Origin of the sequence: Mesorhizobium humile, assembly GCF_033977215.1 — a bacterium.
GTDB classification, from domain to species: Bacteria; Pseudomonadota; Alphaproteobacteria; order Rhizobiales; family Rhizobiaceae; genus Mesorhizobium; species Mesorhizobium humile.
In genome coordinates this window covers 1-53,864 of sequence record NZ_JAVIIV010000022.1, presented here as the reverse complement: position 1 = coordinate 53,864, position 53,864 = coordinate 1, and the positions used below count along the sequence as shown (strand labels likewise).

The 53,864-nt window shown below is 64.0% G+C and carries 58 protein-coding genes, 1 tRNA gene and 2 pseudogenes (1 of these 61 running past the window's edge); 32 read left to right on the top strand and 29 right to left on the bottom strand.

Features of this window, described 5'->3' with window-relative positions; genetic code table 11:
* A protein-coding gene (locus RFM52_RS26585) for a sterol desaturase family protein (RefSeq protein ID WP_320296504.1) crosses the window boundary here: on the top strand, positions 1-823 show its 3' portion. It extends 314 nt beyond the left edge of the window; the window shows 823 of its 1,137 coding nt (coding positions 315-1,137); its start codon lies off the left edge, out of view; it ends in the stop codon at positions 821-823.
* A 245-nt stretch (positions 824-1,068) separates the two neighbouring features.
* Here RFM52_RS26585 and RFM52_RS26580 read toward each other — a convergent pair whose 3' ends face one another.
* The 5 genes from RFM52_RS26580 to RFM52_RS26560 all read right to left on the bottom strand — a co-directional run bounded on the left by RFM52_RS26580 (position 1,069) and on the right by RFM52_RS26560 (position 6,024).
* On the bottom strand, positions 1,069-3,402 hold the full coding sequence (locus RFM52_RS26580) for a response regulator (protein WP_320296505.1): 2,334 nt from the start codon (positions 3,400-3,402) through the stop codon (positions 1,069-1,071).
* A gap of 139 nt (positions 3,403-3,541) precedes the next feature.
* Complete coding sequence (locus tag RFM52_RS26575) at positions 3,542-3,883, bottom strand: hypothetical protein (protein WP_320296506.1); 342 nt, start codon at positions 3,881-3,883, stop codon at positions 3,542-3,544.
* Positions 3,880-4,767 (bottom strand): NAD(P)-dependent oxidoreductase, encoded by an 888-nt coding sequence (locus tag RFM52_RS26570; RefSeq protein WP_320296507.1) that lies wholly within the window; start codon positions 4,765-4,767, stop codon positions 3,880-3,882. Before RFM52_RS26570 ends, RFM52_RS26575 begins: the two co-directional genes overlap by 4 nt.
* Positions 4,764-5,255 carry a gluconokinase gene (locus tag RFM52_RS26565; protein WP_320296508.1) on the bottom strand — a complete coding sequence of 164 codons (492 nt, stop codon included), beginning with the start codon at positions 5,253-5,255 and terminating at the stop codon, positions 4,764-4,766. The genes RFM52_RS26570 and RFM52_RS26565 overlap by 4 nt, the downstream gene beginning before the upstream one ends.
* A 13-nt stretch (positions 5,256-5,268) precedes the next feature.
* Entirely contained in the window at positions 5,269-6,024 is a 756-nt protein-coding gene (locus RFM52_RS26560; protein WP_320296509.1) for an SDR family oxidoreductase, read from the bottom strand.
* A gap of 77 nt (positions 6,025-6,101) precedes the next feature.
* Here RFM52_RS26560 and RFM52_RS26555 point away from each other — a divergent pair, with 77 nt between their 5' ends.
* From RFM52_RS26555 to RFM52_RS26545, 3 genes are all read left to right on the top strand, one after another.
* On the top strand, positions 6,102-7,049 hold the full coding sequence (locus RFM52_RS26555) for a 2-hydroxyacid dehydrogenase (protein WP_320296510.1): 948 nt from the start codon (positions 6,102-6,104) through the stop codon (positions 7,047-7,049).
* 67 nt (positions 7,050-7,116) lie between these two features.
* Positions 7,117-8,151 carry an L-idonate 5-dehydrogenase gene (locus tag RFM52_RS26550; RefSeq protein ID WP_320296511.1) on the top strand — a complete coding sequence of 345 codons (1,035 nt, stop codon included), beginning with the start codon at positions 7,117-7,119 and terminating at the stop codon, positions 8,149-8,151.
* Between the two features lie 75 nt (positions 8,152-8,226).
* Positions 8,227-9,219: a LacI family DNA-binding transcriptional regulator gene (locus tag RFM52_RS26545; RefSeq protein ID WP_320296512.1), complete on the top strand. Its 993-nt coding sequence runs from the start codon at positions 8,227-8,229 to the stop codon at positions 9,217-9,219.
* Between the two features lie 69 nt (positions 9,220-9,288).
* Here the strand turns inward: RFM52_RS26545 and RFM52_RS26540 are convergent, their stop codons facing one another.
* Genes RFM52_RS26540 through RFM52_RS26530 form a run of 3 tightly spaced genes read right to left on the bottom strand, consistent with a single transcriptional unit; the run spans position 9,289 to position 12,985 of the window.
* Positions 9,289-10,386, bottom strand: coding sequence for an ABC transporter substrate-binding protein (locus tag RFM52_RS26540; protein WP_320296513.1), 1,098 nt, complete (start codon positions 10,384-10,386; stop codon positions 9,289-9,291).
* Positions 10,387-10,399: 13 nt separating this feature from the next.
* Positions 10,400-11,482 carry an ABC transporter permease gene (locus RFM52_RS26535; protein WP_320296514.1) on the bottom strand — a complete coding sequence of 361 codons (1,083 nt, stop codon included), beginning with the start codon at positions 11,480-11,482 and terminating at the stop codon, positions 10,400-10,402.
* 9 nt (positions 11,483-11,491) lie between these two features.
* On the bottom strand, positions 11,492-12,985 hold the full coding sequence (locus RFM52_RS26530; RefSeq protein WP_320296515.1) for a sugar ABC transporter ATP-binding protein: 1,494 nt from the start codon (positions 12,983-12,985) through the stop codon (positions 11,492-11,494).
* Between the two features lie 134 nt (positions 12,986-13,119).
* Between RFM52_RS26530 and RFM52_RS26525 the strand changes: the two genes are divergently transcribed.
* Positions 13,120-14,043, top strand: a complete 924-nt coding sequence (locus RFM52_RS26525) for an SMP-30/gluconolactonase/LRE family protein (RefSeq protein ID WP_320296516.1) — start codon at positions 13,120-13,122, stop codon at positions 14,041-14,043.
* A gap of 37 nt (positions 14,044-14,080) precedes the next feature.
* On the opposite strand, the gene RFM52_RS26520 is transcribed toward RFM52_RS26525, so the two are convergent.
* Positions 14,081-14,998: a polyprenyl synthetase family protein gene (locus RFM52_RS26520; RefSeq protein ID WP_320296517.1), complete on the bottom strand. Its 918-nt coding sequence runs from the start codon at positions 14,996-14,998 to the stop codon at positions 14,081-14,083.
* Positions 14,999-15,075: 77 nt separating this feature from the next.
* On the opposite strand from RFM52_RS26520, the gene RFM52_RS26515 reads away from it, so the two are divergent.
* From RFM52_RS26515 to RFM52_RS26475, 9 genes are all read left to right on the top strand, one after another.
* The gene (locus RFM52_RS26515; RefSeq protein ID WP_320296518.1) at positions 15,076-15,834 is read left to right on the top strand and encodes a biosynthetic peptidoglycan transglycosylase; all 759 of its coding nucleotides are present in this window, start codon (positions 15,076-15,078) and stop codon (positions 15,832-15,834) included.
* A 103-nt stretch (positions 15,835-15,937) separates the two neighbouring features.
* Positions 15,938-16,375, top strand: a complete 438-nt coding sequence (locus RFM52_RS26510) for a YybH family protein (protein WP_320296519.1) — start codon at positions 15,938-15,940, stop codon at positions 16,373-16,375.
* 154 nt (positions 16,376-16,529) lie between these two features.
* Positions 16,530-16,712 (top strand): 50S ribosomal protein L32, encoded by a 183-nt coding sequence (gene rpmF, locus RFM52_RS26505; protein WP_006203806.1) that lies wholly within the window; start codon positions 16,530-16,532, stop codon positions 16,710-16,712.
* A 281-nt stretch (positions 16,713-16,993) separates the two neighbouring features.
* Entirely contained in the window at positions 16,994-17,488 is a 495-nt protein-coding gene (locus RFM52_RS26500) for an Lrp/AsnC family transcriptional regulator (RefSeq protein ID WP_320296520.1), read from the top strand.
* Between the two features lie 4 nt (positions 17,489-17,492).
* Positions 17,493-18,344 (top strand): transporter substrate-binding domain-containing protein, encoded by an 852-nt coding sequence (locus RFM52_RS26495; protein WP_320296521.1) that lies wholly within the window; start codon positions 17,493-17,495, stop codon positions 18,342-18,344.
* Between the two features lie 76 nt (positions 18,345-18,420).
* On the top strand, positions 18,421-19,080 hold the full coding sequence (locus tag RFM52_RS26490; protein WP_320296522.1) for an amino acid ABC transporter permease: 660 nt from the start codon (positions 18,421-18,423) through the stop codon (positions 19,078-19,080).
* Positions 19,077-19,748 (top strand): amino acid ABC transporter permease, encoded by a 672-nt coding sequence (locus tag RFM52_RS26485; protein ID WP_320296523.1) that lies wholly within the window; start codon positions 19,077-19,079, stop codon positions 19,746-19,748. The genes RFM52_RS26490 and RFM52_RS26485 overlap by 4 nt, the downstream gene beginning before the upstream one ends.
* A 38-nt stretch (positions 19,749-19,786) precedes the next feature.
* Positions 19,787-20,740, top strand: a complete 954-nt coding sequence (locus tag RFM52_RS26480) for an agmatinase (RefSeq protein ID WP_320296524.1) — start codon at positions 19,787-19,789, stop codon at positions 20,738-20,740.
* A gap of 163 nt (positions 20,741-20,903) precedes the next feature.
* Positions 20,904-21,305 carry a hypothetical protein gene (locus RFM52_RS26475; protein ID WP_042641631.1) on the top strand — a complete coding sequence of 134 codons (402 nt, stop codon included), beginning with the start codon at positions 20,904-20,906 and terminating at the stop codon, positions 21,303-21,305.
* A 258-nt stretch (positions 21,306-21,563) separates the two neighbouring features.
* On the opposite strand, the gene RFM52_RS26470 is transcribed toward RFM52_RS26475, so the two are convergent.
* Entirely contained in the window at positions 21,564-22,082 is a 519-nt protein-coding gene (locus tag RFM52_RS26470; RefSeq protein WP_320296525.1) for a winged helix-turn-helix transcriptional regulator, read from the bottom strand.
* 90 nt (positions 22,083-22,172) lie between these two features.
* Here RFM52_RS26470 and RFM52_RS26465 point away from each other — a divergent pair, with 90 nt between their 5' ends.
* From RFM52_RS26465 to RFM52_RS26450, 4 genes are all read left to right on the top strand, one after another.
* Entirely contained in the window at positions 22,173-22,997 is an 825-nt protein-coding gene (locus tag RFM52_RS26465) for an alpha/beta fold hydrolase (protein ID WP_320296526.1), read from the top strand.
* A gap of 93 nt (positions 22,998-23,090) precedes the next feature.
* A complete protein-coding gene (locus tag RFM52_RS26460; RefSeq protein ID WP_320296527.1) occupies positions 23,091-23,747 on the top strand; it encodes a glutathione S-transferase family protein in 657 nt (218 codons plus the stop codon).
* Between the two features lie 5 nt (positions 23,748-23,752).
* Positions 23,753-24,088 (top strand): ArsR/SmtB family transcription factor, encoded by a 336-nt coding sequence (locus tag RFM52_RS26455; RefSeq protein ID WP_320296528.1) that lies wholly within the window; start codon positions 23,753-23,755, stop codon positions 24,086-24,088.
* Positions 24,089-24,099: 11 nt separating this feature from the next.
* The gene (locus tag RFM52_RS26450) at positions 24,100-24,561 is read left to right on the top strand and encodes an SRPBCC family protein (RefSeq protein ID WP_320296529.1); all 462 of its coding nucleotides are present in this window, start codon (positions 24,100-24,102) and stop codon (positions 24,559-24,561) included.
* Between the two features lie 58 nt (positions 24,562-24,619).
* Here the strand turns inward: RFM52_RS26450 and RFM52_RS26445 are convergent, their stop codons facing one another.
* From RFM52_RS26445 to RFM52_RS26435, 3 genes are all read right to left on the bottom strand, one after another.
* Positions 24,620-24,895: an ArsR/SmtB family transcription factor gene (locus RFM52_RS26445; protein ID WP_320296530.1), complete on the bottom strand. Its 276-nt coding sequence runs from the start codon at positions 24,893-24,895 to the stop codon at positions 24,620-24,622.
* Between the two features lie 32 nt (positions 24,896-24,927).
* Complete coding sequence (locus RFM52_RS26440) at positions 24,928-26,175, bottom strand: MFS transporter (RefSeq protein ID WP_320296531.1); 1,248 nt, start codon at positions 26,173-26,175, stop codon at positions 24,928-24,930.
* Positions 26,176-26,256: 81 nt separating this feature from the next.
* Positions 26,257-26,451: a DUF1192 domain-containing protein gene (locus RFM52_RS26435; protein ID WP_140645782.1), complete on the bottom strand. Its 195-nt coding sequence runs from the start codon at positions 26,449-26,451 to the stop codon at positions 26,257-26,259.
* Between the two features lie 114 nt (positions 26,452-26,565).
* Between RFM52_RS26435 and RFM52_RS26430 the strand changes: the two genes are divergently transcribed.
* From RFM52_RS26430 to RFM52_RS26420, 3 genes are all read left to right on the top strand, one after another.
* Positions 26,566-27,576, top strand: coding sequence for an NAD(P)H-quinone oxidoreductase (locus RFM52_RS26430; RefSeq protein WP_320296532.1), 1,011 nt, complete (start codon positions 26,566-26,568; stop codon positions 27,574-27,576).
* A 299-nt stretch (positions 27,577-27,875) separates the two neighbouring features.
* Positions 27,876-28,016, top strand: a complete 141-nt coding sequence (locus RFM52_RS26425; RefSeq protein ID WP_292587512.1) for a DUF1127 domain-containing protein — start codon at positions 27,876-27,878, stop codon at positions 28,014-28,016.
* 358 nt (positions 28,017-28,374) lie between these two features.
* On the top strand, positions 28,375-29,070 hold the full coding sequence (locus RFM52_RS26420; protein WP_320296533.1) for a DUF1013 domain-containing protein: 696 nt from the start codon (positions 28,375-28,377) through the stop codon (positions 29,068-29,070).
* Positions 29,071-29,142: 72 nt separating this feature from the next.
* On the opposite strand, the gene RFM52_RS26415 is transcribed toward RFM52_RS26420, so the two are convergent.
* From RFM52_RS26415 to RFM52_RS26405, 3 genes are all read right to left on the bottom strand, one after another.
* Complete coding sequence (locus RFM52_RS26415) at positions 29,143-29,862, bottom strand: helix-turn-helix transcriptional regulator (RefSeq protein WP_224668401.1); 720 nt, start codon at positions 29,860-29,862, stop codon at positions 29,143-29,145.
* A gap of 18 nt (positions 29,863-29,880) precedes the next feature.
* A complete protein-coding gene (locus RFM52_RS26410; protein ID WP_320296534.1) occupies positions 29,881-30,291 on the bottom strand; it encodes a hypothetical protein in 411 nt (136 codons plus the stop codon).
* A gap of 208 nt (positions 30,292-30,499) precedes the next feature.
* Positions 30,500-30,664 carry a hypothetical protein gene (locus tag RFM52_RS26405; RefSeq protein ID WP_116397974.1) on the bottom strand — a complete coding sequence of 55 codons (165 nt, stop codon included), beginning with the start codon at positions 30,662-30,664 and terminating at the stop codon, positions 30,500-30,502.
* A gap of 207 nt (positions 30,665-30,871) precedes the next feature.
* Between RFM52_RS26405 and RFM52_RS26400 the strand changes: the two genes are divergently transcribed.
* A complete protein-coding gene (locus tag RFM52_RS26400; protein WP_320327882.1) occupies positions 30,872-31,033 on the top strand; it encodes a hypothetical protein in 162 nt (53 codons plus the stop codon).
* Here the strand turns inward: RFM52_RS26400 and RFM52_RS26395 are convergent.
* The 7 genes from RFM52_RS26395 to tkt all read right to left on the bottom strand — a co-directional run bounded on the left by RFM52_RS26395 (position 31,030) and on the right by tkt (position 40,792).
* Entirely contained in the window at positions 31,030-31,764 is a 735-nt protein-coding gene (locus RFM52_RS26395) for an SGNH/GDSL hydrolase family protein (RefSeq protein WP_320296535.1), read from the bottom strand. The two genes, RFM52_RS26400 and RFM52_RS26395, sit on opposite strands and share 4 nt — an antisense overlap.
* A 166-nt stretch (positions 31,765-31,930) precedes the next feature.
* Complete coding sequence (locus RFM52_RS26390; protein WP_320296536.1) at positions 31,931-32,671, bottom strand: DUF899 domain-containing protein; 741 nt, start codon at positions 32,669-32,671, stop codon at positions 31,931-31,933.
* 154 nt (positions 32,672-32,825) lie between these two features.
* On the bottom strand, positions 32,826-33,851 hold the full coding sequence (locus tag RFM52_RS26385) for a class I fructose-bisphosphate aldolase (protein WP_320296537.1): 1,026 nt from the start codon (positions 33,849-33,851) through the stop codon (positions 32,826-32,828).
* Positions 33,852-33,976: 125 nt separating this feature from the next.
* On the bottom strand, positions 33,977-35,173 hold the full coding sequence (locus RFM52_RS26380; protein ID WP_320296538.1) for a phosphoglycerate kinase: 1,197 nt from the start codon (positions 35,171-35,173) through the stop codon (positions 33,977-33,979).
* Positions 35,174-35,335: 162 nt separating this feature from the next.
* A complete protein-coding gene (locus RFM52_RS26375; RefSeq protein WP_320296539.1) occupies positions 35,336-37,225 on the bottom strand; it encodes a potassium/proton antiporter in 1,890 nt (629 codons plus the stop codon).
* Positions 37,226-37,634: 409 nt separating this feature from the next.
* A complete protein-coding gene (gap, locus tag RFM52_RS26370) occupies positions 37,635-38,645 on the bottom strand; it encodes a type I glyceraldehyde-3-phosphate dehydrogenase (RefSeq protein ID WP_320296540.1) in 1,011 nt (336 codons plus the stop codon).
* 155 nt (positions 38,646-38,800) lie between these two features.
* Positions 38,801-40,792, bottom strand: coding sequence for a transketolase (tkt, locus tag RFM52_RS26365; protein ID WP_320296541.1), 1,992 nt, complete (start codon positions 40,790-40,792; stop codon positions 38,801-38,803).
* Between the two features lie 260 nt (positions 40,793-41,052).
* Between tkt and RFM52_RS26360 the strand changes: the two genes are divergently transcribed.
* The 3 genes from RFM52_RS26360 (at position 41,053) to RFM52_RS26350 (ending at position 42,547) form a co-directional block, all read left to right on the top strand.
* The gene (locus tag RFM52_RS26360; protein WP_023763725.1) at positions 41,053-41,325 is read left to right on the top strand and encodes a DUF4164 domain-containing protein; all 273 of its coding nucleotides are present in this window, start codon (positions 41,053-41,055) and stop codon (positions 41,323-41,325) included.
* Positions 41,326-41,330: 5 nt separating this feature from the next.
* Entirely contained in the window at positions 41,331-41,696 is a 366-nt protein-coding gene (locus RFM52_RS26355) for a cell division protein ZapA (RefSeq protein WP_140647887.1), read from the top strand.
* A 191-nt stretch (positions 41,697-41,887) separates the two neighbouring features.
* Positions 41,888-42,547: a peroxiredoxin gene (locus RFM52_RS26350; RefSeq protein WP_320296542.1), complete on the top strand. Its 660-nt coding sequence runs from the start codon at positions 41,888-41,890 to the stop codon at positions 42,545-42,547.
* 296 nt (positions 42,548-42,843) lie between these two features.
* Here RFM52_RS26350 and rpoH read toward each other — a convergent pair whose 3' ends face one another.
* Both rpoH and RFM52_RS26340 read right to left on the bottom strand, forming a co-directional pair.
* The gene (gene rpoH, locus RFM52_RS26345; protein ID WP_112100827.1) at positions 42,844-43,755 is read right to left on the bottom strand and encodes an RNA polymerase sigma factor RpoH; all 912 of its coding nucleotides are present in this window, start codon (positions 43,753-43,755) and stop codon (positions 42,844-42,846) included.
* Positions 43,756-43,971: 216 nt separating this feature from the next.
* A complete protein-coding gene (locus tag RFM52_RS26340; RefSeq protein WP_320296543.1) occupies positions 43,972-45,036 on the bottom strand; it encodes an RluA family pseudouridine synthase in 1,065 nt (354 codons plus the stop codon).
* A gap of 26 nt (positions 45,037-45,062) precedes the next feature.
* Here RFM52_RS26340 and RFM52_RS26335 point away from each other — a divergent pair, with 26 nt between their 5' ends.
* From RFM52_RS26335 to RFM52_RS26325, 3 genes are all read left to right on the top strand, one after another.
* Positions 45,063-45,446 (top strand): fimbrial protein, encoded by a 384-nt coding sequence (locus RFM52_RS26335; protein WP_320296544.1) that lies wholly within the window; start codon positions 45,063-45,065, stop codon positions 45,444-45,446.
* A 34-nt stretch (positions 45,447-45,480) separates the two neighbouring features.
* Positions 45,481-45,894, top strand: a complete 414-nt coding sequence (locus RFM52_RS26330; RefSeq protein WP_320296771.1) for a VOC family protein — start codon at positions 45,481-45,483, stop codon at positions 45,892-45,894.
* 188 nt (positions 45,895-46,082) lie between these two features.
* Positions 46,083-46,157, top strand: a tRNA-Glu gene (locus tag RFM52_RS26325).
* Positions 46,158-48,424: 2,267 nt separating this feature from the next.
* Here RFM52_RS26325 and RFM52_RS26320 read toward each other — a convergent pair.
* Positions 48,425-48,649, bottom strand: a pseudogene (locus tag RFM52_RS26320) (SOS response-associated peptidase); the annotation flags it as partial.
* A 212-nt stretch (positions 48,650-48,861) separates the two neighbouring features.
* Here RFM52_RS26320 and RFM52_RS26315 point away from each other — a divergent pair.
* On the top strand, positions 48,862-49,752 hold the full coding sequence (locus RFM52_RS26315; protein WP_320296545.1) for an FHA domain-containing protein: 891 nt from the start codon (positions 48,862-48,864) through the stop codon (positions 49,750-49,752).
* 58 nt (positions 49,753-49,810) lie between these two features.
* On the opposite strand, the gene RFM52_RS26310 is transcribed toward RFM52_RS26315, so the two are convergent.
* The 3 genes from RFM52_RS26310 to RFM52_RS26300 are packed head-to-tail and all read right to left on the bottom strand — an operon-like array spanning position 49,811 to position 52,540.
* Positions 49,811-50,299 (bottom strand): P-loop NTPase family protein, encoded by a 489-nt coding sequence (locus RFM52_RS26310; protein WP_320296546.1) that lies wholly within the window; start codon positions 50,297-50,299, stop codon positions 49,811-49,813.
* A gap of 17 nt (positions 50,300-50,316) precedes the next feature.
* On the bottom strand, positions 50,317-52,185 hold the full coding sequence (locus RFM52_RS26305; RefSeq protein WP_320296547.1) for an OmpA family protein: 1,869 nt from the start codon (positions 52,183-52,185) through the stop codon (positions 50,317-50,319).
* A 1-nt stretch (position 52,186) separates the two neighbouring features.
* The gene (locus tag RFM52_RS26300; RefSeq protein ID WP_320296548.1) at positions 52,187-52,540 is read right to left on the bottom strand and encodes a hypothetical protein; all 354 of its coding nucleotides are present in this window, start codon (positions 52,538-52,540) and stop codon (positions 52,187-52,189) included.
* Positions 52,541-52,878: 338 nt separating this feature from the next.
* Between RFM52_RS26300 and RFM52_RS26295 the strand changes: the two are divergent.
* The 3 genes and pseudogenes from RFM52_RS26295 to RFM52_RS26285 all read left to right on the top strand — a co-directional run.
* A pseudogene (locus tag RFM52_RS26295) lies at positions 52,879-53,232 on the top strand (YidB family protein); the annotation flags it as partial.
* 102 nt (positions 53,233-53,334) lie between these two features.
* On the top strand, positions 53,335-53,676 hold the full coding sequence (locus tag RFM52_RS26290; RefSeq protein WP_320296550.1) for a DUF2853 family protein: 342 nt from the start codon (positions 53,335-53,337) through the stop codon (positions 53,674-53,676).
* A 36-nt stretch (positions 53,677-53,712) separates the two neighbouring features.
* A partial coding sequence (locus RFM52_RS26285) for an MscL family protein (protein ID WP_320327883.1) occupies positions 53,713-53,864 on the top strand: 152 nt, incomplete at its 3' end.

The window sequence follows — 53,864 nt, the reverse complement described above, 5'->3', positions numbered from 1 at the left end:
CTCGCTCATCGGCATGCTGCCGGCGCGTCACGAGCTGCGGATCGAAGGGGTCTTCTTCGGCCTCGACTTCTTCATCCTGAACGCCCTGTTCATGGGGGTCCTGTTCGTTCCGCTGGAGCGCATTTTCGCCCGCAACAGGGCTCAGACAGTGTTCCGCGACGAATGGCGCGAAGACCTGTTCTACTATCTGGTCTCGTCGCTGCTGGTGCAGATACTGACCTACCTGACGCTCGCGCCGTCCAATTTCGTCAACGCGCAAGGCGGCCTCGGTTCGGTGCGTGCCTGGGTCCACGACCTGCCCTGGATCGTGCAACTGCTGGCGGTGATGTTCCTGACCGATCTTGCCCAATATTGGGTGCATAGGGCTTTCCATCGCATCCCGTTCCTGTGGAATTTCCATGCCGTGCATCATTCGGCCAAGTCGATGGACTGGATTGCCGGCGCGCGGATGCATTTCCTGGAAATCATCGTGCTGCGCAGCCTGACGGCCACGCCGATGTTCGTGCTCGGCTTCGATGAATCGGCGATCCAGACCTATATCCTGATCGTCTACGTCTATTCGTCCTTCATCCATTCCAACATCGGAACCAGTTTCGGCCCGGTCGAAAAGGTGCTGGTGTCGCCGCGCTTCCATCACTGGCATCACGGCCTCGAGAAGGAGGCGATCGACGTCAACTTCGCCATCCATTTCCCGTTACTCGATCGGCTGTTCGGCACCTATCACCTGCCCGAGGGACGCTGGCCAAAGGGCTATGGCATTCATGGCCATCCGGTGCCGAAAGGATATTGGCGGCAATTCCTCTATCCGTTCCGGCGCGCGTAGAAGCTCGAAAACAAATATTCAGAGTCGGCGGGACAGCACCCCCCTGTCCTGCCGGACATCTCCCCCGCAAGGGGGAGATCAGATGTCGCGCCGGCCTTCGCCGATCGCCAACGTTGCAAGGCCGGGCGAAGCGCCGAAACTGCCAATCTCCCCCCTTGCGGGGGAGATGGCCGGCAGGCCAGAGGGGGGTTGGCGGGAACTCGGCAGTCGATCCTATCGAGAGCCGCCCTTGTTCGGCAGAACGCTCAAGCCGTCTTCGCCGCCACGGTCTCGCTGAGCCAGGTGCCGATCTTGGCGCCGAGGCGGTCGGGCGAGACCGGCTTCGGCAGATAGTCGTCCATGCCGGCTTCGATGCATTTTTCGCGGTCGCCCTTGAGCGCATGCGCGGTGACGCCGATGATCGGCGTGCGATTGCCGTTCTGCTGTTCGATCGCACGGATGGCGCGGGTCGCCTCATAGCCGTTCATCTCCGGCATGGAGACGTCCATCAGCACCAGGCGGGGGCGCAGCGAGCGGTACATCTCGACCGCGGTACGGCCATTGCCGGCGATGCGGTAGCTGAGACCGAAACCGTTGAGGATCTGGCCGAAGACCAGCTGGTTCACGTCATTGTCCTCGGCGATCAGGATGTCGATCGGGCCGCTCGGCGCCGCCGTCGATTCCAGCGCTGCGGGCGTGGGCACCGCCGGGCCGCGGATAACGGTGAATGCCGGCGGGGCCGCGTGGGCCGCGACCGGCTCGCGCACGAAATGCGCCTTCGCGCCCTGCGTGCGCGCCTTCTGGATGGCGGAGATCACCGTGCCCAGCAGCACCGCCGAGCGCGCCGGCTTGGTGAGATGCGCGACGATGCCGAAATCGATCACCATCCTGCCGAAATCGACCTGGTCGACCGAGGTCAGCAGCACCACCGGGATGGAGGAGAGGCGGCTGTCGGCGGCGATGGCTCTGGCGACATCGGCGCCGTTCATGCCGGGCATCTGGTAATCGAGGATGATGCAGTCGACAGAGGCGCCGAGCTGGCAGGCGCGGTCGAGGAAGGCGAGGCCGACCGCGCCGCTTTCGGCGGCCGCGCAGTCGAAGCTCCAGCTTCTGAGCTGCTCCAGAAGAATGTCGCGGTTGACCGGATTGTCGTCGATGACGAGCACCCGGGCGCCGGTGACGTCGACCGGAACGAGCTCGTCGCGCGACTGCTGGTCGTGCGCCGGCAGCGGCACGGCGAACCAGAAGACGGAACCGCGGCCGATCTCGCTTTCGACGCCGATCTTGCCGCCCATCAGGTCGACAAGCCGCGCGCCGATGGCCAGGCCAAGCCCGGTGCCTTCGTGGCGGCGAGTCGAGGAGCCGTCGACCTGGGCGAATTTCTCGAACACGCTTTGCAGTTTCTCGGCGGGAATGCCGATGCCGGTGTCCTCGACGCGGACCTTGAGCTGGACCACGCCGTCGACGACGTCGCCGCCGACATCGACCAGCACATGGCCCTTCTCGGTGAACTTGACGGCGTTGCCGAGCAGGTTGGTGACGATCTGGCGGAAGCGCCCGGCATCGCCGACGACGAAGGCCGGCAGGCGCGGATCGACGCGCACGATGAGCTCGAGGTTCTTTTCGGCGACACGTGCCGACACCAGCGTCGCCACGTCCTCGACCGCTTCCGCCAGGCGGAAGGGGGCGGGGTCGAGCGTCAGCTGGCCGGCATTGATCTTCGAGAAATCGAGGATGTCGTTGATGATGGTGAGCAGCGCGTTGCCGGATTTGACGATGACGTCGGTGAAAGTCTTCTGGCGCGGCGTCAGCTCCGTCTTGGCAAGCAGCTCGGCCATGCCGAGCACGCCGTTCATCGGCGTGCGGATCTCATGGCTCATATTGGCGAGGAATTCGGACTTGGCGCGATCGGCGGCCTCGGCCTTGAACAAGGATGCGGCGGTCTCGGCGAAGGCGCGCCGGATCGCATTCTCCATCGGCCGGAAGATCAGAGCCGCCGCGATGGCGAGCACGGCGAACAAAAGGCCGCTCGCCCATAGCAGCAGCCGGTCGTTTGAAGCATCGGCGAGGCGGCGCTCCTCGTCGAATGCGGTGCGCACCTTCACCAGCATCGGCTGAGCGAAGAGGTCGTTCTGGTTGCGGATCTCGCGGTAGCTCCACTCGTCGACCTTCTGGGCGACCGCCATCAGGTTGAAGTTGCGCACCATATCGCGCGCCGACCAGAACAGGTCGTCATTGACCGAGGCGGTGTCCAATGCGTTGAGAGTGTTCTTCGACAGGCGCGGCCTTATCGCGGCAAGCTGGGCGTTCAGGATGCCGATCTCGGCCATCAGGCGTTCGGAATGGCCGCGCGCGGCGGTCGCCAACGCGTCGCGTGTCTCGCTGCGCCAGGCGGTGCCGGTCGTCTCGGCGAAATTGGTGGCGTTGCGGAGGTCGCGGGCAAAGATGACGAAATTGCCGCTGAGGGCATCGACCTCGTGACGGTACGAATTCACACGGTTGAGCGCGAACATGACGGCGGCCGAGGCCAGCGCGAAGACAAGCAGTCCCGAAATGTAGCGGATCCGGATCGACCGGATGAAGGAAGAATATTCCGGCATGCGCAACCCCAACCCATACGCACAATTTTAATGGTCGGGATTACGCTTGATTTACATTAAGATTTCGTTGGTGGGCGGGCCCCTTGATTTCGGCAAGACGCGTGCGGTGCCTCCGCATCGGCCGGGCTGACGAAGGGATTCAATTTCCGGCCAGAGGAAACTCGTTTGCGATAGTGACGTGGTGGTGGATTCGGCCTTCGAAATACTTGGCCAATACCGCCTCGGTCGCGGCCCGCGATTCGGCGCGGGCCGGGCTCGCGAGCGCCGCTTCGACCGCGGCCATGTCGCGGTAGTTGATTGCCAGGATCATCGGGTATTCCGGTGCGCCGTCGTCGCGCTTCTCGGCAAAGCTGACGCGCACGTCGAGCGCGCCGGGGAACGCCTTCCATTTCGGCAGAACGGTCCTGATCACGTCCTCGCGGAACGCTTGGGTCTGGCCGTCCTTCACCTTGCCTTCAAACAGCGCATAGCGTGTGATCATGTCCCGGGCTCCTCGTCCTTGCGTCGGAAAAATTCCATCAGTGCGGCCTGATCCTCGCCACCAAGTCCGGCGGCCGTCAGCAGCCGGTGCACCTCGGCGCAGACGGCCGTCAGCGGCATTGCGGTGTGCGTGCGCCGCGCCAGATCCTGCGCGGCGTTGAGATCCTTCACCATGTTGTCGATGCGGCCGGTGCGCCGGTAGTCGCGGGTGGCGAAGCGCGGCAGGTATTCCTGCAAGATCGCGCTGTCGGCGCGGCCGCCCTTCAGCGCCTGAGGGATCTTGAGCGCGTCCACGCCGGCGTCGAGCGCCAGCCGCGTCGCTTCAGCCACGGCCATGAAGTTCAGAGCGCACAGCACCTGGTTGATCAGCTTGGTCGTCTGGCCCGCGCCGGCCGGGCCCATATGGGTGTAGTTGGTAGCGACGTCGCGCAGCAGCTCGTGAGCATCCGCGACGTCGTCCGGCTCACCGCCCGCCATCAGCGTCAGCTCGCCGACGAGCGCCTTCGGCGCACCGCCGGAAAGCGGGCTGTCGACCCAGCGCAATCCCTTGTCGCGGGCGTCGGCCGCCAGCTGGCGGGTCGCTTCGGGGTCGATCGACGACATGTCGATGAGCAGCGTGCCAGGTCTTGCCCCGGCCGCGACGCCACCGTCGCCGAACACGGCGCGACGCACGATCGCCGCCGAATTGAGGCTGAGGATGACGTAGTCCGCTGCGCCAGCTGCCTCGGCCGCGCTGGGCGCGGCGCTGGCGCCTTTGGCGACCAGCGTCTCCACCTTGGCCTTGTCGAGATCGAACACGAAGAGGGCGTTGCCGGTGGCAAGCAGGCGTTCGCCGATCGCTCCGCCCATGGCGCCGGCGCCGATCAGTGCGACTATGCGGGTCATGACTGTCGCTCCTCAAATGTGGCTGTTATGTCCGAGACGATCTTGTCCAGCGGCGCGTCGATCGCCACCACCACTGCGTTCTCGTCCTTTCCCGGCACTTCCAGCGTCGCGAATTGGCTGTAGAGCAGGCTGGTCGGCATGAAGTGGCCGGTGCGCTCGCGCATGCGCCGGGAAATCAGGTCGCGCGACCCATCGAGATAGATGAACAGCACGGGCGCGCCGGCCTGTTCGGCGACGAAATCGCGATACGCGCGCTTCAGCGCCGAGCAGCCGACTATGATCGGCGTGCTCTCCTGCCTCAGCGTTTCGCCGACTTTTGCCAGCCACGGCCACCTGTCGGCGTCGTCGAGCGGAATGCCCGCGCTCATCTTGGCGATGTTGGCCTCGGGGTGCAGCTTGTCGCCATCCACATATGTTGCGTGGATCGCATGGGCCAGCGCCTCGCCGACCGTCGTCTTGCCCGAACCGGTGACGCCCATGACGACCATGCGCGGTGGCGGGTCAGATCGAAGCTGTGATGCCGCCATCGACATAGAGGACATGACCGTTGACAAAAGAGGAGGCGTCGGACGCCAGGAAGATGCAGGCGCCGACCAGTTCTTCGACCTTGCCCCACCGGCCGGCAGGCGTGCGCTTTTCGAGCCAGGCGCTGAAGGCCGGGTCGGCGACGAGGGCTGCGTTGAGCGGCGTGTCGAAATAGCCGGGCGCGATCGCGTTGCATTGCAGGCCGTGCCGGGCCCAATCGGTCGCCATGCCCTTGGTCAGGTTGCCGACCGCGCCCTTGGTCGCCGTGTAGGGCGCGATGCCGGGGCGGGCGAGTGCAGTCTGCACGCTGGCGATGTTGATGATCTTGCCGTGGCCGCGCCTGATCATGTGGCGCGCGACGGCTTGGCCGACATGGAAGACGCTGGCGACGTTGGTTTGCAACAGGCGCTCGAACGCATCGGCGGGGAAATCCTCGAGCGGCGTGCGGAACTGCATACCGGCATTGTTGACAAGGATGTCGATCGGCCCGTGGGCCTGCTCGAAAGCATCGATCGCGGCGCGCACGGCGCCGTGGTCGGTCGCATCGAAGGCGAGCGTCGCGGCGCCGGGAATCTGCGCAGCCGCGGCGCCGAGCTTTGCCTCGTCGCGGCCGTTGAGCACCACTTTGGCGCCTGCTTCGGCCAGCCCTCTGGCCAAGGCAAATCCAATGCCTTGCGAAGAGCCGGTGACGAGCGCGGTGCGCCCGGTGAGATCGAACAAGGTGGACGACATTTTCCCGATTGCCTCTCGTCGCTGCCCGCTTTATGTTATCGATAACATCTGCTGTCAAGTCAAGTGGAGCAAAACCGATGCAGCGGCCTCACATCCTTCAGGTTGGACCCTATCCCGAATGGGACGAGGAGTTGCTCAACGAAGCCTTCGTGGTGCATCGCTATTTCGCGGCGGACGACAAGCCGTCCTTTCTCACCGAGGTCGGGCCGCACGTGCGCGCCATCGCCACGCGCGGCGAGCTCGGCGCCAGCCGCGCCATGATCGAGGCTTGCCCGGCGCTCGAGGTCGTCTCCGTCTACGGCGTCGGTTTCGACGCGGTCGATCTCGCGGCGTGCCGGGAGCGCGGTGTGCGTGTCACCAATACCCCGGACGTGCTGACCAACGACGTCGCCGATCTCGGCATCGCCATGATGCTGTGCCTGTCGCGCGGCATGATCGGCGCCGAGCGCTGGGTGCGTGACGGCAGTTGGGCGGCCAAGGGCCTCTACCCGCTCAAGCGCCGCGTCTGGGGTCGGCGGGCCGGTGTGCTGGGCCTCGGCCGTATCGGCTATGAGGTGGCCAAGCGTCTCGCCGGCTTCGGTATGGACATCGCCTACAGCGACGTTGCGCCGAAGGATTTCGCCGCGGATTGGACGTTCGTCGCCGACCCCATCGCGCTGGCCCGTCGTTCGGATTTCCTGTTCGTCACGCTCGCCGCGTCGGCCGCCACGCGCCGCATCGTCGACAAGGATGTGATCGCGGCGCTCGGCGAGGACGGCATGCTGATCAACATTTCGCGCGCTTCCAACATCGACGAGGACGCGCTGCTCGACGCGCTCGAAAAGAAGGTGCTGGGGTCCGCCGCGCTCGACGTCTTCGAAGGCGAACCGAAGCTCAATCCGCGGTTCCTGGCGCTCGACAATGTGCTTCTGCAGCCGCACCACGCGTCGGGCACCATCGAAACGCGCAAAGCGATGGGCAAGCTGGTGCGCGACAACCTTGCTGCTCATTTTGCCGGCCAGCCGCTGCTGACGCCGGTGCTCTGAAACTGTTTCGCGCAATTTTTCACGGGAAGCCGTTGCTTGCCTGAACCGCAAGAGGAGTTCGCCTGCCATGAAGTCGATCGTCATACACGCCGCCAAGGACCTGCGCATCGAGGACCACCCGGTCGAGGAGCCAGGTCCAGGCCAGGTGCTGCTCCGTCTTGCCGCCGGCGGCATCTGCGGCAGCGACCTGCACTATTACAATCATGGCGGCTTCGGAACGGTGCGTCTGAAGGAGCCGATGATCCTTGGCCACGAAGTCTCCGGCGTGATCGAGAAGCTCGGGCCGGGTGTCGGTGGACTGGAAGCGGGACAACTCGTCGCCGTCTCGCCGTCGCGGCCCTGCTACAGCTGCCGTTACTGCCGCGAAGGCATGCACAACCAGTGCCTCAACATGCGCTTCTATGGCAGCGCCATGCCGTTTCCGCATATCCAGGGCGCGTTCCGTGAAATGCTGGTGGCGGACGCAATGCAATGCGTGCCGGCCGACGGGTTGAGCGCAGGGGAAGCCGCGATGGCCGAACCGCTGGCGGTTTGTCTGCACGCAACGCGTCGGGCCGGAGAGATGCTTGGCAAGCGGGTGCTGGTCACAGGCTGCGGACCGATCGGCCTGCTGTCGATCATCAGCGCGCGGCGCGCCGGCGCCGCCGAAATCGTCGCCGTCGACATCGCCGATTTCACGCTGTCGATGGCGATGCGCGTCGGCGCCGACAGGACAATCAACACCCGAAGCGACCCGGAGGGGTTGGCGCCCTATTTTGCAGACAAGGGAAGCTTCGACATCCTTTATGAATGCTCTGGCGCCGCGGCGGCGCTGGCGCAAGGCATTGCGGCGCTGCGCCCGCGCGGCGCCATCGTCCAACTCGGCCTCGGCGGTGCCGAGATGGCGCTGCCGATGACGGCGATCACCACCAAGGAACTGTCGATCAACGGCTCGTTCCGCTTCCATGCCGAATTCGCCGTCGGGGTCGAATTGATGCGCAAGGGGCTGATCGACGTGAAGCCGCTGATCACCCACACCGTGGCCTGCGACGAGGTTCTATCGGGCTTCGATCTCGCCAATGACCGCAGCCGAGCGATGAAGGTTCAGATCGCCTTCGCATAAGCCGCGAGGGCGCGTTGCATTCCGTTGTGATATCGATAACGTACGGATATGCAATCTTCGCCAAAACGCCCGACCATGGCCGATGTAGCGCATCGCGCCAATGTCTCGACGATGACGGTGTCGCGTGCCTTCAAGCGCGACGCCTCGGTCAGCGCCGACACGCGCGACCGGATACTCAAGGCGGCGGAGGAGCTCGGCTACGTCTTTGACAGCATCGCCGCAAATCTGTCGTCGCGGCGCTCCGGTTTCGTGGCGGCGACGATCCCCTCGATCAACAACGCCAATTTCGCCGACACCGTGCGTGGCATGACCGAGGGCCTGCGCGACAGCGGGCTGGAGATCCTGCTCGGCTTCACCGACTACAATGTCGAGGAGGAAGAGCGTCTGGTCGGTCAGCTGCTGCAGCGACGGCCGGAAGCAATCATCGTCACCGGCGGCCGGCATACGCCGCGCTGCCGCAAGATGCTGACCAATGCCGGCGTCCCGGTGGTGGAGACCTGGGACCTGCCGGCCGATCCGATCGGCCATGTCGTCGGCTTCTCCAACGCGGACGCCGGGCGCTTGATGGTCGATCATTTCGTCAAACGCGGCTACTTGAGGCTCGGTTTCATCGGCGGCGACACCTCGCGCGACACGCGCGGCCTGGACCGGAGGCGCGGCTTCGTCGCCGCATTGCAGGACCGCGGCCTCGATGCTTTGCGCGTCATCGCTTCCGGCGTGCCGCCGATCTCGATGCGCGAGGGTGCTGCCGCCATGATCGAGATGATCTCGCGCTGGCCCGACACACAGGCGGTGATGTGCGTGTCGGACCTTTCCGCCTTCGGCGCGCTGATGGAGTGCGTACGGCGCGGCATCCGCGTTCCCGATGACGTCGCGATCGCCGGCTTCGGCGCCTATGACCTTGCCGAGCAGTCGGTGCCCTCGATCACGACGATCGACGTCGGGGCGCACGAGATCGGCATCCGCGTCGCCGAACTGGTGCTCGACCTGCTCAACGGGCGGCGAGCGCCCGACGACCGGGTCGTCCTCGGCATGACGCCCAAGGTGATCGTTCGCCAGACGGCCTGATCGGTTCGGAGAAAACAAACGGCCGGCGGGATGATCGCCGGCGGCTTGCCTATCCTGATCCTGTAGTGCTTACTTGCCCCAGACCTTCTTGTACTCGTCGCGGTAGCCGTTACCGGGATCGAAACGGTTGTCCGGGCCGCCGTCGAATTCGACATTGTCCGACGTCACCACATGCAGCGGCGAGATGTAGCCCGACCACTTCTCGCCGGCCATGGCGCGGTTGAGCTCGTCGACGAGCTGCCAGCCCTGAAGGTTCAACGGTTCGGCCACCGTCACCTTCTGGAACTGGCTCGAGCGGATGCGCTGGTAGGCCGATTCCGAGCCGTCGCCCGCCGCCACGTTGATCGGCGCGTCGGTGCCGGACTTGCCGGCCGCCGCCAGCGACGGTCCCATGAAGTCGAAATAGAGATCGTTGATCGCCAGGGAGTGGGTCCACGCATCGCCGTATTTCTGCAGCAGCGACGTGGTGAGCTGCGGCATGCGCTGTGAGGTCTCGGCAATCGGCGTATCGACATATTCGAGCACCTTGCCTCCGAGATCCTCGATCTCCTTCTTCATCCGGTCCGCCTTGGCGATGGCGATCTGGTAGGTGGAATCAGTGAAGATGATGACGCCGGGCTTGCCCTTGGCGTCGACGAAGGCCCAGTCGGCGGCCGCCTTCGACACTTCCATCGGATCGGTCGAGACATTGGCGACGATGCCGAGATCGTCGATGGGCCCGACCGTCGGCGCGGCATGCCATGCCACCATGGGGATCTTGGCGGCCTTGGCCTGTTCCATCGCCGGCTTCTGCTCGACCGCGTCGAAGCCGTTGATGATGATGCCGTCGGGATTGAGCGCCAGCGCCTGGCCGAAGGCCGCCGTGCGGCCGCCGATGGAGCCTGCGCCATCAAGGGTCTTGACCGTCCATCCAAGTGCCGCCGCGGCTTCCTCCACACCCTTGGTGACGCCGAGGATGCCGCCATTCTTCATGTCGGCGCCGAGCACGACGATGGTCTTGCCGGCAGCGCCCTTCGGTCCTGTCGTCGGGCCGTCCCACTTCTCGACCTTGCTGGCGTATTTGTCGACGACGGCCTTGGCGGCGGCCATGGGGTCGGCCAGGGTCGGCGAGGCGATGCCAAACGCCAGGCAGGCGACGCCAAGCTGGAGGAATGTTCTGCGCTGCATATCGTTTCTCCCATTAAGCATTGTCGGTTGTCTTTGTTGGTTGGCTGGCGGGTGGTTGATCGGTGGCTGCTCGGGGCGGCACGACCGCGCCGCGGCGGCGCTGCGCGTAGCCGGCGATGCCGATCGCCACGAGCAGGGTGACGCCGTTGAACAGCGGCTCGACCCAGAACGAGCCGCCGAACTGCTGGATGCCGGAAATGCCGACCGCAAGGATGACGACGCCGACGATCGTGCCCCAGACATTGACCCGACCGGGCTTGATGGTGGTCGATCCGAGGAAGGCGCCGACCAGCGCCGGCAGGAGGTATTCGAGGCCGACGCTGGCTTGGCCGATCCGCAGCTTCGAGGCGAGCAGCACGCCGCCGAGCGCGGTCAGTGCGCCGGAGGCGACGAAGGCGCCCATGACGAATTTCTGCACCGGAATGCCGTTGAGCGCGGCCGCCTTCGGGTTGGCGCCGATGGCGTAGAGGTAGCGGCCGATCGGCAGATATTCGAGCACCAGCCACATCGCCAGCGCCAGGATAATCACGTAGTAGCCGGTGATCGGCAGGCCGAACAGCATCGTGCCGTTGAGGGCAAGGAAGCCGTCAGGCAGCACGCCGACGACTTGGCGGCCGCCGGTGTACCACATGGCTAAAGCATAGAGCACGGTGCCGGTGCCGAGCGTTGCGATGAAGGAATCGATGCGCGCCACCTCGACCAGCAGGCCGTTGATGAAACCGGTGAGGACGCCGAGCGCGACGACGATCAGCACCGCGATCGGCCACGGAATGCCGAAGGCGGTCTGCAGGCTGATCGCAAGGATGTGCCACAGCACGATGCCGTAGCCGACGGTGAGGTCGATGCGGCCCGCGGCCATCGGGATCATGGCGGCCAGCGACAGGATGGCGATGATCGCCTTGTCGGAGACGATCGAGCGCAGGTTGAGCAGCGTCGGAAACGTTCGCGGCAGGAGCAGCGAGAACAGCACGATCAGAAGCAGCATCAGGATCGGCAGGCCGTAGACCGGCAGATAGCGCGCCGCCTTCTGGGCAGGGCTCAATCCGGAGAGTTCCGAACGGGTCGGCTCCAGCGCCGTCGACTTGATCGAGTTCATGGATTCTCCTCAGGCGGCTTCGGACACGGAGGCGGCGCTGATCAGCGCCGCCGTCGTCAGGGCATCGCCGGCCAGCTCGCGCACGATGCGGTTATGTGAGAAGACGAGCGCGCGGTGGCAGATATGGGCGACCTCCTCGAAATCGGTCGACACGACGATGACCGCCAGCCCGGCTTCGACGGCGGTTGCGATCAGCCGGTAAATCTCGGCCTTGGCGCCGACATCGACGCCGGCCGTCGGATCCTCGGCGATCAAAAGCTTGCGACCCGTCGCCAGCCAGCGGCCGACGACCACCTTCTGCTGGTTGCCGCCGGACAGCGCCTCGATGGGCAAATGCGGGTCGTTGGGGCGCAGCCCCAGCCGGGCGCCGAGCTCCCGGGTAAGCTCGCTTTCCCGCGCCGGCTTCATGAAGGAGAAAAGCCCGCGGCCGACGGCCGACGGATTGAGATACATGTTCTCGCGCACGGAGAGCGACAGCGCCACAGACTCCTCGGTGCGGTCGCGGGCGATCAGCCCGACGCCCGCGGCAAGGGCGGCGCCGACCGAGGACAGGTCGAGGCGCTTGCCGTCGAGCAGCACCGTGCCGTCGAAACGCTCGGCGCCGAACAGCGCGCGCCCGACGGCTTCCTGGCCGGCACCGCGCAGGCCGACCAGTCCGAGCAATTCACCCGAGCGCGCCTCGAAACCTACTGGGCCGACATTGCCGCTGGTAAGCTTTTCGACCTTGAGCCGCTCCGCCCCATCCTGCCAGCGCGACTTGGCGAACATCTGGTGCGCCGGCCGGCCGACGATGAGATCGACCAGTTCCTGCGGCGTGGTCTCGTCGACCGGCTTGACCGCGACCATTCGGCCGTCGCGCATGACCGCGACGCGGTCGGCGATGCGGAACACCTCGTCCAGCCGGTGCGAGACGTAGATCATTCCGACCCCGCGCTGGCGCAGCGGCCGCAGCGCCTCGAACAGGCGCTCGACCTCGTCCGCAGGCAGGCTTGCCGTCGGCTCGTCGAGCACCAGGACATCGGCCTCGGTGGCCAAGGCGCGCGCAATGGCCACCAGTGACTTTTCGGTTCGTGACAGGTCCTGGACGCGCGTCGCCGGATCGAAGGCGCAGCCGACCAATGCCAGCGCGCGCTCGGCGCGACGCTCGGTGTCGCGCCAGTCGATCAGACCGGAACGCCGAGAAAAACCCTGCGCCATGCCGACATTTTCGGCCACCGTCATCCATTCGATCAGACCGAGGTCCTGATGGATGAAGGCGACTTTCTGCGGCTGGTTCGGACGCGGCGGGCGGTGATGGTAGTCCTCGCCGCGGAAGCGGATCGTCCCCTGGTCGCGCTTGTGGATGCCGGCGAGCGTCTTGATGAGCGTCGACTTGCCCGCGCCATTCTCGCCGAGCAGAGCGACGATCTCGCCCTCGTGGATGTCGAGCGAGACCGACTTCAACGCCAGGGTGCCGCCGAAGCGCTTGGAGATGTCGATGAATTCGATGAGCTTGGGCCGCATTTTTTGGCCTCCTCCCAAGCCAAGCAAACGACTGAATTGCGATTGATGTTATCGCTAACATTTTTGCAGGTCAAGTCTTGAAAGCTACGCGCCGCGAAGGCTATCGATGAGCCGGTTTTCGCGGAGAAGTGGTCATGTTCGGAGACATTGAAGGTGCCGGGTTCGAAGTTCTCGACGAGCGTTTCGAGAGCTGTTTCGTCGGTCACGTGGCGGTAGAGCGGCTGTGGACGGGCGGACGCTGGCTAGAGGGGCCGGCCTGGTTCGCGGCCGGCCGCTACCTGGTGTTCTCCGACATCCCGAACGACCGCATCATGCGCTATGACGACACCAATGGCGAGGTCTCGGTCTTCCGCGCGCCGTCCAACAACGCCAACGGGCATACGGTCGACACGCAGGGACGGCTGGTTACATGCGAGCACCGAACGCGGCGTGTCACGCGCACCGAGCACGACGGCTCGATCACGGTGATCGCCGATCGCTTCGAAGGCAAGCGCTTGAACTCGCCGAACGATGTCGTGGTGCGCTCGGACGGCACGGTGTGGTTTTCCGATCCGCCCTACGGCATCGCGACCGACTATGAGGGCGATCGCGCCGAGCAGGAGATCGACGGCTGCCATGTCTACCGCGCCGACCCCGTGAGCGGCGAGGTGGTGCGTGTTATCTCCACCATGGCCAAGCCCAACGGGCTCGCGTTCTCGCCGGACGAGAGCATTCTTTATGTGGGCGACACCGGCGTCACGCATCAGAAGGACGGGCCGAGGCACATCCGCAAATTCGCCGTGGAAGGCGGCGCGCTGCGCGAGCTTGGCGTGTTCGCAACTTGCACGGTCGGTTTGTTCGACGGGTTCAGGGTGGACACGGCCGGCCGCGTCTGGGCAGGCGCCGGCGACGGCGTCCACTGCTTCGACCCAGACGGCACGCTGATCGGCAAGATACGCATTGCGGAGACGGTGGCCAACCTCACCTTCGGCGGCCCCAAACGCAATCGCCTTTTCATCACGGCGCGGCAGTCGCTCTACGCGGTGTTCGTTGTCGCGAATGCGGCGGCAAGGGGATGAGATCCAGCCCTTGGGTCTGTTGCTATTTGGGGCAGCGTCAGCTGCTGCGCGTCGCCACGAAGGTCGCGGCTTCCTTGAGCAACTCAGCCGCTTCGCCATAGGGCTCGAGCAGCGCATGCGCCTGGTCGATCAGGCCGTGCAGCTGGCCGCGCGCCCAGTTGGGTCCGTGCAGCGCGGCAAGCGTCGCCTTGCCGGCGGCGGCGTCCTTGTTCGTCGCCTTGCCCATCTGCTTGGCGTCCGCCGTCAGGTCGAGCAGGTCGTCGGCGAGCTGGAAGGCAAGGCCGATCGCCGAGCCGAACTCGGCCAGTCTCTCGCGGTCCGCTGGCGGTGCGCCAGCAACGATCGCGCCGGCCTCGCAGGCGAAGCGGATCAGCGCGCCGGTCTTCATCGCCTGCAAGGTGATGATGCCGGCCTCGTCCGGCCGCTTGCGCTCGGCCTCGAGGTCCAGCATCTGGCCGCCGACCATGCCGCCGGCGCCGGCCGCGCGGGCAAGTGCGAGAACGAGGATGGCGCGGCGCTCGGCCGGCAGCGAGGTCGCTTCGTCGGCGATGATGTCGAAGGCCAAGGTCAGCAGCGCGTCGCCGGCAAGGATCGCGGTCGCCTCGTCGAAGGCCTTGTGCACCGTCGGCTGGCCGCGCCGCAAATCGTCGTCGTCCATGGCCGGCAGATCGTCATGGATGAGCGAATAGCAATGCACGCATTCCAGCGCCGCCGCGACGCGCAGCGCCGCGTCATTGTCAGCCGAAAACAGCACAGCGCTTTCCAGGACCAGAAAGGGACGCAGCCGCTTGCCGCCGTTGAGCACGCCGTGGCGCATGGCCGCCATCAGGCGATCGGGTCGCGCGATCTCGCCCGAAAGCGGACGCGCGTCGAGGATCCGCCGCAGCTCGGTCTCGACCGCGGCGGCGCGCAAAAAAAGCGCGGATTCGAAGGCAATCTGGTCGTCTTTGCTCATGGTCGGGAGCGGTAGCCGACACACAGACATTGCGCAAGAAGCCTTGCGCCTTTATGCCGGAGGGGGCGAGGCACGGGTTGGGCGGCTTGACGGAACCGATCGTCGAATATGAAAGCGAAGGGCTGGACATGGCGCGACGTCGGCGCCTGAACCGCGCCGGTGTGACGCGCATCGCCCGGCGCTGCCTAGTCGTGGCGCTTGTGCTGGCGGCCATCCCGGTCGTGCTCACCTTCCTTTACCTGCCGCCCTTCGTGCATCCGGTCTCGACGCTGATGCTGAAGGACCTCGTGACGTTTTCCGGCTACGACCGGCGCTGGGTGTCGATCGACGATGTGGCGCCGGTGCTGGCGCATTCGGTGATCATGTCGGAGGACGGGCAGTTCTGCTTCCACCGCGGCGTCGATCTCGGCGAATTGCGCGGCGTGGTCGACGACGCGCTGGCCGGCGAGGCGACGCGCGGCGCTTCGACCATCACCATGCAGACGGTGAAGAACCTTTTTCTGTGGTCGCGCCCGCTGGGCAGCGTGCGCAAGGTGGTCGAGCTGCCGCTGGCCGTCTATTTCGATGCGGTGATGTCGAAGCGGCGGATCATGGAGATTTATCTCAACATCGCCGAATGGGGGCCGGGCATCTACGGCATCGAGGCCGCCGCCCAACACCATTTCGGTGTCTCGGCCAAGCAATTGTCGCGAAGGCAGGCGGCGTTGCTGGCCGTCAGCCTGCCCAACCCGATCGCGCGCAATCCGGCCAAGCCGGGGCCGGGCTTACGACGTCTTGCGAGCTTGATCGAACGCCGTGCGAGCCGGTCCGGCGCCTATGTCGGTTGCCTTGACTAAAGGCCGTTGACGTTCATTCGCTCAAGGGGGATTCTTGCAGCGCTGACGGAGTGGCATAACGAACCTCGTGTCAGCCTTATCCGCGATCAGAAGGAGCGGATCGATGAATCCCACCAATGATCTCGAACAAGTCGTCGAGCAATACCACCGGGCGCTCGGCGCGTTCATGCGGGGAGATTACGAGCCCGCCAAGCGGCTGTTCTCTGAACAAGACGATGTCACCCTCGGCAACCCCTTCGGACCTTTCGCGCGCGGATTGACGCAGGTCGTCGAGACCATGAAGCGTGCGGCATCGAATTACCGGGATGGCGATGCGATCGGCTTCGACGCCATATCGAAATACGTAACCCCCGGTCTCGCCTACATCGTCGAGGTGGAGCGGCTCGAATCCAAGGTCGGCGGGCGCAAGGATGTCACCCCAGTGCATCTTCGGGCTACGAGCATCTTTCGCCACGAGGAAGGCGGCTGGAAGCTCATCCATCGGCACGCCGATCCGATAACTGCCGCGCAGCCAGCGGACTCTGTCCTGCGGAAGGGTTAGGGCGAAGCGGCGCCGGCTCAAAAAAATTCGCGGCCACCGCTGGCCAAAACTGCGCAAGGCGTGTATAGGCACCCGACTTTCTCAGATTATGGCCTCGATGCGGCCCTTTCGCGAGGGTTGCCGGGGCATTTTGACCATGTAGTGGAGCATATCCATGGCCGTTCCAAAAAGAAAAACCTCTCCGTCGAAGCGCGGCATGCGCCGCTCGGCCGACGCCCTCAAGGCCCCGACCTATGTCGAGGACAAGAATTCCGGCGAAATGCGCCGCCCGCATCACATCGACCTGAAGACCGGCATGTATCGCGGCCGCCAGGTTCTGGAGCCGAAGGAAAGCTGAGAAGCTTCCATAGGTTTGTGACGTTTTCAAAAGACCGGCCCCTGGCCGGTCTTTTTGCTTTTGTGCCCTCGTTGGCGTGGCGGCCGACCCGAAATCGGCAAGACCTGACTTCGCGCCCGCGCTGGCCTGAGCCGTCTCCTCCCTAAGCACCTCAAACCCTCTACCCGCGTCGATGCCATCCCGGTATCGCGTTTGTTTCCGTTTGCAATCGGCTTGCAAATGACGAATTCTTATGCAAATTTGAATTCTGTAGTTGGAAATCGACATGAAAGAGGGGTTTTATGTGGGATTTCGTCAGCACCAACGATCTGGACGAGACCGAGCAGGCGGTTCTTTCGCAGCTGAAGGTCGACGGGCGGATGTCGAGCGTCGACATCGCCAAGCGCATCGGCGTGACCGAGGCGACGGTGCGGCGCAAGATGGCGCGCGTCCTCGAAGACCCTGATATCTGCATCCAGGCAGTCGTGCGTCCGCTGCGCAGCGATCTCGGCATCGCGGCCATCGTCGGGCTCGACGTCGACCGCGAGCACATCATCAGCGTGGCGCGCAAACTCTCCGAATATTCCTTCGTCGACTCGGTCTACGCCATGACCGGACCCTTCGACATCATCATCCAGCTGACCCTGCCGTCGACGACGGCCCTGCATGACTTCCTGGTCAGCGAACTCGCCAACGTGCCCGGGATCAAGGATTCCGAGAGCTACATGATCGGCCGCGTGTTCAAGCATTCCGGCCGGGCCTACCAGCGCAGTAAAACCGAAGAAAAAAGAGGGTAACAAAATGGTTGGGTTGTTTTCCACCGCGCGCCGCTCGGCACTTCGCCTGCTGGCCGCGGCGCCGCTTCTCATTCTATCCACCGTGTCGCATGCCGACGGGCTGGTCGATCAGATCAAGCAGCGCGGCACCATCGTCGTCGGCACCGAGGCGGCCTTCGAGCCGTTCGAATTCGTCCGCGACGGCCAGATCGTCGGTTACAACAAGGACATCCTCGACCATGTGGTCGACAAGCTTGGCGTGAAGCTCGACCAGCTCAACCTGCCGTTCCAGGGATTGCTGCCCGGCCTGCTCGCCAAGAAATTCGACCTGATGGCGACGTCCACCGGCATCAATGCCGAGCGCGCGGCGAAATATGCCTATACGCGGCCGACCGGCTCGTTTGAGAACGTCATCGTCGTGCGCGCCAATGAGGACCGCATCAAGAAGCCGGAGGACATCAACGGTATGGTGGTGGCGACGCAGCTTGCATCCTCGGTGCAGCCGGTGATCGAGGCCTATGACAAGGAGCTAAAGGCCAAGGGCGGCGGCATCGGCGAGATCAAGCTGTTCACCTCATTTCCGGAAACGCATGTGGCGCTCGCTTCCGGCCAGGTCGACGCCATCGTGATTGCCTCGCCCTCGGCGGCGGTGCTGATGAAGAACGTGCCCGACACCTACAAGATCGTCGGCTCGATCGGCGAGTTCCAGTACCTCGCTTGGGTGGTGCGACCGGAAGACAAGGACCTGCGCGACCTCATCAACACCAGCATCGGCGAGCTGAAGGACAGCGGCAAGCTCAAGGAATTGCAGCTGAAATGGTTCGGCTTCGAGATGCAGACGCCTGACCAGGGCTACCTGCCTCCGGGCGCGCTCTAAGCCGCTTTGCACGGGCGGAGACCGGCCTCTCGGGGAGGCCGCTTTCCCCGTGCGCCATCACTTGTCGAGCTGAGCTATGGTCGACTTCTCCAGAACCATCGCCTTCCTGCCGCAGTTCCTGACGGGTGCCGGCGTCACGCTCGCCGTTTCGGCGCTCGGCTTCGCGCTGGGCACCGTCATCGGCTTCGGCCTGCTCGCCTGCCGCCGCTCGCGCTGGCGGGCGGTGCGTTTCATCGGCGCCCTCTACACCAGCTTCATCCGCGGCACGCCTTTGATCGTGCAGATCTTCGTCGTCTATTACGTGCTGCCGGGACTGGTCGGCATCGACCTGCCGCCGCTGCTTGCCGGCGTGCTGGCGCTCTCCTTCAACAGCGCCGCCTTCGTCGCCGAAATCCTCAGGGCCGGGCTGACGCGCATCCCGACCGGCCAGTACGAGGCTGCCAAGGCGCTCGGGCTGAAGCCGGCGGTGACCTGGCTGAAGATCATCCTGCCGCAGCTCTTCCGCATCATCATCCCGCCGATGGTCAACGAGTTCACCATGCTGGTGAAGGCCTCGTCGATCCTGTCGGTCATCACCGTCGTCGAGCTGACCCGCACGTCGCAGAACATCATGAACGTCACCTACCGGCCGGTCGAAGCGTTCATGGTGGCGGCGGTGCTCTATTTCATCATGCTGTTCGCCTGCAGCCTCTTGGTGCGGCGGCTGGAGCGCCGGGCGGAGAGGGCTAGGGCATGAGCTTCGACTTCGCCGTCATCACCGACAACTGGCCGGCGCTGGCCAAGGGGTTCGGCAACACGCTCGTCATCTGCGCGGTCACGCTGCCGCTCGGCTTCGCGCTCGGCCTGGTGCTGGCGCTGGTGCGGCTCAGGGCAGGGCGGGTGCCGGCGTCGATCGTCGCTTCCTATGTCGAGCTCTTCCGCAATATCCCGTTCCTGATCCAGGTGTTCCTGCTGTTCTACGTGCTGCCGATGGCGGGCGTGCGGCTCTCGACCATCGCCGTCTCGGTCATCGCGCTGTCGGCCTATGCCAGCGCCTACTTCGCCGAGATCGTGCGCGGCGCGATCCAATCCATCCCGGAAGGACAGACCGAGGCCGGCTATGCGCTGGGACTGCGCTACCCGCTCATCCTGCGCAAGGTGCTGTTGCCGCAGGTGGCGGGCTACATCCTGCCGGCGGCCGCCAACCTCACCATCACGCTCGTCAAGGAATCGGCGATCCTGTCGGCGATCACCGTGCCCGAGCTCACCTACATGGCGCAGGACATCATCGGCCGCACCTTCGCGCCCGTCGAGATCTTCACCGCGATCGCGCTGCTCTATTGGGCTCTCACCGTGCTGGTGGCGGCCGCGGCGCGCGAGCTGGAGCGCCGGCTGACACCGCATCTCGCCGTCTCGCGCGGCTGACCTCGATCAAAAAGCTTTCAACACCAAGAGGAGACCCCATGTCCAAGCTCACCACCGCGCCGCGCGATGTCTTCCAGACATTCATGAACTTTCCACTGGTCGAAGACCTCGACACGCTGAAGGCCGATGTCGCCGTTATCGGCATGCCCTATGGCGATCCCTACACGATCGACGAGCTGATCAACGACCAGACCAACGCGCCGACCGCGGTGCGGCGCGCTTCCAAGCGCATCAGCCAGGCGCTCGACCGCTATGATTTCGATATCGGCGGTCCAGTCTTTGCCGGCCAGGACATCAAGGTGGTCGATGTCGGCGACGTGCCCGGCAATGCCGCGGATCATGTCGGGCACTATGGCAGGGCCGAGGCCGCCATCCGCAAGATCCTGGCCGCCGGCGCTATGCCGATCACCATCGGCGGCGACCACGGCATTCCGATCCCGATTTTTCGCGCGCTCGACGGCGAGGGACCGATCACGCTGGTGCAGCTCGACGCCCATCTCGACTGGCGCGACAACGTCAACGGCGTCAAGGAAGGCTATTCGAGCACCATCCGCCGCGCCTCGGAAATGAAGCATATCGACAAGATCTTCCAGGTCGGCGTCCGCGGCCAGGGCAGCGCCCGCACCGAGGAGGTTGAGGCGGCGCGCGCCTATGGCGCCAACATCATCACCACCGACGAATGGCAGGATATCGGCACCGCGGCGCTTCTGAAGCGCATTCCGGACGGCGGCCGCTATTATCTCACCATCGACGCCGACGGGCTCGACCCGTCGGTGATGCCGGCGGTCGAAGGCCCGCAGCCGGGCGGCATCACCTACCGGCAGACGATCGAGCTGATCAAGGGGCTGGTCGGCAAGGGCAGGCTGGTCGGCATGGACATCGTCGAGATCGCGCCGGCGCGCGATGTCAACGAAATCACCTCGATGACGGCCGGCCATATCATCCTGAACGTCATCGGCGCGGCGGTGCGTGCCGGCTACTTCAAACGCTGAGGGTCCTTCGCGCGCGGACATGACGGCGCGATGTCGGCCGGGCAACCGGCTGACATCGTTATTTCATTAGGTCTTAGAGCGTGTTCGCTGCCGCCGGCGAAAAACCTTGACGGCGCGCCTGCGGCGGATTTTACAAAAGGGTGCCCCCATTGGAGTCGCCCAGATGTTCGGTGCCATCCCGCTGCTGATCGTGCCTTTCGTCCTCTACAATCTCGGCCTGCTCGGATTGTTCGGCGGCGGCGACGATCCCTGGATGACCGAGATGTTCTCCTTCCGCATGATGTCGGGCGGGGTGTTCTCGATGACGCTCGGCGACCTTATGGTGCTGATCGGGCTGATCTTCCTCTTCATCGAGATCTCGAAATCGGTGCGCACGACCAATGCCTCGATCCTGGATCATCTTTTGTCGACGCTGGTGTTCATCGCCTTCCTGGTCGAATTCCTGCTGGTGAAGGGCGCGGCGCACTCCGTCTTCTTCACGCTGATGATCATCGCGCTGTTCGATGTGCTGGCCGGCTTCTCGGTGTCGATGCGGTCGGCGAGCCGCGACATCAATCTGAACTGAGATACGGCATAGAATTTCTGATCGCATGACTTCGCGATTGGCGAAGCACATTGATCGCATCGTCATTCTATGGCGGAGCAAGGAGCGAAGCGACGCGCGCAGACCATAGAATCCATGCCGTGACTTGGAAGCGCTGCTGCGGTGCAGAATTCTGCTCCGCTGCACTCCTTGGCGACGGTAACGGCATGGATTCCAGGGTCTCCGCGACGGAGCTTCGCTCCTGCTTCGCCCTGGAATGACGAAATTTCTTGCCCCGCCTCAACCTGCCGTCGTTTCAGCCTTTCGCGCAACCACTTCGTCGTAGGCAGCACGCAGTTGCTGGCGCACGGTCGGCGCGCCCGGCGGCGTCTTCGACGGTGCGCCGAGATGCTCATGGCGCAACTCGTCCATGAACTGCTCCCATAGCGGCGGGCCGCCCTTTTCGAGCAGCTCGGCGCGGATGGACAATTCTTCCGTAACCGGCAGCCAGACGCGCCCCCAGGCGCCGAGCTGCGCCATGATCGGCACCAGCGTGATCGCCATCTCGGTCAGGCTGTAGATCGCCTTCTGCTTGTGGCTGGGGTCGTCGGCCTTGGTCAGCAGCCCGAGCTCCATCAGTCGCTTCAGCCGGTCGGCCAGGATGTTGGAGGCGATGCCTTCCAGCGAGCCGTTGAGCAGCTCGCGAAAATGGCGCCGGCCGCCAAAGATCATGTCGCGCAGGATGATCAGGCTCCAGCGGTCGCCGAACACCTCGAGCGACAGATTGATCGGGCAGCCGGACCGACGGTCGATGCTCATGGCAGTCCCTCCAGAAAAACCAGTTGCATTATGATATCAGTTTGATTATCGTGCAACTGATTGCAAAATGCAATCGGATTGGAGGAGCAGATGACCGCCGCAGCACAGCGCCCCGACATCGTTTCGGAGACTTTCGGCAGCCCGAAAGATCCAGCGATCCTTTTGATCATGGGCGCCATGGCCTCTATGCAATGGTGGCCCGAAGCCTTCTGCCGGCAACTCGCCGAGCGCGGCCGCTTCGTCATCCGCTACGACAACCGCGACACCGGCCTTTCGAGCAAATATCCGCCTGGAGCGCCGACCTACACGTTCGAGGACATGGTGGACGATGCCATGCGCGTGCTCGACGACCATGGCGTCGCCAAGGCGCATGTCGTCGGCATGTCGATGGGCGGCATGCTGGCGCAGAGCGTGGCGCTGAAATATCCCGAACGCGTCGGCGCGCTCACCGTGATCTCCTCTTCGCCGCTCGGCGATACATCCGGCCTGCCGGGAATGACCGAAGCCTACAAGGAGCATTCGGCACAAGGCGGCGACGTCGACTGGTCGAAGCGGGAGCAGGTGCTCGACTTCATGGTCAAGGACGCCCGCGCGATTGCCAGCACGCGCCGTCCGTTTGACGAGGAACGGATGCGCGCGATGATCGAGGCGGATTATGACCGATCCGGCGGCCTCGCCAGCGCGACCAACCATTTCCTGCTCGAGGGCGGCGGCCCGCAGCGCACGGTGCGGGATCTGTCCGTGCCGTTGCTCGTCATTCACGGCACTGCCGATCCGCTCTTTCCGGTCGAGCATGGCGAAGCGCTGGCAAAGGCTGTCCCTGGCGCAAGGCTGGTCAAGATCGAGGGCGGCGGTCACGAACTGCATCGCGACGACTGGCCGCAAATCGTCGACGCCATCGCCGCACATCATTAGGCGTGGAGGTTCCGGCTTGACTCAACGGGTTTACGGAAATAGTGAAGCAGTTACTTCAGTATTACCCGATAGCCGAACGCGAAGAGAGCGAGAATGTCCCTGACGCTGCATTTCCACCCGCTGGCTTCGTTCTGCTGGAAGCCGCTGATCGCGTTCTACGAGAACGGCACGCCGTTCGAACCGGTGATCGTCGACCTTGGCGACGAAGCTTCGCGCGCGGCCTTCCTGAAGGTATCGCCGACCGGCAAGATGCCGGCGTTGCATGACGATGCGCGGGACCGCACGGTGCTGGAATCGACCATCGTCGTCGAATATCTCGCCGCGCATTATCCGGGGCCGGTCGAGCTCGTTCCCGCCGACGTTGATCTCGCCCTCAAGGTCCGCCAAGCCGACCGCTTCTATGATTTCTACGTGCAGCATCCGATGCAGAAGATCGTCGGCGACAGGCTGCGGCCAAGGGACAAGACCGATCCGTTCGGCGTCGAGGAGGCCCGCGCGCAGCTGCGCAACTCCTACGCCATCATAGAAGAGGAGATGCAGGGCAAGACCTGGGCTGTAGGCGAGACCTTCACCATGGCCGACTGCGCCGCATCGCCGGCACTGTTTTATGCCAACAAGGTCGAGCCGTTCGGCGACAAGTTCCCGGCGGTGAAACGCTACCACGACCGGTTGCTCGCGCGTGCGTCCTTCGCCCGCGTCATCGAGGAAGCGGGACCTTACTTCAAGCTCTTTCCGTACAATAACGGCTAGCCGGCATGCTGCACGATCCCGCCCAGCTCGACCTGATGTTCCAAGCGCTCGCCGATCCAGCCCGGCGCAGCATGGTGGAACGGTTGTCGCGCGGGCCGGCATCGGTCAGCCAGCTGGCGGAACCGCTGGCGATGTCATTGTCGGCCGTCGTCCAGCATCTCAACGTGCTCGAGGCGAGCGGCCTGGTCAGGACGGAAAAGCTCGGCCGGGTGCGGACCTGCCAGATCGAGCCGCAGGCGCTTCGGGCTGCCGAGCATTGGATCAACGAGCGGCGGCTCGCCTGGGAGGGCCGGCTCGACCGTCTCGGCGATTTCCTCGCTGAAACCAAGGATGAAACCTGAAGGAGCCCGCCATGAGCGAACGATCCGTCGTCCATTCCGCCTTCGTCATCGAGCGCGTCTATCCGGTGGAGCCCCAGAAGGTCTTTTTCGCGCTGAGCGATCCGGCCGCCAAAAAGCGCTGGTTCTTCGACCCCGACAACCCCATGCACAGCCGGCATGAGATGGATTTTCGCGTCGGCGGCAAGGAGGTGAATGCCGGCTGCCCCAGCGATGGGCAGATGCATTTCTACAACGCCGTCTATCAGGACATCGTGCCCAACCGGCGCATCGTCTACAGCTACGAGCTCTTGTTCGGCGAAACCCGGGTCTCGGTTTCGCTCGCGACGATCGAGGTGATCGCCGAAGGCAACGGGACGCGGCTTATCCTCACGGAGCAGGGGGCCTTCTTCGACGGCATCGACACGCCGGCTACCCGCGAGCATGGGACCGGCGAATTGCTCGACGCGCTCGGCGCAGCCCTGGCGGCGAACTAAGGCCCGGTGTCCAAGACACGATCACCTTCTCGCGCGCCTGCGGCTCGGCGCCCTCAAGTCATTCCCCCGGCGCCGTTTCCCAGAACTGGTCGAGCCAGATGTTGAGCCTGAGGAAGCCGGCGCTGCTGACGGCATAGACGCGCCTCGTGCCTTCGGCCCTGGCATTGACCAGGCCGGCGTCAAGCAGGACCTTCAGATGCTGGGAAACCGCAGGGCGTGAGACGGGCAGCCCGGCCGCCAGTTCGTTCACCGTCTTCGGGCCGCGCCGGAGTTCTTCCAAGAGATAGCGCCGGTTGGGATCGGCTATCGCCACGAAGGCGTCAGAAAACATCATGCCTTTATTTGTGAGGCAAAGTCTTCAGAATCTCAACTATTGGTTTCAATCTTTCTGCGCGGATCGAGCCGCGTGGCCTCGGGCGTGACCGCGCGGTCCGCGGGCTGCGTCTTGAAGGCATCGCGGTTCTCGATCGGCACCGGCGCGCGGGCGCGGATACGCAGCAGCGTGTAGCCGGCAAGGCTGAGATGTGCGAGCGCGGTTGCAAGGAAAAGCCCCTCCGGACGCACCGAGCCCATCAGCGCCGCGGCCAAAAGCGGGCCGATCATCGTGCCGAAGCCGTAGAGCAAGAGCAGGCCGCCGGAAACCTTGACGAAGTCCTCGGAGCGGGCGTGATCGTTGGCATGCGCGACGGCGATCGAATAGAGCGTATAGGCGAAAGCGCCATAGGCGGCGGTCATCACGATGACGAAGACACCCGAACGCGGCGCGATCAGGAAGATCAGCACCGCGACCAGGGCCGCGCCGAAGGCCGCGCCGGCCAGCACGAAGCGGCGGTCGGTTGTATCCGACAGGCGTCCGGCCGGAAGCTGCATGGCGGCGCCGGCGACGACGACAAGGCTCATCATCAGCGCGATCTCGGCGGTCGATATGCCGATACGCGCGCCATAGACGGCGCCAAGCGTGCCCCAGGCGCCGTTGGCGATGCCGATCAGGACGCAGGCCACCGCCGACACCGGCGAATTGGCGTACAGGCCTTTGACGTCGAGCTTGACGTCCTGCAGGGGCTTGGGATGCGACTGCGTCGACACCGCCGTCGGAATGAGCGACAGGCAAAACAGGATGCCGGTGATCATGAACAGCGAGGCCGACCGCACGTCGCCGCCGGCGACGATCATCTGGCCGCCCATGATCGAGGCATAGGTGACCATCATGTAGAGGCCGAAGACGGTGCCGCGGTTTTCGTTGGTCGCCTTCTCGTTCAGCCAGCTTTCGATGACCATGAACGCGCCGGCCATGGTGAAGCCGGTGAACGCGCGCAAAAGGATCCAGAAATACTCGTCGATTATGAGGCCGGTGAGCAGCGCGATGATAGCGCCCGACGCGGCGAAGGCGCCGAAGGCCCTGACATGGCCGGCGCGGCGCACGAGACGCGGCGCGAAGAAGCAGCCGGTGACGAAGCCGCCCGCCCAGGCCGTGCCCATCAGGCCGAGCGATGCCGTCGAAAAACCCTCCACCTGGCCGCGCAGCGGCAGGAGCAGGCCGTGCAGGCCGGATGCTGCGAGCAGGAAGGCCGTGCCGCGCAGCAGCGAGAGTATCGGTCGATAGGTTGCAAACATCGCTTGATCCGGGTTCGAGACGCAGGGTCTGAAGACAGATGCATTCGGGCTTTTCGGCGGCGAGCGAGCACGCCGAAAAATTTATCCGCGGCGGAACAGCGACTCGGCGGCGGATTTGGTGGCGCCTTTGGCGGTGCGCTCGGCTTCCAGCCTGGCGATCTCGTCGCGCAGCAATGCGATGCGCTCGGACAATTCGTCCACGGAAAGCAGCGACAGGTCCTGGCCGATCTCGTGCGGGCGCGGCTTCTTCCTGGGTTCGTCGTCGAAGATCGCCATCCGTCGCTCCTCCCTTACTTGGCCATTTGCCTGATTTGGCAATCAGCATACATAGGGCAGGGGCGCCGATGCAAACCACGAGCGACGACACGCATCCGAGGAGACGAGAAAGCCATGGCAAACGGACAGAAGATACCGGCCACGATGACGGCCATCGCGATCTCGCAACCCGGCGGGCCAAAGGTGCTCAAGCCGGAAACCCGTGACATGCCCGTACCCGGCCCCGGCGAAGTGTTGATCCGGGTGCACGCGGCCGGCGTCAACCGGCCGGACGTCCAGCAACGCAACGGCGCCTATCCGCCGCCGCCCGGCGCCTCCGACCTGCCCGGCCTCGAGGTGGGCGGCGAAATCGCGGCGCTCGGCGACGAGATATCGCGCTGGCGCATCGGCGACCGGGTCTGCGCGCTGACGCCGGGCGGCGGTTATGCCGAATATGTCAAGGTGCATGCCGGCAGCGTGCTGCCGATCCCGGCCGGCTTCACCTATTCGGAGGCCGCCGCGGTTCCGGAAAACTACTTCACCGTCTGGCACAATGTGTTCGAGCGCGGCGGCCTGAAGAAGGGCGAGACGCTGCTTGTCCATGGCGGCTCGTCGGGCATAGGCACCACCGCCATCCAGCTTGCCTCGGCCTTCGGTGCCTATGTGATCACCACCGCCGGCAGCAAGGAGAAATGCGACGCCTGCCTGAAGCTCGGCGCCGACCGGGCCATCAACTACCGCGAGGAGGATTTCGTCGCCGCGGTGAAGGACGCGACCGGCGGCAAGGGCGCGGACGTCATCCTCGACATGGTCGGTGGCGATTATGTCGCGCGCAACTACGATGCCGCGGCCGTCGAGGGGCGCATCGTGCAGATTGCCGTGCAGGCCGGCGCTGTCGCAAGCACCAATTTCGCAACGCTCATGGTCAAGCGCCTGACCCATACCGGCTCGACGCTCAGGCCGCGCACCGTCGAGTTCAAGGCGGCCATCGCCGCTGCGCTGGAGGCCCAGGTGTGGCCGCTGCTCGGCACGCGCAAGGTTGCTCCCGTCATGGACATGATCTTTCCGCTGACCGAAGCCTGGCGCGCGCATGAGCGCATGGAAGAGGGCGAGCACATAGGCAAGATCGTCCTCGACGTCGGGTGAGATGTATCGAGTTTCAGGTGAGGCCGGTCTGCAAATGCCGGTCTTCTGCGCTTCCGGTGCTCACGTACTTTAAGTACGCTCCGCTCCGGTTCTCGAAGCCCACCATTTTCGACTCGGCCTGACCTGAAACTCTCTACATCTCGGCCCTCGCGCGTCCCCGGTTCCAAGCTGAACGAAGGCTTAATGGTGCAATGCACAAAACGCATTGCGGCCATGCAAAAGCGTCCGTTCATTTCTTGGGCAGTCGTGCCTATTTACACGGCATCAAACGATTTCATCAAACGACTGGAGAAATTCAAATGAACCCGATCCGTGCTTTCCGTAAGTGGCGCATGTACAACGAGACCGTGCGCGAGCTGAACAAGCTCAATTCCCGCCAGCTGAGCGATCTCGGCATCAACCGCGCCGACATCGAGCGCATCGCCCGCCAGGCGGTGTAATCAGACACGGCCCGACCGCAAGGCCGGGCTGGACATGCAAGCCAGAGCCGTCGAGACGCTTGCTTTGTTTCCGGTTCCAAGCCCGCTGGACCTCGTCCAGCGGGTTTTGTCTTTTTCGGGCCTTAAAGCGCGTCGCGCCGAAACGGATTCGGGCGACGCGCTTTAAAACTTTGTTTTGTGCACGTCGTTCTCCCAAAACCGCCGAACACTTTTTGGGCGACATGCATTGGACCAGCCCTTTCCCAAAAACATTGCGAAAATTTGAGGGAGCGTTTATACAGGCCGCGAATTTCCCATTTTGGTGGCTCTAAAACCACCGCCCGCGCGGGAACGCGGGCGAACGAGAAGGATTTTTGATATGGCCAATTCGCTGCTGATGCCCAAGGCGACCGCCGTCTGGCTGGTCGACAACACCGCGCTCTCCTTCGAGCAGATCGCGCAGTTCTGCGGGCTGCATCCGCTCGAGGTCAAGGCGATCGCCGACGGCGAGTCGGCGCAGGGCATCAAGGGCATGGACCCGATCATCACCGGCCAGCTGACGCGCGACGAGATCGCGCGTGGCGAGAAGGACATCAACCATCGGCTGAAGCTGTCGGACCCGAAGGTGCGGGTGCCGGAATCGAAGCGCAAGGGCCCGCGCTACACGCCGCTGTCAAAGCGCCAGGACCGGCCGAACGCCATCCTGTGGCTGGTGCGCAACCATCCCGAGCTCAAGGACGCGCAGATCTCGCGTCTTGTCGGCACCACCAAGTCGACGATCGAGCAGATCCGCGAGCGCAAGCACTGGAACTCGGCCAATCTGCAGCCGATGGATCCGGTGACGCTCGGCCTTACCTCGCAGATCGACCTCGACCTTGAGGTCAACCGCGCCTCGCGTGGCCGCGAGCCGGCGCAGCCCGTCGGCGATACGCTGCTGCCCGCCGCGCTCACCGAACGGCTGGTGCCGGCGCCGGAGAAGCCGAAGGACGAGGATCAGGAGCTCGACGCCAATGCCGTCTTCGCCAAGCTTTCGGCGCTCAAGTCGAAGGACAAGGACGAAGACGACCAGGAGTAAGCCTTCCCGGCGCTCCAACAAAAAAGCCCGCTTCGAGCGGGCTTTTTTGTTGGACAATGGCTTGGGAGGAAGTCACGTCCGCGCGGCGCGGTCGGGCGCCATGCCGTAATCCTCGCTGCGCTCGACGGCGCGGTAGAAATCGGCGAGCTGCTTGCCGCGCTCCGGCTTGAAGATGCGGCCGGCAATGACGACCGAGGCGATGCGGTCGATGCGGAAGGCGCGGAAGTCGTCGCGCATCTCGCACCAGGCGACCAGCGTCCAGACCTTGCCCCAGAACCACAGGCCGAGCGGCCTGATGTCGCGCGCGGTGCCGCGGCCGGCCTCGTCGGAATAGTCGATGGTCAGCACCTGGCGTTTCTCGACGGCGCGCTCGATCAAATCGATGGCTTCGCGCGCGGCGTCGCTCACCACCCACATCGGCGTGTGGATTTCGGTGCGGGCAATGCGATCCTTCTCGGTATCGGGTAGCACGGCGCCGATCTTGACCAGCGCCTCGTCGGCGGCCCTCGCCATTGCGGCGCCGCCGAAGGCGCGCACCATGCGGGCGCCGGCAACCAGCGCCACGATCTCGTCACGTGTGAACATCAGGGGCGGAAGGTCGAAACCCTCTCTCATCATGTAGCCGACGCCCGCTTCGCCGTCGATCGGCACGCCGGTCGACTGCAGGTCGGCTATGTCGCGGTAAATGGTGCGTTCGGAAACTTCCAGCCATGCGCCGAGCTTCTGCGCGGTGACCAGCCGGCCGCCCCGCAAATGTTGCACGATCTGAAAAAGCCTGTCGGCACGACGCATCGATAGATCCCCCGGGGTTTATGGCCTAAGCCCTTCGCGCTTGCGCTGTGCGGCAACGAATTTCGCGCCGAAGGACAATCGGCCCGTGGTCGGCGTCTCGGCATCCAGCACACGCCAGAACGGCGCGATGTCGCTCAGCGCCATGCCGCGATCGAGATCCTCGTGAGCAGCCTCGGCAACCGTGCGCAGATGATAGCCGATCGTCACCGGGCATGTCACTTCGGCGCCGTGCTCGATGGCCAAAGCGGTGCGCAGCGCGCGCACATCCATCTCGACCCCTTCTGGGATCGAGCGGATGAAGTCGTCGACCTGGCGCGCGGTCGGCACCAGCATCGGCTGGCCTTCCACGACATCGCCGACCGTGCGCGGCGACGGCTTGATGCCGTTGATGCCCGGTGTGTTCAGCTTGTCGTTCCAGCTTTTCACCATGCGCGGATTACTCCGGATCGTCGGATCATGTTCGTTGCTGTCAGGATCGAAGCCGCTCCAATTACCGCACCCCTCCTGACAACATACTGTCAGGAAGCTGCGGCGAAACTACCGGCGGACAAAGGCTTCTTCCCTGAACTCAACATCACTGGCCGCCATTACATCTGGGCGCGGTGCCGCCACAATCCAAGTCGCGGGCGGCAAAATTTCAGTTTTCGCGGACGCGGCCGGTGTAAAGGTCCGGCCAGCCGATGTCCTTGCGGATGTCCGCCGGCAAGGTGTTCAGGAAACGCTGGGTGCGGATCTCGTTGCGCACGGTGCGAATCCTGCCGACATAATGCTGCACGCTACGCAGAATGGTAAAACCGTTCATGACCTGACTCCTCTCTGTTTGATGAGGAGAGTATCTCACACCCCTCCTGACAGCAGTCTGTCAGGAGGTTGGCAGGGTGCCGAAGAAGGCGATGCGGTGCCGCTTCGGGGGTTCGAGCGAGCCCTATTCCTGTCAGGAGTGTTGCGCCCGAAAGGCGCCCCTTAAGAACGGCTTTGACAGCCGCCATCGATGCTGGTCAAAGGCGGCATGACGAAACTGCTCGCCCTAGTCATCTGCGGCATCATGCTGATCCAGGTCATCAAGCCGCTGGGATGGCCGGGACTGAAGCGGCGCGGCGATTTCTGGAAGCTGGCGCTGCTTGCGATGGCCGCGATCTCGCTTGCCGCTGTCTTAGGCCATTGGACCTAAGTCAGGTTGCTCGCTTCGTCGCCCAGCACGAAATCCAGCAGATGCTCCGCCCAGGCGCGATAGCCTGCTTCGGAGGCGTGGAAGCCATCGGAGGCGAAACCGGCCTCGGGATTGGTGATCGGCAGGCGCGCGGCGGCAATGGCGCCGCGCTCGTTGCAGAGCCGCACGCCCATGCGGTTCATTTCCGTGGCGCGTACCTCGAGGATCCTGCCGAGCAATGGCGGCATTGCCGGCGCGCGGGTGAACTCCAGCACCGGCGACCACACGACACGCGCTTCCGGCCATTTGGCGCGCAGCGCGTAGAGCAGGCCGCCGAACTCCTTCTTGAAGCGCGGCACGGAGTGAAAATTCTTGGTGTCGTTGGTGCCGATGGCAAGCACGATATGCGTCCAGGGATCGGCCGAAAGGTTGGGCAGGACATGGTCGCGGATCTGGCCGGAGGTCGCCGAATTGAAGCCGGCGGCGCGCCAGCGCACGGCGCTGCCGGTGCGTTCAGCGATCAGGCCGGCAAGCTGCGCGGCAAGCCCGTATTCGGATTGCTCGATGCCGACCGACGCTGCCGAGGAGTCGCCCAGGACCAGCAACGCGACCGGTGGCGCCTCGCCCGGTATTTCGTGCAGGACCGGGCCTCGCGCCGGCAGCATGCGGCTGGTGCGCCGGCGCACGCCGAGGCCCTGCCAGACATAGACCGGGAAAGCGAGCCAGGTGAGAAGGGCAAGCAGACGCTGCATGGCGGTTCCGTTACCGTAAAGACAAAGCCATTAGATCGTGATGGCGTTTCGTTGAATCGCCATCACGATCTAACTCTTTGTTGGAGCATGATCTTCTCCGAAAACCGGTTCCCACTTTTCGGGATCATGCTCTAGCGCATGTTTCGGCTGAGGTGAACGAGGCCGATTACTCGCAGCAGTCTGGTCGCTCTCCACTCTTGTCCAGGTATTCGTCGTGGAGATGCACCCAGTCCATCAGGTTGTGATACGGGCCGGTCTCGTTGCGGCCCTTCGGCGTCATGTCGAGATAATGATAGGCGCCGATCAGCGCGTCGCCGCCGCGAGCGCGCGACAGGAAGGTGAGGAAGATGTCGCCGCACTCGTTGCGATAGAAGATGCTGGTGCCGGGCAGGTCCTTGGAGCGTAGCGGTCGCTTCTCGAAGTTGTAGGTGGTTTCGCCGCTAGCGATCTGCTTGTCGGTGAAGGAGACCTGCAGGTCGAAGTTGAAGTCGGACGCGTAGGACGACACCCAGTCGAACTTCCAGCCCATGCGCTGCCTGTAAGGCAGGATCTCGGCCAGCGGCGCGCGCGAGACGACGACCAGCGATACGTCGTGATGCTTCAGATGCTGGTCGGCGCCGTCGATATGGTCGGCGAGGAACGAACAGCCCTGGCAGCGGTGATCGCAGCCCGGCGCCATCATGAAATGGTAGACGATGAGCTGGCTCTTGCCGGCGAACAGGTCGCCAAAGCGCCTCGGCCCTGCTTCGGTTTCGAAGACGTAGTCCTTGCGCAGCTTGAACCAGGGCAACTGCCGCCGTTCGGCGGCGACGAGATCGCGCAGCCGTGTCAGTTCCTTCTCGCGCTCGAGGTGCTTGCGATGCGCCTCAAACCAGTCCTCCCGCGAAACCACGGCATTGCGATGCATGACCATCTCCTGTCCTCTCCTGCCAAGGACGTTCGACATCGGCGCGATCCGACATGGTCGATAGCGGTCGCAGCCCCACAAGTGGGAATGCGGCTCGCAAAAAGCAAAACCCGGGCCATCGGCCCGGGTTCTTAAGCACTGCGAAGGGATAGCGTCAGGCGGCTTTCTCCAGCGCCGGCTTCCATTTCCCGAGTGCCGCCAGATGGTTCATGTGGGCCCGGTGGGTGAAGGCGGCCTGGCCGGCGGCGACGTTCGAGGCCTTGCCGCTCCATGCCTTCTGCGGCGCGGCCTGCAGCGCGCGGCCATAGGAGAAGGTCAGTTTCCACGGATGCGGCCCGATGGCGTTGATGGCGTTGAGGTTGGCGGTCGCCTCCTCGTCCTCCTGCCCGCCGGAGAGGAAGGCGATTCCCGGCACGGCGGCCGGCACCACTTCGCGGAACAGTTTTATCGTCTTCTCGGCGATTTCCTCGGGGCTGTCGGTCCTGCCCGACTTCTTGCCCGAGATGACCATGTTGGGCTTCAGGATCGAGCCTTCCAGGACGACGCGCGCCGCGTAAAGCTCGTCGTAGAGCTTGACCAGCGTCGCCTTCGAGACGTCGTAGCAGGTGTCGATCGAGTGGGCGCCGTCCATCAGCACTTCCGGCTCGACGATCGGCACGATGCCTGCCTCCTGGCAAAGCGCGGCGTAGCGGGCCAGCGCGTGGGTGTTCGAGGCGATCGAATTGGCCGAAGGCACGCCCTTGCCGGTGTCGATATCGATCACCGCGCGCCATTTGGCGAAGCGGGCGCCGAGCTTGTAATAGTCGGCAAGCCGCTCGCGCAGCCCGTCCAGGCCCTCGGTGATGGTGTCGCCCGGGAAACCGGCCAGCGGCTTGGCGCCGGCGTCGACCTTGATGCCCGGGATCGAGCCGGCGGCCTTGATGATATCGACCAGCGGCGTGCCGTCGGCGGCCTTCTGGCGGATGGTCTCGTCATAGAGAATGACGCCGGAGATGTACTTCGTCATCGCGTCGGAGGCGCGGAACATCATCTCGCGGTAGTCGCGCCGATTGTCGGCGGTCGATTCGACGCCGATGACGTCGAAGCGTTTCTTGATGGTGCCGGAGCTTTCATCGGCGGCCAAAAGGCCTTTGCCATCGGCCACGATCGCGGCGGCGATATCTTCGAGACGTTCGCTCATGGGGCTTCTCCTACGGTGCGTTTGTTCCGCGCTAGCAGAACACTACTGCCAAAGGAATGACCCCGAAAAGCTCGAATCGATTGAAAGTCCTCGATCGCTGTGCCCGCTCGCCAAGTCTTGACGGCTCAGCGCTTCAGCACCTCGACGCCGGGCAGCGGCTTGCCTTCCATCCATTCGAGGAAAGCGCCGCCGGCGGTCGAGACATAGGTGAAGTCGTCGGCGACGCCGGCATGGTTGAGCGCGGCCACCGTGTCGCCGCCGCCGGCGACCGACACAAGCTTGCCCGCCTTGGTGCGGGCCGCCGCATGTTTTGCCGCCGCCACCGTGGCGCGGTCGAAGGGCTCTATCTCGAAAGCGCCGAGCGGCCCGTTCCAGACCAGCGTCGCGGCGCGGTCGATCCAGTCGTTGACGCTCTGCACGGTCTTTGCGCCGACATCGAGGATCATGCCGTCGGCCGGCACGTCCGAGATGGCGACGGTCTCGCTGGCGGCACCCGCCTTGAATTCCTTGGCCACCACGCCGTCGGCGGGCAGGATGATGGCGCAGCCGGCTTCGGCCGCCTCGATCATGATCTGCTTGGCGGTGTCGGCGAGGTCATGCTCGCAGAGCGACTTGCCGACATCGGTGCCGCGCGCTGCCAGGAAGGTGTTGGCCATGCCGCCGCCGATCACCAGCGCGTCGACCTTCTTCACGAGGTTCATCAAAAGGTCGATCTTGCTCGAGACCTTGGCGCCGCCGACGATGGCCACCACCGGGCGGACCGGATTGCCGAGACCTTTTTCCAGCGCGTCGAGCTCGGCCTGCATGGTGCGGCCGGCATAGGCCGGCAAATGACGCGCCAGGCCTTCGGTCGAGGCATGCGCGCGGTGCGCGGCGGAAAAGGCGTCGTTGACATAGATGTCGCCATTGGCGGCGAGCTTTTCGGTGAAGCCCGGCTCGTTCTTCTCCTCGGCCTTGTAGAAGCGGGTGTTTTCGAGCAGCAGCACGTCGCCGTCCTTCATGGCGGCGACGGCATCCGCAGCCTTGTCGCCGACGCAGTCGGCGGCGAAGCCGACCGGGCGGCCGAGAACGTCAGCCGCGGCCCTGGCGATCGGCTCGAGCGAGAACTCGGCAGAGGGGCCGTCCTTGGGGCGGCCGAAATGGGCAAGCAGGATCACCTTGGCGCCCTTTTTCGAGAGCTCGGCGATGGTTGGCGCGATGCGCTCGATGCGGGTGGCGTCGGTCACCTTGCCGTCGGCGACGGGAACGTTGAGGTCGACGCGCACCAGGACGCGCTTGCCGCTGACGGCGCCGATATCGTCGAGTGTCTTGAAGCCGGCCATGGTCGTTCCTTCTTAGTGCGTTTGACGCAATTCCAGACGGAAAATCGCCTACACTTTTCCTGGAATTGCTCTAGCGAAAACGCGGCGACCATACCCGGCGCGAAGGACGATGCAAGGGTCGCGTTGACGGCGCACGCGCAAAAATGATGTCGCCGTGAGACATCAGCCTTCGCCGGTTGCCTTCCGCCCGTCCGGCCCGGACGCCACGGTCTCGATTGGCAGGTCCTCGACCGCCTGTTCTTCCGCCGGCCTGCGCCAGTTGCGGATGATGGCTGCGATGCGGTCGCCGATCTCGCCGGCGCTCATGAAAACCGGCACGCGCGCCACCGGCGCGGTCGGCTCGAAGGATAGGCCAAGCCCGGTGATCCTGCCTTTTTCATCGACATCGCGCACGATCAGCTCGATCGGGCCGATCACCACGCGGTCGGCATATTCGGGATGGCCGCCGAGCCGGTCCGAAACCAGCGCGGCGACGGTGAGCTTCTGCTCGGCTTCGGTCAGGCCTGGCCCATAGGCTGCTTCCAGTTCGGCTGCCGAGCGGGCCGGATCGAGGGCGAAGGCGCCGAAGAAATCGGCATCCTCGGGGTCGACCACGGCGCGGCTGGCGAAAAGCTTGTCGAGCAGACGCGGATAGCGATCCGGCACGAAGATGTAGACCTGATCGCCGGCCGCCAACCGGCCCATGTCCTGGAAGCGCATCGAGCGGCCGTCGCGTAGCACCAGGGAGGGCCTGGCCCAGCGCGGGATGCGCTCGCCGCGCGCCACCGGGCTGCCGGGCGCGACGCGATAGGCGAGCAGCTCATGATGCGCCGAGCCCGGCAATTCGAGCTCCACCTTGTCCAGCGGCCCGAGACGCGCCGGCACGATCAGGCCAAGGCGGCGCGCCAGCGGACCGACCGTCCAGCCCTGCACCACCAGCGACACGAGCACGATGATGAAGGCGGCGTTGAAGATCAGGCGGCCATGTTCGAGGCCGCCAAGCAAGGGCGTGATGGCAAGCAGGATCGAGACCGCGCCGCGCAGGCCGACCCAGGAGACGAAGGCGACCTCCGGCCGCGGCAGGCGAAACGGGACCAGGCAGAGCCACACCGCCACCGGGCGCGCCACGAAGATCAGGAACAGGCCGAGCAGTACCGCGGGCACCAGGATTGCCGGGAATTGCGAGGGCGTGGCGAACAGGCCGAGGATCAGGAACATGATGATCTGCGCCAGCCACGACATGCCGTCCTGGAAACGCTTCAGGATGGTGACGGCGCGGATGTCGGAATTGCCGGCGATCAGCCCGGCAAGGTAGACGGCAAGGAAGCCCGAGCCGCCGATGGCGCCGGCTGCCGCGAACACCATCAGCGACAGCGTCAGCACGAAGATCGGCAGCAGGCCGTGGTCGAGATTGAGCCGCTCGACAAGCCGCACGATGCCGAAGCCGCCGAGGACGCCGATGACGGCGCCGAGCCCCATATTGGCGAGGAAGCCGAGCAAAAGGTTGGTGGCCAGCACATTGGCTTCGGGGTTGGCATGCGCGGCGATGATCTCGACCAGGGTGATGGTGAGGAAGATGGCGATCGGGTCGTTGGTGCCGGATTCCACTTCGAGCGTCGCACGCACGCGCTCGCGCAGATGGATTTCGCCGGCGCGCAGCAGGAAGAACACGGCGGCCGCGTCGGTGGAGGCGACCGCGGCGCCAAGCAGCGAGGATTCCAGCCAGCTGAGCTTGAGAACATAGGCGGCGGCGGTGCTGAAGATGGCTGTGGTCAGGATAACGCCGATCGTCGCCAGCGACAGCGCCGGCCCGGCCGCTTGCCTGAGCGCGTTGAGCGGCGTGCCGAAACCGGAATCGAACAGGATGACGGCCAAGGCCAATGAGCCGGCAAAATAAGCCAGCCGGGCATTGTCGAATTCGATGCCGAGGCCGTCGACGCCGGTGGCAAGGCCGATGCAGAGGAAGAGCAGCAGCAGGGGAGCGCCGAAGCGGAAGGCGATCAGGCTCGAAAACGCGGCGGCGACAATGAGCGCCGTACCGACCAGCGTCACGAGATAGATCGCATGCTCCATCCGCTATTGCCCCTCCAGAATCCCTCTATCCGTGGCTTTGCGGGAGAGTGGGGCGAAGACGTGACCAGTGCAAGGCAACAGCGTGGTTTTTCGCCCAAAGCTTCCGATTTCGTCATTCCAGGGCGAAGCAGGAGCGAAGCTCCGTCGCGAAGACCCAGGAATCCATTCCGTGACTTAGGCCGAGCGGCAAGGCGATGCAGAACAGAGGTCGTTCTGGATTGCCGCGGAGCACAGACGTCACGGAATGGATTCTAGGGTCTGCGCGCGTCGCTGCGCTCCTTGCTTCGCCCTAGAATGACGACGCGACCAGTGTTCCGGCCAATCTCCATGGTGCGCGGATCCGCCGTGACCTTAAACGAAAACGCCCGGCCGAAGCCGGGCGCCTTGAACTGTAAATTGACGGCAGCGATCAGGCGATGGTCTTGCCGAAGGCGACGGCGGTGTCGCCCATGCGGTTCGAGAAGCCCCATTCGTTGTCGTACCAGGACAGCACCGAAACGAAGTTTCCGTCCATCACCTTGGTCTGGTCGAGCGCGACGATCGAGGAATGCGGATCGTGGTTGAAGTCGATCGACACGTTCGGGTGATGGGTGACGGACAGAACACCCTTCAGCTTGCCCTTGGAGGCGGCGATGACCGCCTCGTTGATTTCCTGCGCGGTGGTCGAGCGCTTGGCGATGAACTTGAAGTCGACGACCGAGACGTTCGGGGTCGGCACGCGGATCGAAATGCCGTCGAGCTTGCCCTTGAGCTCGGGCAGCACGAGGCCGATCGCCTTGGCAGCACCGGTCGAGGTCGGGATCTGCGAGAGCGCAGCGGCGCGGGCGCGGTAGAGGTCCTTGTGCATGGTGTCCAGCGTCGGCTGGTCGCCGGTGTAGGAGTGGATCGTCGTCATCATGCCCTTCTCGATGCCGACGGTCTCGTGCAGCACCGCCGCCAGCGGCGCCAGGCAGTTGGTGGTGCAGGACGCGTTCGAGATGACGATGTGGTCCTTGGTCAGCTTGTCGTGGTTGATGCCGTAGACGACGGTGAGGTCGGCGCCTTCGGCCGGAGCCGAAACGAGGACGCGCTTGGCGCCGGCGGTCAGATGCGCGGCGGCCTTGTCGCGGGCGGTGAAGATGCCCGTGCATTCGAGCGCGATGTCGACGCCGAGCTCCTTCCACGGCAGCTGGGTCGGATCCTTGATCGCGGTGACCTTGAACTTCTCCTTGCCGACCGAGATCTGGTCGCCATCGACACTCACCTCATGCGGGAAGCGGCCATGCACGCTGTCGTAGCGCAACAGGTGCGCGTTGGTCTCGACCGGGCCGAGGTCGTTGACGGCGACCACGTCTATGTCCTTGCGGCCGGATTCATGGATGGCGCGCAGGATGTTGCGGCCGATGCGGCCAAATCCGTTGATGGCAACTCTGACGGTCATTGTTCTCTCCCTTGGGGGCTGGAAAGCGGATGGGTCCGCAGCTTCATAACGGCGGAAGGCCCAAGAATCCAGCCGCAGAACGTCGCATTTAAATCGATTAGGTTGGTCCAGCCCGGCAAAACCGTCTATCGGCGCTGCCGGGCCCGAGGCAATTCCTACATGCCGTGCAGCCGGGCTTCGACCGCCTTGGCCGCGGCATCGGCGGTGATGCCGAAATGCGGATAGAGCTGTTCGATCGTGCCCGAGGCGCCGAAGCCGTGCATGCCGACGAAGATGCCGTCGGTGCCGATCAGGTGGTCCCAGCCCTGGCGGATGCCGGCTTCGATCGCGACCTTCACCTTGGCGTTGCCGATCGTCTTCTTGCGATAATCCTCGCTCTGCTGGTCGAACAGCTCGAAGCAGGGCACCGAGACGACGCGGGTCGGATGGCCGTGCTTTTCGAGCAGGTCGCGCGCGCCGAGGGCGATCTCGACCTCGGAGCCGGTGGCGAAGATCGTCACCACGGCCTCGCCGCTGGCGGCGGCCAGCTCGTAGGCGCCCTGGTTGGAGAGGTTTTTCGCCGAATGCTCGGTGCGCACCGTCGGCAGGTTCTGGCGGGTCAGCGCCAGCGTCGACGGCGTCTTTTCGGATTCGAGCGCGATCTGCCAGCATTCGGCCGTCTCGACCGCGTCGGCCGGGCGGAAGACATTGTGGTTCGGGATGGCGCGCAGCGCCGCCAGATGCTCGACCGGCTGGTGGGTCGGGCCGTCCTCGCCGAGGCCGATCGAGTCATGCGTCATGACTAAGATCGAGCGGATGCCCATCAGCGAGGCCAGTCGCATCGAGGGGCGGGCATAGTCGGAGAAGCACATGAAGGTGCCGCCATAGGCGATCAGGCCGCCATGCAGCGTCAGGCCGTTGATCGCCGCCGCCATGCCATGCTCGCGGATGCCGTAATGGACATAGCGCTGGCCGTAATCGTCGGGCGTGATGTTCTTGGTCTGGCTGGTCTTGGTGTTGTTGGAGCCGGTGAGATCGGCCGAGCCGCCGATGGTTTCCGGCACCGCGCCGTTGATGACTTCCAGCGCCATTTCCGACGATTTGCGGGTGGCGACCTTCGGCTTGTCGGCCGAGAGCTTCTTCTTGTAGTCGGCGATGACGGCGTCGAAATTCGACGGCAGCTTGCCGGCGAGGCGACGTTCGAACTCAGCCTTCAGCGTCGGCTCGGCCTTGGCCAGGCGACCTTCCCAGTCGGCGCGCGCCTTGGTGCTGTTTTTGCCCACGGCGCGCCAGGCGTCGAGGATGTCGGCGGGAATTTCGAAGGGCGGCGATTCCCAGTTGAAGAACTTGCGCGCGCCGGCGATTTCCTCGGCGCCCAGCGGCGAGCCATGCGCCTTGTTGGTGCCGGCCTTGGTCGGAGCGCCGAAGCCGATGGTGGTCTTGCAGGCGATCATCGTCGGCTTGTCGGAATGGCGCGCCGCCTCGATGGCGTAGGCGATCGCTTCCGGATCGGTACCGTCGATATGGCTGGCGTTCCAGCCGGAAGCCTGGAAGCGGGCGACCTGGTCGGTGTTGTCGGCCAGCGAGACCGGGCCGTCGATCGAGATGTTGTTGTTGTCCCAGAAGACGATCAGCTTGTTCAGCTTCAGATGCCCGGCCAGCGCGATGGCTTCCTGGGAGACGCCTTCCATCAGGCAGCCGTCGCCGGCCAGCACATAGGTGTAGTGGTTGACGAGGTCGTTGCCGAAGGCGGCGTTCATGATGCGCTCGCCGAGCGCGAAGCCGACCGAATTGGCAAGGCCCTGGCCGAGCGGACCGGTGGTGGTCTCGATACCGGCGGCATGGCCGTATTCGGGATGGCCGGCGGTCTTGGAGCCGAGCTGGCGGAAATGCTTGATCTGGTCGATCGTCATATCCTCATAGCCGGTGAGGTAGAGGAGCGAATAGAGCAGCATCGAGCCGTGGCCGGCCGACAGGATGAAGCGGTCGCGGTCGGCCCAGTGCGGCGCCTTGGCGTCGAATTTCAGGAAACGGCTGAACAGCACCGTTGCGATGTCGGCGCAGCCCATCGGCAGGCCGGGGTGACCGGAGTTGGCCTTCTCGACGGCATCCATGGAAAGGAAACGGATCGCGTTGGCCATCCGATCATGTTGTTCACGCGACGTCATGCTTCCTCCGGAAGTGGGTTGGAGCCTGGGGAGAGCCCTTGGAAAAGATGCCGCGACACATAGCAGGCACGGCCTTTTAGTCAACAAATCGGGGTGGATTTTGCCGGGCTTGTGATGGCATCGAGCGCCTTACATTAGCGATAGCGGGGGACAGTCGCGAGAGCTTTGTTGACGCGCCCTTCACCCGGTGCCTAATCTTTCCGAGGTAACGCGTTCTGAACGCGAGCGATTCGGTGATGGGCAGGGCATAGGACGAGGCCATGACCGGGGAAACGACCCTCAAGGAAGTCATCGCCAGGCTGGGCAAAGCCATGGAAGGGCTGGAAAACGCCGTGGCGGCGAAGCTTGAGCATGAGCGCGATTATTCGGAAGCCGAGGCCGAGGTGCAGCGCATGAACGCCGACCGTTCGCGCCTGGCGCAGGAGCTCGACAATTCCGAAGCGCGCGCCGAGCGGCTGGAAGATGCCAACAAGGAAGTGTCGCGCCGGCTGGTGACCGCCATGGAAACCATCCGGGCGGTTCTGGACAGGTAGGGTCAATGGCACAGGTCACCGTTTCCATCGACGGCAAGCAGTACCGGATGGCCTGCGACGAGGGCCAGGAAGAGCATCTGATCGACCTTGCCGAGCGCTTCGACCGCTATGTCTCGCATCTGAAGGATTCCTTTGGCGAGATCGGCGACCAGCGGCTCACCGTCATGGCCGGCATCATGGTGATGGACGAGCTCTCGGAGCTCACCAAGCGCGTCAAGGGCATGGAGAGCGAAGTGCTGACCTTGCGCAAGACCCGCGACGAGGCGCTGACCAAGGCCGACAAAAGCGACAGCGTGCTGACCACGGCGCTCGGCGCGCTGGCGCAGCGCATGGAAGATCTCGCGGCGACGCTGGCGTTAAAGAAGGCCTGAGCGGCTTCTCCTCTATCGGAAGTAGAAAATCCTGCCGCGGCTCACCGATGGCAGCGAAAATTTTTGTTCCGTAAGAGCCGCCGCCATCGTGTGCGGCGTTTTACCGGTGCCGTGATGGTGCTAGGCTTCGGAGTCGGCAACGGCCAGCCGCAAGCCGGCTACAATTTTTCAAAATAGGGTAGGGATAGGCCATGAGTCTTCGTATCAACGATATCGCGCCGGATTTCACGGCCGAGACCACACAGGGCACCATCAAGTTCCACGACTGGATCGGCGACGGCTGGGCGGTGCTGTTCAGCCACCCAAAGAATTTCACGCCGGTCTGCACCACCGAGCTCGGCACCATGGCCGGTCTCGAAGGCGACTTCAAAAAGCGCAACGTCAAGATCATCGGCATCTCGGTCGATCCGGTGTCCAGCCACGACAAGTGGCAGGCCGATATCAAGACCGCCACCGGCCATACGGTGAACTATCCGCTGATCGGCGACAAAGACCTCCATGTCGCCAAGCTCTATGAAATGCTGCCGGCCGGTGCCGGCGAGAGCTCGGAGGGCCGCACGCCGGCCGACAACGCCACCGTGCGCTCGGTCTACGTCATCGGTCCGGACAAGAAGATCAAGCTGGTGTTGACCTATCCGATGACCACGGGCCGCAACTTCGACGAGATCCTGCGCGTCATCGATTCCATCCAGCTGACGGCCAAGCACCAGGTGGCGACGCCGGCGAACTGGAAGCAGGGCGACGACGTCATCATCACCGCCGCCGTCTCCAACGAGGACGCGATCAAGCGTTTTGGGGCGTACGAGACGGTGCTGCCTTATCTGAGGAAGACCAAGCAGCCGGCGGCGTGAGCCTTTCCTTCTCCCCGTTCCACGGGGAGAAGGTGCCCGAAGGGCGGATGAGGGGCGGCGCGGCGGTCGAGGATGGAGCGCCAAGCTGCTCGGAGATCTGTGCTGAGCAATTAACCTCGCAGCGTCGGCGCTGCCCCTCATTGTCCTGCCCTCCTTCGCAGCAGCTGCGCTGCAGCTACGGAGGATGAACCGGACATTTCTCCCCGTGAACGGGGAGAAAGGGCTAATTCGCCGCTTTCGCCAAACAAAAAGGCGGCGCCGAAGCGCCGCCTTTATCCATTGATACCTTGAGCTTGTTACGCCGCAGGCTGCGCCTCGATGGTGCGCAGCGCCTGGGTCTGGCGCTTGGCGGCGGCCTTGACCGCGTCCTGCACCTTCTCGAAGGCGCGCACCTCGATCTGGCGCACGCGCTCGCGGCTGATATCGAACTCGGCCGACAGCTCTTCCAGGGTCAGCGGCTCCTCGGCGAGGCGACGTGCCTCGAAGATGCGCCGCTCGCGCTCGTTGAGCACCGACAGAGCGCCCGACAGCATGGAGCGCCGGTTTTCCAGCTCGTCCTGCTCGATCAGCATCTCTTCCTGGCTTTCGTGGTCGTCGACCAGCCAGTCCTGCCATTCGCCGGACTCCCCCTCGCTCGCCCGGATCGGGGCGTTGAGCGAAGCGTCGCCCGACAGGCGGCGGTTCATCGACACCACTTCCGCCTCGGAAACATTGAGGCGGGTGGCGATCTCGGCGATCTGGTCGGGCTTCAAGTCGCCATCGTCGAGCGCCTGGATCTTGCCCTTCACCTTGCGCAGGTTGAAGAACAGGCGCTTCTGATTGGCGGTCGTGCCCATCTTGACCAGGCTCCACGAGCGCAGGATGTATTCCTGGATCGAGGCCTTGATCCACCACATTGCATAGGTGGCGAGCCGGAAACCACGCTCCGGTTCGAATTTCTTAACGGCCTGCATGAGGCCGACATTGCCTTCCGAGATCACCTCGCCGATCGGCAGGCCGTAGCCGCGATAGCCCATGGCAATCTTGGCGACGAGCCGCAAATGGCTGGTGACGAGCTTGTGGGCAGCCGTAGTGTCCTGATGCTCGGCATAACGCTTGGCGAGCATGTACTCTTCCTGCGGCTGAAGCATGGGAAAGCGGCGGATTTCTTCCAGGTAGCGGGCGAGACCGCCTTCACCGGAAACGATACTGGGTAATGATTGGGCCATGATAGCGCCCCCTCTCTCTTTGGAGTGGATGCCCCCGAAACGCGGCGGGCATTCGTCACGGATGCCAAAGGCTCATCCATGACAACCTCTATATATAGGAACAAAACCAGAAAAGACAGGCATTTGTTCAACGCTAAACAGTCTGTCACGCTGAAGTGAACAACGCCGGTCAGGTTTTTTGGTGGCTGGATTGCAGCTTGTTGGTGGCGGGTCGGTTCAAATTTTTCGGAAGTCGCCGACGAGTTCCTCCATGTCTGCCGGCATCGGCGCTTCGAACCTCATCGTCAGATGGGTGGTCGGATGCCGGAATTCAAGGAGCCAGGCATGCAAGGCCTGCCGCGGAAAGGCGGTGACCTTGGTTTTCAAGGGTTCGGGCAGACGGTTGGCCTTGGTACGGAAGGCCTGCCCGTAATCCGGGTCGCCGATCACGGGGTGGCCGATATGGGCCATGTGGACGCGGATCTGGTGGGTACGGCCGGTCTCCAGCCGGCATTCGACCAGGCTTGCGCTGGCGAAAGCCTGCTGGTCCTCGCCGAAGCGTTCGACGACGCTGAAATGGGTGACGGCATGGCGGGCATCGTCACGGCTTTCCGGCACCACGGCGCGGCGGACGCGGTCGGCGGCGCGGCCGAGCGCGGCGTCGATGGTGCCGGCGGGCCGCTGCGGGATGCCCCAGACCAGCGCCAGATAGGCGCGTTCGAGATCGCCGGTGCGGCCGTGATCGGCAAAGGCCTCCGACAGGGCCTTGTGCGCCCGGTCGGTCTTGGCCACGACCATGACGCCGCTGGTCTCCTTGTCCAGCCGGTGGACAATGCCCGGCCGCCTGACGCCGCCGATGCCGGACAGGCTGTCGCCGCAGTGATGGATCAGCGCGTTGACCAGCGTGCCGGTCCAGTTGCCGGCGCCGGGGTGGACGACCAGTCCCGCGGGCTTGTCGATCACGATGAGCTCGTCGTCCTCGTAGAGGATGTCGAGGGGAATGTCTTCGCCTTGCGGCTCGGCCGGCTCCGGCGCGGGCACCAGGATCTCAATCCGCTCACCGGCGATCAGCTTGCGCTTGGCTTCCAGCACCGGCTTGCCGGCGATGGAGACCGCGCCTTGCTTGATCAGCGCCTGCACGCGGCTGCGCGAGAGCTCCGGTCCGAGCCGGCTGGCAAGCCACTGGTCGAGCCGCTGGCCGGCGGCGTCCGTGCCGGCTTCGAGCACGACGGCTTCGCCGGATTCCTCGTCCGCCAATTCGTCCTCTATCAATATCGGGGTCTCTTCGTTATGAGCGCTCATCGAAACCCGTTGGGGATTGTTTAGCCATGGCCCGGCCGATCGCCGATGAAGATGAGGAAAAGCCGCTCGACCCCGCGGCCGAGAACGTGCGCCGCAAGCTCGTCCGCTTCATGATCGTGAATCTCGGCCTTCTGTTCCTCGCCCTTATGGTGGTGATCGGGGCGCTTGTCTACAAAGCCCGCAACGCCCCTGTCGCCGGCCCGGCGCCGGCCGGCGAGGTCCAGGCGCCCTCTGGAGCGCCGCTCTCCGGCGACATCGTGCTGCCGGTCGGCGCCAGGGTGGTCAGCCAGTCGCTCTCCGGCAACCGCCTGTCGATCGACGCCGAGCTTGCCGACGGCAGCCGTTCGATCTTCGTCTACGACATCGCAGAGCGCCGCGTCATCGGCCAGTTCCCAATCCGAAACAAATGAGCCCGCAATGCGGACAAACGAGTTTGCCGCGGACATGAGCGGCTTTGCCGTAAACCGCAGCATCGCGACCGTCGCGCTCGTCGTCGGCAATTACGACGAGGCGATCGCCTGGTATGTCGAGCGGCTCGGCTTCGTGCTCACCGAAGATGTCGATCTCGGCGGCGGCAAGCGCTGGGTCACCGTCGCGCCGGCGAACGGCCAGGGTGCGCGGCTGCTCCTGGCGGAGGCCTCCGGCGAGGAGCAGGCAAGCCGCATCGGCAACCAGACCGGTGGCCGGGTCTTCCTGTTCCTGGAAACCGACGATTTTTCCCGCGACCACCAAGCGATGCTCGGCAGGGGTGTCGAGTTCCGCGAAGCGCCGCGCCACGAGGCCTATGGCACGGTGGCGGTGTTCGCCGATCTCCACGGCAATCTCTGGGACCTGATCGAGCCGAAGCGGCAGGGCTGACCAAGGCCACTCGTCAAAGCGCAAAGCGGTCGAAAGCCCAAGCGGGGCATTCCTTGGCAAGCCAACGAATGCCCCGCTTGGGTCTTTTTGTTTGTCGCGGATTTCTGTCGGAAAACCGCACGACACTTTTCCGGAATCTGCTCGGTTGCTTTTTCCCCGCCGCCAGCCTATGTAGCCGGTTCTTGAGCGCGCCCATCGTCTAGCGGTCAGGACACCGCCCTCTCACGGCGGGAACAGGGGTTCGATTCCCCTTGGGCGTACCAAATATTTTCAATCACTTAGCGATACGGCGGACGGAACTGTCAAAAACGGTCAAATAAGCCTTCCGAGCGCTGCAATTTTGCAATGTAAGATGCGTCGCGACGACGCTGCCATTCCGGTGACGAAGGCGCTTGCAGCGGCTACGGCGACGAAGATCAGGCCACGCGGTACGCTCGCCAACCGCAGTCGGCGGGAGCACCTAGCTCCGGTGCGCCTGGGCCATTGGTCGGAACCGGCTGTCGTACTTTGTCCAAGCCCTTTTCCCCGCGACGGAGAATGCTCCAAAAAATGTGGCGAGGGTCTAAAGCGCGTCGCGCTGGAACGGATTCAGGCGACGCGCTTTAGGTCCTTCGTTGATGCATGTCGTTGCCGCAAAACCGAGGTCACTTTTGCGCGACATGCATTAGTAGTAGACGGGCGAGGCATTCACCTAAGTCTGCCGAAGAATTGGCTAACGTACATATCCAGCAAGCTGCTGACGCGCCAACGGTACAGCCGCGCGGCCACTCTTTCGCGCCCCATAACCGTTTCCGCATGTTCTGTCGCGAGTTTGAGCAGCGTTTCGGAGACTTCCTGCGCCGACCAGCCTCTAACAAGGGAGGCCTTCACCAAAGCTTCAAACGCGGGCTCAAGGGCAACTTCGCAGTTGATGGGGCGGTCGGGGCTCCCATCAGGAAGCAGAGGCGATTGGATTGGTTGCAGCGGGGCCATGCACCCAGAAAGCGCAAACATGGAGAATCGTTCCGCCCGTCATTGGCGCTTTTTTAGTAGGCGCTAACGGAATGTCCATCCTATGGACTCTGGCACGGCAGGCGGCTTAGTCAAGAAATTGCTGATATTCGCCGATAGCCCGCTGCAAGATGTGCCACCATCACCCGCAGCGGGCTAGGGGTGGCCGGCGCCTCTCGTTGGAGATTGCCTAAGGGTGCGCCGGCCTGGCGAACCGTGGTCCGCCGCATATGCAGTATGACTAAAGTGGCGGATGCCAGAAATGGTGTGATCGCGGAAGCCCTTGGCAAGCGTGCCGGTGGCTGGCGAGGCCGCATTCCAACAGTCATGCCTTTCTAGAATTTTGCTTTGCGGCCCTGTAGTCAGCTTCCCACGGCAATGCGTCAAAGTCCGGCTTGATCCCCCCAGCACGGTAGGCGTCCTGGGCCATGTAATTGCAGTTGGCCTTATCCAGGATGCAGGCAAAGGGCGGATTTCCAGGACATCGATAAAGGCCTACTGCGTCCATCTTAGAAATTCCCCGTGAATATTTCAGAATGGATCCCATAGCTGCCTGCGCATGTCGCCCTTCATTGTGATGAGGTGCTCGAGCCAATAGTCGGGAACTGGACGAGTTGGCGGTTAGCAACCCGAGAGCTTGAGCGGAAACAACGGGTGCGTACCCGTCTGCCGGCCCGTCGCGGGGCGCCCTCAAGCCGGCGGCGGGCTCCGGAAGGCCCGCCTTTTTCGTTCACGAAACGACCGGCATAAGATCACGCCGGGCGGTCTGCCTGCGCCACTGGCGAGCGCCCACACAAGCTTGTGCTGGACCGCAGCCGCTCAATCCTGGCCGCATGCGCGCCAGTGTGACGAAGCTTACAGTTGTAAAGTATCGTGTATGCGATCAATCCGAGCAAAGGTGTTGGGGTACGTGCTTGGCTGGGGGATGGGGATGCCCTTATCAAATGACCTGGGCGACAAGAACCTGATGTTTGATTGCCCGGAGTGCCATAGGAAGATTGTAAAGAAAGGCTCTTGGATCAAGAGCGTCGCAACCTTCAGATGTGAGGGTTGCTCTGCAACTGTGCGAATGACTTATAGGCACAAGCTCGCAATTTTCGAGCGACACTCGACCGCGCATCGGGTGGGCAGTCCATCGGGGTAACAGTAGCGGCCCTAGGGCGGCCCGGCCGCGTAAGGCGGGGGGTGCCGCGCGCAAGCCGGGCCTGGCCGGCGCGGGGTTAGGGGTAGGAACAAAACGCCGACCTGAATGTCATTATATCAGGGACTGCTAATTCACTCGCCGTACGAACGGAGGACGTTACACTGCCGCCGCCCGATTGCAGAAAACCCCTGCAACGGCTTAGACAGACACTGGCAAAAGGGTTTGCCCTGATGCGGCCCGGCAGTCCGCGTTGGGGTGAGTTGGGCTGACCGCTGAGCCTAGTCAACTCGGGGGCAAGACGGCTAAAACCAGACCGTAGTATTAGCGATCCCGCAACAATACCCTGCGCGGCGTTTTCGCCCGTTTTGGCCGGAGCCCTCGACGGGTTGGTCCGTCTCATAACATCGAACCTTGTGCTTGCGCCTGCTGCGGAAACTTGATCTGCGTCGCAGGCTTGTCGGCGATGACCAGCGCGTCATCAGGGGTCGTGCGCTGGAGCGCCTTTGCTTCCGACCATGCCGCTGTCATCCACGTCTCGATCTCTTCCTGCGTAGTCAGGATCACCGGCATGGCCTTCTCGTGGATCGGCGCTACCAAAGCATTCGGTTTGGAGGTCATGAAGCCGCAACGCTGCGCGAACTGCCTACGCAGGAACAGCGTCAGCGGAGCCCTTCCGAGTAGCTCGCCAAGCACCAAGCTGTTATCTCGAACAATCGAGCCGCGTCATGAACGCCCGGCCCTGAATCCATTCCCGTCACCGAGAACTGCATGGATAGGTCAAGGGCAACTTTGTTATGTTATACACGCCGCGTTCTCGGGGCGGATACGGGTCGATGGATCAGGAAAGACTTCTAGCCGCAGTCCTCTTGGCTGATGTCGTGGGCAGCACGCCGCTCTATGAGCGCATCGGCGACGATGCCGCCCTGCAGCAGGTGTCGGATTGCCTGGACGTGATACGCGAGATCGCCGGCCGGCACGGTGGTGATTTCATTTACTCGAAGGGCGATGACGTGCTCAGCCTGTTCGAGAGACCGGAGGCGGCGCTGGGGGCTGTCTGCCAAATCAGCAGCCAACTGACGAAAGGACCGTTGAGCGCCCGTATCGGTTTGCATTTCGGGGCGGTCATTCGCGCCCGGGGCGCGCTATTCGGCGACGTTGTCAATGTCACCGCAAGATTGTCCAGCACGGCCAATCCCGGGGAGGTGTTGATCAGCCAGAGCTTCTTCGAAGCCCTTTCCGCAGGCAGCCGCGGTGCCTTGCGGCTTCTCGACAAAATGGCCTTCAAGGGGAAGCAAGAACTCTTCGATGTCTATACGCTGGGGAGAGACGACGGGGTTCCCAGCACGCACATCACCAGCCGGGGCACCTTTGTCGACAGGCGCTCCGCCCTGCCGCGGCAGATCAATCTGGTCATCCGCTATGGAGATCAGTTGCGAACCTGCCGAAACAACGAATCGGTGACGATCGGCCGATCTCCCGAATGCAATATCGTCGTCCAGCGGCCCTGGGTCTCACGGCACCACGCGACTTTCACCATTTCGAACGGCAAGGCCCGGTTTATTGAGCGAAGCTCGTCGGGCACATTTTTGTCGATGGGACCCGGCCATGAAGTATTCGTGCGCCGTGAAGATGTTCTGCTCTTCGGCTCCGGCGTCATCTCGCCAGGACGGACATCGTCGCTCGGCGACGCCCAGCTTCTTCACTACGAAATTGTCTCGAACTGACCCGGCTGAGGTCGTTAGCCGCGACCGTCAAGGCAAAGCCACACCGACCGATCTAAATTTAAAGCTGTCGGCGCCGTATCGTTTCGGCGAGCTCGGCAAAGGCCTCCACGATTCCCTCGCCGTTCTTGGCGCTCACGAACTTGACGCTCGATCGCGGCAGCTGGCCGATCTCTTCGGCGCTGCCGGGGGCTTCGGCGAGATCGATCTTGTTCACGAGGGCCCTGTACGGCCTGCCCGGAAACCTCGTCTCGAAGCTGCGAACCAGCTCGACCATGCGCGTCACGGTTTGCGGGCGCGTCACGTCCGACACGACGATGGCGGCCGACGCGCCGGTCACGTAGACGGTGTCGAAGATGCGCGTCCCGAAATCGCCGTCGGTGTCCCATAGCACGAGGCGCGCCGCGTCGCCGCCGCGGACCGGATCGGCCGGAACATCGTAGCTGAGCACCTCGACACCGAGCGTCGATTTGTATTCGCCGTCGAAGCGATCGTGCACGAGGCGATACATGATGGACGTCTTGCCCACACCCATGTCGCCAAGCAGCATGACCTTTGCGCTGAGCATCATTGAGGGCGCTCGGCGCGGAACACGTTTTCGAAGGTGACGCGGCGGTTGCCTTCGCTCGGCACGTCGGAAATCGGCATCGATGACGAGCGCGAAACCACGAACAACCGCGACGGCTCGATCCCGAGCGAGGTCAATTTCCTCACCACCTGATCCGCTCTCTTGCGGGCGACCGCGCGGTTGGTCGTTTCCGTTCCGGTGTCATCCGCGTGCCCGACGACCCGGATCCTCAGGTCGTTGCCCGCAAGAAGTCCGGCCAGATCGCGGATCTGCTGGTCGGCCGCCTTGTCATCGGCAAAGGCGTCGGCGTCGCCAAAGAAGATTGCCGTCGCGGTCATGAAGCGATCGAGCCGCTCGGCGGGGCCGTCGGCGATCGACCGCATGGCATCATATTGCTGGTTCCTGGATTTTGTTTCCTCGGTGAGCGCTGCCCGTGTCTGGTCAAGGCCTGCCTGCAGGCCGGCAAGGGATTTCGCCTCTTCTTCACTCGGCACGCGCGCCTGATCGATGCGGGCCTGCAAGCTGGCGAGGGACTGCCGCTGACCGGCAACCGCTTCGCCGGTTTCGCCGGCGGACCTCTGCAAGCCGGCGAGAGATTGCCGCAGTTCAGCGAGCGCCCGGCGGTTTTCGTCGATGCCCGCCTGGAGGCCGGTCGCCGATTGCCGCAGGGCGTCGATGTCGGCGCTGAGCGTCGCCAATTGTTCCGTGCCCGGCACGACGCCGATCCGGCCGACGACCCGATAGGGCGTGGCGGCCTTGGCCAGGGCGTCGATCAGCGGAGTCGTCTGCACCTGGCTTGGCTCTATGCCGGAGACCGAGACGCTGCGGTTGCCGTGGTCGAAATCCAGACGCAGCGGAAACGTTTCCAGCAGCGGTTCCTTGCCTGCCAGTTCCTGGAGCGCATCGTTGGTGCGGCGCTCCAGCATCGTGCGGGTCCAATAGACGCTCGCCAGCCATGCCAACCCGGCGGCGACGAGAGCCGCGAGCACGAACAGAACGACCTTTGCGCTCCGACGCGGCTTCGGCTCCACGGCACGACCCGCTTCTATGGAGGAGGCCAGCGACGCCAGCATGGCCGCGTCGCAGCCGATGCCGCCATCCATGGTCTCGATCGTGTCGAAGAAAAGCGAATTGATCCTGGCGTCGTCGGTGGGGCGAAGGGGGCCGATGCATTCCGCCGCCAGGATGAACCGGGGCGAGGCGCGCAGCACGATCTCGCGTCCGCCGAAATCGAGCTGCTGCAGATTGCCCTCTCCCGCCAGGGCCTGGACGGAAAATTCCAGGATCGCCGCGACCATCGCGCTCAGCAGGTCGGCCCGCTCGTCAGAGGTCTCTTGGCGCTTCCAGTCCGCGACGAGGCGTCCGTTGCCGCGCTCGATCATGAGCAGCCGGTTGACGCGCGGCGGACTGGCATTTGCCAGAACGAACTCGCTGATCGGACGGCCCGTCGCCAGCGACTTGATGCGCCCGATCCACAGCTCCGTGGATGTCAGGGCGTTGAGGCGCTGCTCCAGCCGCGCGACGAGTTCCTTGAAAGCGTTTGCCACGGCCGCGCTGACCAGCCTGCCCGTGATCGGGTAGAGCGCATCGACCATGAGGTCGCGTGAGTTCCTGATCTCGCTGCGGATCGCGGAGACCACCGATGGCGCGATGACGTTCGCCAGTTCGCGCGGCCGAACGACCTCGGCGCGCTCCAGCGCTGCGACGAGGATGTCGGCCGTTGCCGTTTCCAGGCGGGAGGGGCTGCCTATATACTGCTGAAGCAGGGCGACGTCCGCCCCCAGCGCCTCGAGACGCGCCGCCTCCGTTTGAAAGAGCAGTTTTCTAAGCTGCTCGATCTCACGGTTCTGGCCGGCGGCGGACGTCATGCTACTTTCCCGCGCGGCCGGACCCTAGCCCGCTGATGGTTGCTCCAAGCTCCGAAATCGCGGCGCCGATGTCCCTTTGCGAGGCGAGCCGCTTCTGTTCGGTCTCCCGCTCAAGTTCCAGGATGTGCGCCTGCAGGATCGCGAGCTCTTTGGCAAAGTCCGCCTGGAGCTGCTTGATGGTGGCCTGCATTTCCTCGCGCAGGCCGGCAAGGTTGCTCTCGATCGATCGCTGCGCGCCTCCGAACAGGAGATTGCGAACCTGATCGATCGTCGCGTCGGGATGGATTGTCGCTTCCGATCCGTTGGCGGATGCGGCTCCATCCTTGGCTTTTCCAGCTTGCTCGGCGGCTTTCATGTTCGTTCCCCGGTTTTCCACGCTCACTGACACTGTGACGATCGTTATATCAATTCCTAATTCGTGCGACAGGCAATCGACTTATTGCCGTCGCCGGGCTGTCATAGGTCGAGCGTGGCATTCGCGCCGCCATGTCCATCGTCACCTATCGCAATGACTACCCTCACGCCAGTCATCCTTCGAGCCTGATCGGATCGAGGCTGTCCGGCTGCCGCCGAACATGACCTTCGTCATCTCCGGTCCTGACCTTCGTCAGGTGTCGCGACCCGACGAAACGACCTAGATCAGAACGACTGAACGCTGCGCGACGGCGGACGTGATTTTCGACGGGAGGTTTCCGGATGGGATTTTTGGACAGTCTGCAAAGCGCGTTGCAGGGCGGGCAGCGGGGCGGAGGCTCGAACCTCCTGGCGGATGCGTTGACCAGTGTTGGCGGTTATCAGGGGGTGCTTGCCATGCTGCAGAAGTCAGGTCTCGGCGACCGCGTCGAATCCTGGCTGAGCACCAACGGCGCCAATCTTCCGATCGCGCCCGACGAGATCAAGTCGGCTCTTGGCGACCAACGTCTTCAGCAACTGGCGAGCCAGTTCGGGATTCCGCTGGATCAGGTGGCCGCCGTGTTGGCACAGCATCTTCCGGCCGCCGTCGACCAGGCCAGCCCCGACGGGGTGCTCGCGACGCGCCGCGGCTGACACCACGGGCGACAAGACAAATCCGGACATGGCTTTGCGGCAACCAGGCCGCGCGGCTCGACGGCAACGTCGCTGTTCAGCCGGAAACGAGAGGGCAAGCGTGTGAGCAAGCAAGACGAACTGATCAGCAAATATGCGGCGGACCTGAGGGTGAAGTGCGGCCTTACGGCGGATATGGATCTCTTGACGAAGGTGACGAAGGGCTGCGGCCCGGCGATCTACGACAAGGATGCATCCACCGTTTCGGCTTCGGACAAGGAGGAGCTGGAACGGGTCAAGCAGAATTTTCTCGTCAAAAGACTGGGGCTCGCGGCCGATGCCGGCCTGGACGCGGGGCTCGCCAGGGTCATCGACCAGTACGGCCGCACCAACCGCAACAAACATCGCGCGGTCTTCTACTATCTGCTCGTCAAGCATTTCAGGCGCGAGAGCGTCTTCGCCTGACGGCGGCAACAGGCAAATGGCTAAGAGGAGATGGGGATGCTGAAAGAATTCCAGGAATTCATTTCCAAGGGCAATGTGATGGACCTGGCCGTCGGCGTCATCATCGGCGCCTCCTTTGGCAAGATCGTCGAATCGCTTGTCAATGACATCATCATGCCGATCGTCGGCGCGATCTTCGGCGGGCTGGA

Bases quoted from the DNA above. Each gene is read 5' to 3' on its own strand.
- RFM52_RS26580 (WP_320296505.1), bottom strand. From the start codon at position 3,402: ATGCCGGAATATTCTTCCTTCATCCGGTCGATCCGGATCCGCTACATT.
- RFM52_RS26575 (WP_320296506.1), bottom strand. From the start codon at position 3,883: ATGATCACACGCTATGCGCTGTTTGAAGGCAAGGTGAAGGACGGCCAG.
- RFM52_RS26570 (WP_320296507.1), bottom strand. From the start codon at position 4,767: ATGACCCGCATAGTCGCACTGATCGGCGCCGGCGCCATGGGCGGAGCG.
- RFM52_RS26565 (WP_320296508.1), bottom strand. From the start codon at position 5,255: ATGGTCGTCATGGGCGTCACCGGTTCGGGCAAGACGACGGTCGGCGAG.
- RFM52_RS26560 (WP_320296509.1), bottom strand. From the start codon at position 6,024: ATGTCGTCCACCTTGTTCGATCTCACCGGGCGCACCGCGCTCGTCACC.
- RFM52_RS26555 (WP_320296510.1), top strand. From the start codon at position 6,102: ATGCAGCGGCCTCACATCCTTCAGGTTGGACCCTATCCCGAATGGGAC.
- RFM52_RS26550 (WP_320296511.1), top strand. From the start codon at position 7,117: ATGAAGTCGATCGTCATACACGCCGCCAAGGACCTGCGCATCGAGGAC.
- RFM52_RS26545 (WP_320296512.1), top strand. From the start codon at position 8,227: ATGGCCGATGTAGCGCATCGCGCCAATGTCTCGACGATGACGGTGTCG.
- RFM52_RS26540 (WP_320296513.1), bottom strand. From the start codon at position 10,386: ATGCAGCGCAGAACATTCCTCCAGCTTGGCGTCGCCTGCCTGGCGTTT.
- RFM52_RS26535 (WP_320296514.1), bottom strand. From the start codon at position 11,482: ATGAACTCGATCAAGTCGACGGCGCTGGAGCCGACCCGTTCGGAACTC.
- RFM52_RS26530 (WP_320296515.1), bottom strand. From the start codon at position 12,985: ATGCGGCCCAAGCTCATCGAATTCATCGACATCTCCAAGCGCTTCGGC.
- RFM52_RS26525 (WP_320296516.1), top strand. From the start codon at position 13,120: ATGTTCGGAGACATTGAAGGTGCCGGGTTCGAAGTTCTCGACGAGCGT.
- RFM52_RS26520 (WP_320296517.1), bottom strand. From the start codon at position 14,998: ATGAGCAAAGACGACCAGATTGCCTTCGAATCCGCGCTTTTTTTGCGC.
- RFM52_RS26510 (WP_320296519.1), top strand. From the start codon at position 15,938: ATGAATCCCACCAATGATCTCGAACAAGTCGTCGAGCAATACCACCGG.
- rpmF (WP_006203806.1), top strand. From the start codon at position 16,530: ATGGCCGTTCCAAAAAGAAAAACCTCTCCGTCGAAGCGCGGCATGCGC.
- RFM52_RS26500 (WP_320296520.1), top strand. From the start codon at position 16,994: ATGTGGGATTTCGTCAGCACCAACGATCTGGACGAGACCGAGCAGGCG.
- RFM52_RS26495 (WP_320296521.1), top strand. From the start codon at position 17,493: ATGGTTGGGTTGTTTTCCACCGCGCGCCGCTCGGCACTTCGCCTGCTG.
- RFM52_RS26490 (WP_320296522.1), top strand. From the start codon at position 18,421: ATGGTCGACTTCTCCAGAACCATCGCCTTCCTGCCGCAGTTCCTGACG.
- RFM52_RS26485 (WP_320296523.1), top strand. From the start codon at position 19,077: ATGAGCTTCGACTTCGCCGTCATCACCGACAACTGGCCGGCGCTGGCC.
- RFM52_RS26480 (WP_320296524.1), top strand. From the start codon at position 19,787: ATGTCCAAGCTCACCACCGCGCCGCGCGATGTCTTCCAGACATTCATG.
- RFM52_RS26475 (WP_042641631.1), top strand. From the start codon at position 20,904: ATGTTCGGTGCCATCCCGCTGCTGATCGTGCCTTTCGTCCTCTACAAT.
- RFM52_RS26470 (WP_320296525.1), bottom strand. From the start codon at position 22,082: ATGAGCATCGACCGTCGGTCCGGCTGCCCGATCAATCTGTCGCTCGAG.
- RFM52_RS26465 (WP_320296526.1), top strand. From the start codon at position 22,173: ATGACCGCCGCAGCACAGCGCCCCGACATCGTTTCGGAGACTTTCGGC.
- RFM52_RS26460 (WP_320296527.1), top strand. From the start codon at position 23,091: ATGTCCCTGACGCTGCATTTCCACCCGCTGGCTTCGTTCTGCTGGAAG.
- RFM52_RS26455 (WP_320296528.1), top strand. From the start codon at position 23,753: ATGCTGCACGATCCCGCCCAGCTCGACCTGATGTTCCAAGCGCTCGCC.
- RFM52_RS26450 (WP_320296529.1), top strand. From the start codon at position 24,100: ATGAGCGAACGATCCGTCGTCCATTCCGCCTTCGTCATCGAGCGCGTC.
- RFM52_RS26445 (WP_320296530.1), bottom strand. From the start codon at position 24,895: ATGATGTTTTCTGACGCCTTCGTGGCGATAGCCGATCCCAACCGGCGC.
- RFM52_RS26440 (WP_320296531.1), bottom strand. From the start codon at position 26,175: ATGTTTGCAACCTATCGACCGATACTCTCGCTGCTGCGCGGCACGGCC.
- RFM52_RS26435 (WP_140645782.1), bottom strand. From the start codon at position 26,451: ATGGCGATCTTCGACGACGAACCCAGGAAGAAGCCGCGCCCGCACGAG.
- RFM52_RS26430 (WP_320296532.1), top strand. From the start codon at position 26,566: ATGGCAAACGGACAGAAGATACCGGCCACGATGACGGCCATCGCGATC.
- RFM52_RS26425 (WP_292587512.1), top strand. From the start codon at position 27,876: ATGAACCCGATCCGTGCTTTCCGTAAGTGGCGCATGTACAACGAGACC.
- RFM52_RS26420 (WP_320296533.1), top strand. From the start codon at position 28,375: ATGGCCAATTCGCTGCTGATGCCCAAGGCGACCGCCGTCTGGCTGGTC.
- RFM52_RS26415 (WP_224668401.1), bottom strand. From the start codon at position 29,862: ATGCGTCGTGCCGACAGGCTTTTTCAGATCGTGCAACATTTGCGGGGC.
- RFM52_RS26410 (WP_320296534.1), bottom strand. From the start codon at position 30,291: ATGGTGAAAAGCTGGAACGACAAGCTGAACACACCGGGCATCAACGGC.
- RFM52_RS26405 (WP_116397974.1), bottom strand. From the start codon at position 30,664: ATGAACGGTTTTACCATTCTGCGTAGCGTGCAGCATTATGTCGGCAGG.
- RFM52_RS26400 (WP_320327882.1), top strand. From the start codon at position 30,872: ATGACGAAACTGCTCGCCCTAGTCATCTGCGGCATCATGCTGATCCAG.
- RFM52_RS26395 (WP_320296535.1), bottom strand. From the start codon at position 31,764: ATGCAGCGTCTGCTTGCCCTTCTCACCTGGCTCGCTTTCCCGGTCTAT.
- RFM52_RS26390 (WP_320296536.1), bottom strand. From the start codon at position 32,671: ATGCATCGCAATGCCGTGGTTTCGCGGGAGGACTGGTTTGAGGCGCAT.
- RFM52_RS26385 (WP_320296537.1), bottom strand. From the start codon at position 33,851: ATGAGCGAACGTCTCGAAGATATCGCCGCCGCGATCGTGGCCGATGGC.
- RFM52_RS26380 (WP_320296538.1), bottom strand. From the start codon at position 35,173: ATGGCCGGCTTCAAGACACTCGACGATATCGGCGCCGTCAGCGGCAAG.
- RFM52_RS26375 (WP_320296539.1), bottom strand. From the start codon at position 37,225: ATGGAGCATGCGATCTATCTCGTGACGCTGGTCGGTACGGCGCTCATT.
- gap (WP_320296540.1), bottom strand. From the start codon at position 38,645: ATGACCGTCAGAGTTGCCATCAACGGATTTGGCCGCATCGGCCGCAAC.
- tkt (WP_320296541.1), bottom strand. From the start codon at position 40,792: ATGACGTCGCGTGAACAACATGATCGGATGGCCAACGCGATCCGTTTC.
- RFM52_RS26360 (WP_023763725.1), top strand. From the start codon at position 41,053: ATGACCGGGGAAACGACCCTCAAGGAAGTCATCGCCAGGCTGGGCAAA.
- RFM52_RS26355 (WP_140647887.1), top strand. From the start codon at position 41,331: ATGGCACAGGTCACCGTTTCCATCGACGGCAAGCAGTACCGGATGGCC.
- RFM52_RS26350 (WP_320296542.1), top strand. From the start codon at position 41,888: ATGAGTCTTCGTATCAACGATATCGCGCCGGATTTCACGGCCGAGACC.
- rpoH (WP_112100827.1), bottom strand. From the start codon at position 43,755: ATGGCCCAATCATTACCCAGTATCGTTTCCGGTGAAGGCGGTCTCGCC.
- RFM52_RS26340 (WP_320296543.1), bottom strand. From the start codon at position 45,036: ATGAGCGCTCATAACGAAGAGACCCCGATATTGATAGAGGACGAATTG.
- RFM52_RS26335 (WP_320296544.1), top strand. From the start codon at position 45,063: ATGGCCCGGCCGATCGCCGATGAAGATGAGGAAAAGCCGCTCGACCCC.
- RFM52_RS26330 (WP_320296771.1), top strand. From the start codon at position 45,481: ATGAGCGGCTTTGCCGTAAACCGCAGCATCGCGACCGTCGCGCTCGTC.
- RFM52_RS26315 (WP_320296545.1), top strand. From the start codon at position 48,862: ATGGATCAGGAAAGACTTCTAGCCGCAGTCCTCTTGGCTGATGTCGTG.
- RFM52_RS26310 (WP_320296546.1), bottom strand. From the start codon at position 50,299: ATGCTGCTTGGCGACATGGGTGTGGGCAAGACGTCCATCATGTATCGC.
- RFM52_RS26305 (WP_320296547.1), bottom strand. From the start codon at position 52,185: ATGACGTCCGCCGCCGGCCAGAACCGTGAGATCGAGCAGCTTAGAAAA.
- RFM52_RS26300 (WP_320296548.1), bottom strand. From the start codon at position 52,540: ATGAAAGCCGCCGAGCAAGCTGGAAAAGCCAAGGATGGAGCCGCATCC.